Source organism: Streptomyces sp. NPDC006711 (assembly GCF_042869775.1).
Lineage (GTDB): Bacteria > Actinomycetota > Actinomycetes > Streptomycetales > Streptomycetaceae > Streptomyces.
In genome coordinates this window covers 335,654-382,126 of sequence record NZ_JBIAGO010000005.1, presented here as the reverse complement: position 1 = coordinate 382,126, position 46,473 = coordinate 335,654, and the positions used below count along the sequence as shown (strand labels likewise).

Here is a 46,473-nt window from a genome sequence, read left to right as displayed (position 1 = left end):
GGCACGCTGTTGAGTTCTCAAGGAACGGACGCTTCCTTTGTACTCACCCTCTCGGGCTTTCCTCCGGGCGCTTCCCTTCGGTATTTCGTGTTTCCAGCCTAGCAGATCCGATTTCTCGTTTCCGCCACCCGGCTGGAGCAGGTATTTCGCTTTCCGGCCCTATCGGCTTTCCGGCGATTCAGACTCTAGCAAGTCTTTTCCGTCTTCCTGACCACCGTCTCCGCACACAGGCGCAGTCGGAAATCCGGGTTAGGATCGGGACTTGGTAGGTGCCGCCGACCGCGAATCACAGTGTCGTGATGGGGTCAGGCAGGAGTACGACAGTACAGGGCCACCGGGAGTTGAGGCAAATCGTTTCCGGTGTGCACCTAGGTCCGCCAACCAGTACCTGTCGTGCGGAACCGGGACTTCTTATGACTTACCCTTCTGAACAGTACGCCGTCCAGGACAGGTAGTGACGGCGACACTTGAAGCTCCGCCCCTGGGAGGCTCCCCATGACTAGCGTGACGTCCCCACTTGCTGGACAGGCCATTGGGCTCGCGGCAGTGCCCGACCCGGTCTTCTCCGGCGCGATGGTGGGCCCCGGCACCGCTATTGATCCCGTACGTGAGCCGTCGGTGGCAGTGGCGCCCGTGGAGGGCGTCGTCGTGTCCCTGCACCCGCACGCCTTTGTTGTCGTCGACAGCGAGGGCCACGGTGTGCTGACGCACCTCGGAATCGACACCGTTCAGCTCAACGGCGAGGGCTTCGAGCTCCTCGTCAACAAGGGCGACACCGTGACGCGCGGCCAGGAGGTCGTGCGCTGGGACCCGGCCGCCGTCGAAGCCGCCGGAAAGTCCCCCATCTGTCCCATCGTGGCTCTTGAGGCCACCGCTGACTCCCTCTCCGGTGTCGTCGAGAGCGGCGACGTGAAGGCCGGCGACGCGCTCTTCAGCTGGCGGTGACGCCAGCGCCGGCATGACGGCGCGCCAGACGGACAATCACGGCGGCGGCACTGACCGCCGCACCTATCGGAGACGGTGAGATGGAGACAACGCTGCGAGGCGTCGGCGTGAGCCACGGTGTGGCGATCGGCGAGGTTCGGCACATGGGTACGGCGGTCCTCGAACCGCCTGCCAAGCAGATTCCGGCATCGGAGCACGGGCGCGAACAGGGGCGCGCCCGCCAGGCCGTGGAAGCTGTGGCGGCCGACCTGATGGCGCGGGGCAACCTGGCCGGCGGTGAGGCGCAGGCTGTGCTCGAAGCCCAGGCGATGATCGCTCAGGACCCCGAGCTGATGGCCGATGTCGACCGGCGCATCGTCGTCGGCAGCACGGCCGAACGCGCTGTGTACGACGCCTTCTCGCACTACCGCGAACTGCTCGCGGGTGCCGGTGAGTACATGGCGGGACGCGTCGCCGACCTCGACGACGTACGGAACCGGATCGTCGCGCGCCTGCTCGGCGTGCCCATGCCGGGTGTGCCGGACAGCGACGAGCCGTATGTGCTCATCGCCCGGGACCTCGCGCCCGCCGACACGGCGCTGCTCGACCCGGCTCTGGTGCTGGGTTTCGTGACCGAGGAGGGCGGGCCGACCAGCCACAGCGCCATCTTGGCGCGGGCGCTCGGTGTTCCCGCGATCGTGGCCCTGCCGGGCGCCGGTGAGCTGGCCGAGGGCACGCTGATCGCGGTCGACGGCAGCACGGGCGAGATCTTCGTGGACCCGAGCCAGGAGAAGCAGGCCGAGATGGAGCGGGCCGCGGCCGAGCGCAAGGCGGCGCTGTCCGCCTCGTCCGGTCCGGGTGCCACGTCGGACGGCCACAAGGTTCCGTTGCTCGCCAACGTCGGCGGTCCCGCCGACGTCCCGGCCGCGGTGGAGGCGGGCGCCGAGGGCGTCGGTCTGTTCCGTACCGAGTTCCTTTTCCTCGACGACTCCGCCAAGGCGCCGTCGCGGGAGAAGCAGGTCGAGGCGTACCGCAAGGTGCTTGAGGCGTTCCCCGAGGGGCGCGTCGTGGTGCGGGTCCTGGACGCGGGTGCCGACAAACCGCTGGACTTCCTGACTCCGGCCGACGAGCCCAACCCGGCGCTCGGCGTGCGTGGGCTGCGCTCGCTGCTCGACCACCCCGAGGTGCTGCGCACGCAGCTGACCGCGCTGGCCGAGGCTGCCGAGGGGCTGCCCGTCCACCTCGAGGTCATGGCCCCGATGGTGGCCGACCGTACGGACGCGAAGGCGTTCGCCGACGCGTGCCGCGAGGCCGGGCTGCGCGCGAAGTTCGGCGCGATGGTGGAGATCCCCTCCGCCGCGCTGCGGGCCCGCTCGATCCTGCAGGAGGTCGAGTTCCTTTCGCTCGGCACCAACGACCTGGCGCAGTACGCCTTCGCGGCTGACCGTCAGGTGGGCGCGGTGTCCCGGCTCCAGGACCCGTGGCAGCCCGCGCTGCTCGACCTGATCGCCATGTCGGCCGAGGCCGCGAAGGCCGAGGGCAAGAGCTGTGGTGTGTGTGGCGAGGCTGCCTCCGATCCGCTGCTGGCGTGTGTCCTGACCGGTCTCGGGGTGACCAGCCTGTCGATGGGCGCGGCGTCCATTCCGTATGTGCGGTCGACGCTGGCGAAGCACACGCTGGCGCAGTGCGAGCGCGCGGCGTCGGCGGCTCGCGCGGCGGACACCGCAGAGGACGCGCGCAACGCCGCGCAGACGGTGTTGTCCGGCGAGTGACGACCGGCCGATGGCTGTGAGACCGGTGTGAACCGGTGTGAGAGGGGCTTCCCGTCGCGGGTGCGGCGGGAAGCCCCTTTTTCTTTCGCGGGAGCCCCCGTCTTCTGTCAGCGATGACTGATGACTGTCGGGAATGACGGCCGGTCCTCTGTCAGTGGTGGCTGTCGGGTTGCTCGATGGGGAAACCGGCGCGGTATTCGACGTCGGGTTCCGGGGGCACCGGGTCGCCGGTCTCGGCGTCGGTGCAGTAGGCGCTGAAGACTTCGGCCTCGGTCAGCGGATCGAGCCGGTCGTGCAGCAGGCGCCAGCCGTACAGCCGGTCCGGGGTGCCCGGTTCGGTCGTCCGCAGGACCAGGCCACCGGTGCCGCGCAGGGCGATGCCGGCCGCGAGGACGGTCACGAACTCGGCGGCGTCGGTCTCCTCCAGACGAACCGGGTCATGTCCCTGCCGGTGGGCGTGCAGGACGGTGATGAGCTGCTCCTGTCGCGCGGGGATGCTGCACACCAGGTGGTGGGCGCCGGGGCCGGCTGCTTCCAGGAGGTTCAGCAGGAGCTGGGAGGCCCGGTCGAAGGCGGCCCGTCCGATGTCCTGTCCGCAGTCGGCGCACTCCCCCGCCTCGGCCAGGATGAGTGTCGCGTACTCCCAAGTCGCCTTGCGGGCGGCCTTGTTGATGAGTTGCGGAACGAGGCTGTCGATGGGCTGGCCCGCGTAGGCCACGCAGGCGCCGCCCGCCGCCAGTTCGGCCGTGAAGCGCGTACGGCTTTGCGCTGTGTCCGGGTCGAGGCCGCGTGACGTACAGAAGTCGCTGAACTCCTCCGGGTCGAAGAGCGCGACCGTCGTATGCAGGCCCCGGGCGGCCAGCGAGCGCAGGAATCCTTCGACTTGGCGCAGGTAGGCGCTGTGGTCGTCGAAGGTGAAGGATCGGTATCGGGTCATGGCCGTGAAGTCGTGCGCGTCGGCGATCAGGCCGACGGTGCCCGGCATTTCACGGCGGAGTGTCCGCCGGACGGTCTTGATGGGTTGGGTGTGCGCCATGTTTCCCCCTGAGCACGGTGTCGATCAATGCTCACTCACCGTAACCGGCGGCACTGACAATGGCGTTCGGCCGGGGTGGGGCCGGGCCAGGCGGTACTGGGTCAGACAGCCGGCCACGATGACCGCGGAGAAGGCGATCCACCCGGCGGGGCCGGTCGCGATGGCCGCGGTGACGGCGAGGGGGCCGAGGCTGCGTTGAACGGACTGGGCGAGGCCGTGGACACCGAGGTAGGCGCCTTGGGCGTGGTCGGGGGCGAGGGCGATCGAGAGTTCCCACGAGATGGTCGCGTGGATGATCTCGGCGAGGGTGAAGGCGACCGTCGCGGCGACGAGGAAGGTGACGGCGAGCGTGGCGCCGTGCGCCGCGGAGGCCGCGATGGCCACTCCCGCCATGGCGAAGACCACGGAGAGCGGGAGCAGCAGGCGCCGCGCGGCCCGCGTGGTGGCGCCGAAACGGGCCAGGGGCACCTGGAGCCCCACCACCATCACGTTGTTGATCACCATGAGCAGGGGGACGAGGCCGGTCGGCGCGTCGGTGCCGTGCACGGTCCAGAGCGGCAGGCCGATCTTGAACACCGCGTCGTCGAGGAAGACCACGGTTTCGGTGGCCACGAACGCCAGATAGCGGCGGTCGCGCCAGGGGTTGGCCACCTGCGCCTTCGCCGTCGGATCGGTGGACTTGGCGACCGTGCGGCCGGGTGCCTGCGGTTCGGCGCACAGGCCGGTGATGACGGCCGATCCGATGAACGAGACGGCGTTGCCGGCCAGGAGCCACTGGTAGGAGGCGGTCGAGCCGATGGCCAGGGCCCCCGCCGCGGCGAGGCCGCCGACGGCCCAGCCCGCGTTGGCGACGGTCCGGCTGACGGCCTGGTAGCGCACGCGCTCGGGCCCGGCGATCCGGGCCGCGTACAGCTTCGTGAGGACGTTCGCCGAGCGGTCGCCGAAGCTTCCGGCGGAGGCGAACACGAGCAGCAGAGCGAAGTCATGAGTGGTCAGGAGCGCGAACGCGGCTACGGCGCGCAGCATTTGAAGACCGATGAGCAGCCGTGTGACGGGCAGCCGGTCGGCGATGCGGCCGCCTATGGGCGCGCCGGCGATGCCGACGGCTCCGGACACGGCGACCAGGGTGCCGATCTGGGCGAGCGAGAGTCCGGCCACGTAGCTGAAGTAGAGGACGCTGACGGCCTCCCACAGGCCGCTGCCGGTTCGGTCGACGAAGGCGACGGACAGCATGCGACGGCCGTCGACGCCTCCTGGCACGCGTTCCCACAGTGCGGCGCGGCTCCAGCTCATGGGTCCCCCTTGACGGAATTTATGTACTGATACATAATTCTTTACGTGGCGACACAATATTCGATCTCCGGTACCACCGCCAAGGGCATTGCCGCGTCCGTCGAGGCCGCGGTCGCGGGCGGGGACTTGGGCCCGGGTGACGCGCTGCCTCCCGTACGGCGGCTGGCCGTGGAGCTGCGGGTCAGTCCGGGCACGGTGGCGACCGCCTACAAGGAGCTGCGCCGGCGCGGCGTGGTCGTCACCCGGGGCCGGGGCGGGACGGTGGTGGCCGCCGCGCCGTCCGTCGCCTCCCGGCGGCCGCCCAAGGTGCCCGCAGGGCTGCGGGATCTGGCGGGTGGTCATCCCGACGCGGCGTTCCTGCCGGACCCCCCTGCGCTCGTCGCGCCTTCCACCGGCCCGCGCTCGCACCGCTCCACGCCCCGGCTGCCGCGGCTGGAGGAGCGGGTGCGTGCCTGGTTCGACGCCGACGGCGTGCCCTGCGAGTCCGTGACGTTCGCCCACGGGGCGCTCGACTGCGTCGCGCGGCTGCTGACCACGGAGCTGCGCCCCGGGGACGCGGTGGCGATGGAGGACCCCGGATACCACCATCTGCTCGACCTATTGCAGGCCATGGAGCTGCGCACCATCGCGGTCGGGGTCGACGACGAGGGGATGCGGCCGGACCTGCTGCGCGACGCGCTGCGGGCCGGGGCCCGCGCCGTCGTGTGCAGCCCGCGAGCGCAGAACCCCTACGGGGGGTGCTTCTCGCCGGCGCGGCGCGACGAGCTGGTCGAGGTGCTGCGGCAGGCACCCGATGTCCTCGTGATCGAGAACGACCACGCCGCCGAGATCGCCGGAGCGGAGCTCAACTCCCTCACCACGGGCGGGCTTGCGCGCTGGGCACAGGTGCGGACCGTGACCAAGTACCTGGGCACTGACCTGCGGTGGGCGGCCGCCGCGTGTGATCCGGTGACCCTGGCGCGGCACGACGGGCGGTTGCTGCTCACGTCCGGATGGGTGAGTCATCTGTTGCAGGCCGCCGTGCTGACGCTCATGGACGACCCCTCGGCGCAGCTCCTGGTGGCGCGGGCGGAGGTCGCCTATGAGCGGCGGCGTACCGCGTTGGTCAAGGAGCTCGCGGAGCGCGGGATCGTGGCGCACGGTGCGAGTGGGATGAACGTGTGGGTGCCGGTGCGCGACGAGTCCGCCGTGGTCAACGGGCTGCGCACGCGCGGCTGGTGGGTGGCGGCCGGGGCCCGCTTCCGGATGGCGGCGGCGCCCGGCGTACGCGTGACCGTGGCCGGGCTCGGGACCTCGCGGGCGGCCGGGCTGGCCTCGGACTTCGCCGACACGCTGGGCGAGTCCGAGGCCACCTATGGAGGGTGATCAGCCGCGCTTGCGGGCGATGTCCTCGTAGAAACGCAACAGGTCCAGATTGTCCACCGAACCGGGGTTGACGGCCTTGTCCAAAGCCGCGCCTTGGAGGAGGCGCTTGACGGGCACCTCGATGCGCTTGCCGGTGAGGGTGTGCGGGACGCCGGGCGCCTCGATGATCTCGTCGGGGACATGGCGCGGGGAGAGCTGTTCGCGGATCGCCAGCTTGATCTTCGTACGGAGGGCGTCGTCCAGGACGGCGCCCTCGGCGAGGTGCACGAACAGGGGCATCCAGTAGCCGCCGCCCGGTTCCTCCAGGCCGATGACCAGGGACTCCCGGATCTCCGGCAGCCGTTCGACGACCTCGTAGATGTCGGCCGAACCCATGCGCACACCCTGGCGGTTGAGAGTGGAGTCGGAGCGGCCGTGGATGATCACCGAGCCGTGGTCGGTGAGGGTGATCCAGTCCCCGTGCCGCCACACGCCGGAGAACATCTCGAAGTAGCTGTCGCGGTAGCGGCTGCCGTCGGGGTCGTTCCAGAAACGGATGGGCATGGACGGCATGGGGTTGGTGACGACCAGCTCGCCGACCTCCCCGATGACGGGCCTGCCCTGGGCGTCCCAGGCCTGGAGGTCGGTGCCGAGGCAGGGCGCCTGGAGTTCGCCGATGTGCACGGGAAGCGTCGGGACCGCCCCCGCGAAACAGGAGCAGACGTCGGTGCCGCCGCTGACCGACGCGATCCACAGGTCCTCGCGCACCTCGTCGTGCAGCCAGCGGAAGCCGTCGGGCGGCAGCGGCGAGCCGGTGGTCGCCACGCCCTTGATACGGGACAGGTCGAAGTCGCGCCCCGGGTGCACCTCGGCCTTGCGGCAGGCCATGACGTACGCGGCCGACGTGCCGAACAGGGTGGCGCCGGTGCGCTCCGCCACGCCCCATTGCGCGCCCGTGTGGGGATAGCCGGGGCTGCCGTCGTAGAGGATCACGGTGGTGCCGGTGAGCAGGCCGGAGACGAGGAAGTTCCACATCATCCAGCCGGTGGAGGTGTACCAGAAGAAGCGGTCCTCGGGGCCGAGGTCGCAGTGCAGGCCGAGCTGCTTGAAGTGCTCGAGGAGGATGCCGCCCTGGGACTGCACGATGGCCTTGGGCAGACCCGTCGTGCCGGAGGAGTAGAGCACCCACAGGGGGTGGTCGAAGGGCACCTGCTCGAAGACGGGTTCGGTCTCGCCCGCCGTCAGGGCGGACCACTCCAGGGTGCCTTCGGGGGCCGGGGTGCCGAGCAGCGGGATGTGCACGACGGCGCGCAGCGTGGGCAGTTCGCGGCGGAGCTCGGCCACGACGTCGCCGCGGTCGTGCTCCTTGCCGCCGTAGCGGTAGCCGTCCACGGTGAACAGGACGACCGGCTCGACCTGCTGGAAGCGGTCCAGGACGCTGCGGGCGCCGAAGTCGGGGGCGCAGGAGGTCCACACGGCGCCGACGGCCGCCGAGGCCAAGAAGGCGGTGACCGCCTGCGGGACGTTGGGCAGATAGCCGCTGACCCGGTCGCCCGGGCGCACCCCGAGGGCCCGCAGCTCCGCGGCGAGCGAGCCGACCTGGCGGCGTAGCTCGGCCCAGCCGGTCTCCACGGGTTCGTGCGTCTCGTCGACGTGCAGCAGCGCGGGCTCGCCGGCCCGCGCGGGGTCCTCGGCGGCGCGCAGCGCGTGTTCCGCGTAGTTCAGGGTGGCACCCGGGAACCACTGGGCTCCGGGCATCGTTCGATCAGCAAGGACAGCTTCGTACGGGGAGGAGAAGCGGATGTCGAACCACGCGGCGACGGCTTGCCAGAAGGTGTCGAGTTCGGCGACCGACCAGCGGTGGAGAGCCGGGTATCCGCCCTCGGCGGGTGCCCCGTAGCGCTCGGCGGCCCAGGCCTGGAAGCGGGTGATCCGCGCGGCGGCGATGCGGTCGGAGTCCGGCTGCCACAGGGGCGCGGGCTGCGGATCGGGGTTCGCTGGAGAGGTCATCGGTCGGCTCCCGGGCTGTAACGCGTGGTGTGCGTGTTTCCCGCGCACACGCGAGGGGGTGTGCGCGTGAGGCGGCTGCAAGGGACGATGCCATGTGATCGTCTTCCGCACCAGGGTGGGCCGCCGCCACCGGTCCGAACCCGGCCCGAGACGCCCCACCCGGGCGGACTGTGCGCGGGCCTCGGGGCGCCGCCCGGGGGGAGACTGTGCGCCGGCCTCGGGGCGCCACCCGCGGCACCGTCGCCGGACGCATGCCGGGCGCGTCCGGGGTGGCGGTCTTCGGGGGCGGCGTCGGTGTTCGGCGTGGTGGCTTGGGTGAACGGCGGTTGAACAGACCGCGCACGGGGCTGTCCGGGTGGCAGGGTGAGCGCCATGAACGGCGATGGCCTGGTGCGCTCGGTGAAGTCGGTCGGTTCGGTGCGCGGGTTGCGGGCGCTGCGCTCGGCCCTGCTGCGGCGCCGGGCGGACGCGCGGGACCTGCCGGCGCGCGGTCCCGAGCGCGCTCGGGTGCCGGGGGCGGTGACCGGGGCCGAGCCCGGGCCGGGCGGTGGTGTCGTGCGGTTCACGCGTTCCGCGCTCGAGGTGCGGGTCTCGGGGGGCGGCACGGTGTTCTGGGGCTGGGACGGCGCGAGGCCAGAGCCGTCGTACGCCTTGGACGGCCGGCCCCCGGAGCCGGACGGGCGGGCGGCCCTCGAACCGGACAAGGACGGCGGCTGGCGGGTGGTGTCCGAGCGGATGACCGTGGTGATCTCCCGGCACGGAGCCGTGGAGGTGCGCACCCCGGGCGGCGGAGTGCTGCGCCGCGAGCTGCCGCCCCGGTGGTGGGAGCCGGCCGGCGGCGGCCGGGCCCGCTGGGTGCAGCGGTCCGAGGTGGCGGCCGACGCGCGGTTCTTCGGGCTGGGCGGGCGCGCCGCAGGACCCCGGCTGCGCGATGGTTCGTACCGCCTGTGGAACACCGATCCCGGTGGCGGTTTCGGCCCCGACGACGACCCGCTGTACATCACGATGCCCGTGCAGCTGGTGGTCGCGGACGCGGGGACCCATCTCGCGTTCTACGACAACACCTGGGACGGCCGGGTGCTGCTGCGTGAGGGAGAGGAAGGCGCGGGCTCGGGCCACGACCGGCCGGGCGGCAGCGAGTTGCGGATGGAAGGAGGGCCGCTGCGATGCTGGATGGTGGCGGGCACACCGGCCCGGGTCCTGGCGGGCTGGACGGCGCTGACCGGCGCGCCCGCGCTGCCGCCGGCCTGGGCGCTCGGCCACCAGCACGCCCGCTGGGGTTTCGGCAGCGAGCGCGAGGTGCGGCGGATCGTCGCCGGGTACACCGGGCGCGGCCTGCCGCTTTCCGCGCTGCACCTGGACATCGACCACTACGACGCCCACCAGGTCTTCACCGTGGACCGGAGCGCGTTCCCCGATCTGCCGCGCCTGGCCGAGGACTTGGCAGGCGACGGGGTGCGGCTGGTCTCGATCGTGGATCCCGCGGTGAAGGCCGAGCGGGGGAACGCGGTGTACGAGAGCGGTCTTGCCGCTGGGGCGTTCGTCAAGGACGCCCAGGGGCGCGAGGTGCGCGGCCAGGTGTGGCCCGGCGAGTGCGCCTACCCCGACTTCACGGACCCGAGGACCCGCGCCTGGTGGGGCGGCCTCTACCAGGAACGGCTCGACCAGGGCTTCGCCGGGGTGTGGCACGACATGAACGAGCCGGTGTCCTTCGCCCCGTTCGGAGACGCGACGCTGCCGAGGTCGGCCCGGCACGATCTGGAGGGCCGGGGCGGCGATCACCGCGAGGCCCACAATGTGTACGGGCTCACCATGGCCCGGGCCGGTCATGAGGGGCTGCGCGAACTGCGCCCCGAAGAGCGGCCGTTCTTGTTCTCGCGTTCCGGCTGGGCCGGGATGCAGCGCTACGGCGGCACCTGGTCCGGTGACGTCTCGACGGGCTGGCCCGGGCTGCGCGCCTCGCTGGCCCTGGTGCTCGGCCTCGGCCTGTGCGGAGTGCCGTACTCGGGGCCCGACGTGGGCGGCTTCACCGGCAGCCCTTCGCCCGAGCTGTATCTGCGCTGGTTCCAACTCGGCGCCTGGCTGCCCCTGTTCCGTACGCATGCCGCGAAGTGGGCGGGGCGGCGCGAGCCGTGGGAGTTCGGCCCGGCGGTGCTCGAAGGCGCCAGGGCCGCGCTCGCGGAACGCCGGCGGCTGCACCCGTACTTCATGACGCTGGCCCAGCTGGCCCGGCTGACCGGGGCTCCTTACGCGCGCCCGCTGTGGTGGGGCGCGCCGGGCGACCGGGCGCTGCGCGACTGCGAGGACGCCTTCCTGCTCGGTGACGCGCTGCTCGTGGCCCCGGTCCTGGAGCGCGGCGCGGACCGGCGTGCGGTACGGCTGCCGCGCGGGCGGTGGTACGACACCGCGACGGGCGAGGCGCACGAGGGCCCGGGCCAGGTGCTGTTGCCCGCTCCCCTCTCCCGTATCCCGGTGCTGGCCCGGGCGGGTTCGGTGATCCCGGTGCGAGGTGAGGACGGCGGCCTTGAGCTGGAGGTGTGGGCACCCGCCGCCGGCCGTACGGGCGGCGGCCTCCTGGTGCGGGACGCGGGGGACGGCTGGGAGCGCGCGGTGGTGGAGCGGTTCTCGACGCGGGTCGTCAAGGGCGCGGTCGTGGTGGAGCGGACCGGCGCGGGCGCGGACGCCGAGGTGGGCCATCCGGTGCGGGTGCGCGGGATGGCGCCCTGAGCCCGCCGACCGACCCGGGTCAGCCGGCCGGGCCGCCGCCACGACCGTGGGCGTACTCCCCCGCGAACCACGCGCGGGCCGCATCGGTGTGCAACGGGAATGCCAACTCGGCCGGTTTCCACAGCGGTTCCCAGCCCGCGCTCTCCTCGGTCGCTGCCGATGGCGGCAGGTCCGCCGCCGCGCGCGCGGGCAGCAGGCCGAACACCAGCAGATGCGCGGGCGAGCTCAGCACGTCCGCGAGACGGACCTCATCGGCCCGCGCCTCGATGCGGGTCTCCTCCCTCAGTTCGCGTACCACCGCCTGCTGCCAGCTCTCGCCGTGATCGACGAAACCGCCGGGCAGGGCGAGGCCGCCGCGTTGGGGCTCGATGGTGCGGGTGATGACCACCAGGCCGGTCCCGTCCGCTCCGGTGACGGGCAGCAGGGCGACGGCCACGGGAAGCGGGTTGCGGTAGGCGACCGTGCCGCAGGACGCGCACGAGCGGGGCCAGCCGCGCGGCGCGTCGTACGGGGTCCCGCACGCACCGCAGTGGGAGTCGGCCAAGGGCTGCTTCGGGGTGGCACTCACGCGCGGACTCTAGCCGACCCGTCCTTCCCCGCAAGCGCCCTCCTTACAAGCGCCCGCCTCACAAGCGCCTTCCCCACATGCGCCTCCCCACAGGTGCCTTCCCCGCAAGCGAGTTGAGCTGATAAAGGGTGTGCACATGACACTACGTACCGGACGACGAGGCACGGCCCAGCGGGCGCCGTCACGGATGCTGCGCGCGCTCATGGCCGCCGCCGCGACGCTGCTCACCGTCACCGCGCTCGCCCCCGCCGCGCACGCGGCACCGCGGCCGAAGGCGCCCAGACAGTTCGTGGCGCTGAGTGCGGTCGATCCCACGATCATCCAGGAGATGCGCTACATCACCGCGCACGACTTCGTGGGCGAACCGATCGACGGATACCGCCGGCCGCTGTGCCTCCTGACGCGGCCGGCCGCCCAGGCCCTGCACCGGGCCCAGCAGTCACTGCTGCGGCAGGGCTACTCGCTCAAGGTCTACGACTGCTATCGGCCGCAGCGGGCCGTCGACCACTTCGTGCGGTGGGCGAAGGACCTGGACGACGAGAAGATGAAGGCGGAGTTCTACCCCCGGGTCGACAAGTCGAGGCTGTTCGCGGACGGGTACATCGCCGCGAAGTCCGGCCACAGCCGGGGCAGCACGATGGATCTGACGATCGTCAGGCTGCCCGCGCTCCCCACTCGGCCCTACCACCCCGGGCAGCCGCTGGCGCCCTGCTACGCGCCGCGCGCCGAACGGTTCCCGGACAACTCCCTCGACATGGGCACCGGGTTCGACTGCTTCGACACCCTGGCGCATACCGACGATCCCCGCGTCCAGGGCGTCCAGAAGGCGAACCGGCAGTTCCTCAAGCGCACCCTGGAGGCGCAGGGCTTCGTCAACCTGCCCGAGGAGTGGTGGCACTTCACGTATCAGCCGGAGCCTTTCCCCGACACCTATTTCGACTTTCCCGTGGCGTGGTGGCCAGTGGCGGGGCACTGACGCGCGGGCCGTTCCGCTTGGCAGGACCGGCCCGGATCATCGCCTCGTCATGGCCGGTCCGGCGCGTATCACCTTCGGTTCCGGATGAGGCTGGAGCGGGTGTCCGGAGCCACCCCCGTGGGTCCCGGGCACCCGCTCTGTCCTCTCGGACGCCAAGCAGCCGTATCCGGTTCTCCGCGAAGCGATTAGGTTCTGCCGCATGACCAAACCCCGGTTCGATTCGTACGAGGAATTCTGGCCCTACTACGTGGCGATGCACTCCAGGGCCGCCACGCGCTGGGTGCATCTGACCGGCACCCTCACCGGGCTCGCGATCAGTGCCTACGGGCTCGCGCGGCGACGCGGCCGCCTGATACTCGCGCTGCCGCTCATCGGATACGCGACCGCCTGGCCCACGCACTGGTTCATCGAGGGCAACAACCCGGCGACCTTCGGCCACCCCGCCTGGTCGCTGCGGGGCGACCGGCAGATGATCCGCATGATGCTGGCCGGCCGCGACCGCGAGCTGGGTGAGATCGCCGCGAAGTGGCTCGCGGACAACCGATGAGCCACGGGGGCAGCCGCTGACCCGGGCCCCGGCGCCTCCCGCCCCTCCCCATCCCGGGCCGACCGTGGCACACTTCTGACGATCCGTCAGCAAGCCGTATGGGGAGGGGCCTTGACCGACGCACGGACGCACAGACCTGTGGTCGCGGGCTGGTTCACCGAGGCGGGGGGCCAGGACTTCCGGCTGCTCGGCACCCGCTGCGCCGCCTGCGGCTCCTTCTTCTTCCCGCGCGAGGACGCCTTCTGCCGCAACCCCGCCTGCGCGGGCGGCGAACTGGCGGAGGTCCCCCTGTCCCGGCGAGGCCGTGTGTGGTCGTACACGGACGGCCGCTACCGTCCCCCCTCCCCCTATGTGTCCGACCCCGATGTGGCCTGGGAGCCCACCACCCTCGTCGCCGTGGAGCTCGCGGCCGAACGCATGGTGGTGCTCGGCCGGGCCGCGCCCGGCGTCAGGACGGCCGACCTCGCGATCGGCATGGAGGTCGAGGTGGTGCCCGGCGTCTTGAACGAGGACACGGAGACCGTCTGGACCACCTGGCACTGGCGGCCCGTGGAGGCGACGGCATGAGCGAGGACATCGCGGTCCTCGGGGTGGGAATGCACCCGTGGGGCAAGTGGGGACGGAGCTTCGTCCAGTACGGGACGATCGCGGCCCGGGCGGCGCTCGCCGACGCCGGGATCGAGTGGTGCGACGTGGACGCGGTGGTCGGCGCGGACACCGTGCGCGGCGGCTACCCCGGATACGTGGCGGGCGCGACCTTCGCGCGGGCGCTCGGCTGGCAGGGCGCCCGGGTCACCAGCGTGTACGCGGCCTGTGCCTCCGGCGCGCAGGCGGTCGGCGCGGCGCGGGCGCAGATCCTGGCCGGGCTCGCGGACGTGGTGCTCGTGGTGGGGGCGGACGCCGCGCCGAAGGGATTCTTCGCCCCGGCCGGCGGGGAGCGTCCCGATGATCCGGACTGGCTGCGCTTCCGGGTGCTCGGCGCCACGAATCCCGCGTACTTCGGCCTCTACGCCCGGCGCCGCATGGCTCTGCACGGTGACACCCTGGAGGATTTCACCCGCGTCAAGGTGAAGAACGCGGCGGCCGGCGCGCTCAACCCGAATGCCCGCTACCGCAAGGCGGTCAGCGCCGAGGAGGTGGCCGCATCGGCCGTGGTCGCGGACCCGCTGCGTCTGCTGGACATCTGCGCCACCTCGGACGGGGCCGCCGCCCTGGTCCTGACCAGCATGGATGTCGCCCGTCGGCACGGCGTCGGCGACCCGGTCCGTATCCGCGCGCTCTCCACGGTGACCCCCACCTACCCCAGGGCGGTGCTCGACCTGCCCGACATCGCCACCGACTCGGCGGCCGCCGTCGAGCCCGCGTCCCGGTCGTTCCGGGCCGCCATCGCGCACGCCGCCTACGAGGAGGCGGGCATCGGCCCCGAGGATCTGTCGCTTGCCGAGGTGTACGACCTGTCCACCGCGCTGGAACTGGAGTGGTACGAGGACCTGGAGCTGTGCGGCGCCGGGGAAGGGGCCAAGCTCCTGCGGGAGGGAGCGACCACGCTCGGAGGGCGCGTGCCGGTCAACACCAGCGGCGGGCTCGCGTCGTTCGGCGAGGCCGTGCCCGCCCAGGCGCTGGCCCAGGTCTGCGAGCTCACCTGGCAGTTGAGGGGCACGGCGGGAGCCCGGCAGGTCCCCGGGGCCCGGGTCGGCGTCACCGCGAACCAGGGCCTGTTCGGGCACGGCTCGGCGGTGGTGGTGGTCCGCTGACCGGGCCGAGGCGCGGGCCGTCCGGGGTTCAAGTGGCGGCCGGCTGGCGGGACTTCGCGGACATCGCGAGGGCGTGCTCGACCACGCCCACCAGGATGTCCTTGACCGACTCGCGCTCGCGGGCGTCGCACAGCAGGAGCGGGACCTCGGGGTCGAGGTCGAGGGCCGCGCGCACGGTGTCGGCGGGGTAACGGGTGGCGTCGTCGAAGCAGTTGACGGCGACGGTGAACGGGATGCCGCGCCGCTCGAAGTAGTCGATGCCGGCGAAGCAGTCCTCCAAGCGGCGCGTGTCGGCCAGGACGACCGCGCCGAGCGCCCCCTGAGCCAGCTCGTCCCACAGGAACCAGAACCGGTCCTGGCCCGGCGTCCCGAAGAGGTAGAGCACCAGGTCCTCGCGGAGCGTGATGCGCCCGAAGTCCATGGCCACCGTGGTGGTGCTCTTGGCCTCCACGCCCGCGATGTCGTCGACCGGGCGGCCCGCCTCGCTGAGGCGTTCCTCGGTCCGCAGGGGCCGGATCTCGCTCACCGCGCCGACCAGGGTGGTCTTGCCGACGCCGAATCCGCCCGCGACGAGAATCTTGAGCGTCACCGGATCGACGTGCCGCCGCTTGCGGCTAGAGCGCCCGAAGGCCATTGATCACCTCACGGAGAAGGGACTCGTCCGGCAGCTCGGCCGGCGGGACGGGTCGGGTTACGTGCACCAGGGCGTCGGCGACGAGATCGCCGACCAGCACCCGGACCACCCCGACGGGGAGGTCGAGGCCTGCCGCGAGTTCGGCGATCGACTGCGGTGCGTCGCCGCAGCGTTCGACGATCTCGACGTGTTCCGGGGAGAGCGTCTGGTCGCGGCCCGGGTCGTCGGCGGCGGGTTCCGGGACGACCACGGCGATCAGGTCGAGGCGGTGCTGGTTGATGCTGGTGGTGCGCCCGCGCGTCATGGCGTACGGCCGCACCACGGGCCCCGCGTCGTCGTCGAACCAGTGGAGCGGGCGGCCGGGGGCCGCCGACGGGTCCCCGCTCCCGGCCCCCCGGTCCGTGTCCCTCATCGCGTCCCCGCCCATGACGTACCCACTCACCCTCCGGTGTGCGGGCCGGTCCGTGGCGCGGTGGTCAGGTGCACGCCGACCCGCTTGACCATCAGGGTCATCTCGTAGGCGACCTGTCCGATGTCGGAGTCGGCGTCGGACAGGACGGCCAGACAGCTGCCGTCGCCCGCGGCGGTCACGAAGAGGAAGGCGTCGTCGAGTTCGACGACGGTCTGGCGGACCTTGCCCGCCTCGAAGTGGCGTCCGACGCCCTTGGCGAGGCTGTGGAAGCCGGAGGCGACGGCGGCCAGGTGCTCGCCGTCCTCACGGGTCAAATCGCGCGAGGTACCGGTGGCCAGGCCGTCGCCGGAAAGCACCAGGGCCTTGCGGATGGAGCCGACCCGGTCCACCAACTCGTCCAGGAGCCAGTTGAGTTCGCCGGTTCCGCCCCCCTGGGCGTGGCGTGCGGTGGCTGAGTGTTGTGGCGCGGTCATCGACCGTCCCCCTCCGGTGTGGTTCGTCGTGCGTTGTCGCCGGGGGCCGCGGGCGGTCCTGCCGCGGCGTCCGGTGCGTCGTTGTCCCGCCGTCCGCGCTGCCAGCCGCGTTGCAGTGCGGCCATGCGGTCGCGCACCTCGTCGGCGTCGCGGTCCGGCTCGGGTCCCTCGTCGGGTCGCGGGGCGCCGCGCCGGTCGCCGGGGGCGTCCTTGAGCTGCGGGGCCAGGCTCGCCTGGCGGACCCGGCGGGGCAGTCCGTCCGGCGGGCCCTCGCCGTCCTGGGGCGCGCCGGGCACAGTGCCCCAGGAGGGCGCGGAGCTGGGCGCGCCCGGCAGTCCGGCGCCGACCGGCGGCGCGGCGGGCCCGGCGAGGCCGCCGGGCCGTACCGGTGTCAGGCCCGGCGAGCGGGGCGCGGGGCGCGGGGGCCCGGGCTCCTCGGACTCGGGGCGCGGCGCGAAGGGGCGGGGTGGCTGGCCGGCGCGGCGCTGGGGCAGGCGGTTCTCGAAGACGTGCCGCACCTCGGGGGACGGCTCAAGATCCTGCGCCGGGTGGCCTCGGCCGGGGCCGTCGACGCGCCGGCCGTTGTCGCTGACCAGGGTCGGCACCCGGTGGCGGCGCGGCAGCGGGCCGGGGCCCGTGTCCTCGTCCCTCTCGTCGGCCGTCTGCTGGTGCTGTTGGCGGTCCTCGCCCGAGGCGGCCGCGCGGCGGGCGGAGCGCAGCACGCCGCCGCGCCCCGCGTCGTACGCGCCGGGCACGCCGGTCTCATCGGGCGCCGTCCTCGTGTCGAGGTCCAACGGGTCGAGCGGGGGCTCCAGTTCGACGGGACCGTCCAGGACCGGCTGGCCGGGAACGCCGACGGGCAGCGGGGACAGCGCGCGCCTCGGCGCCTCGGGAGCGCCGCCCTTGGCACGGGCGGCCGTGCGGTCCAGACGGAAGCCGGTGCCCTCGGTCTCCGGCGCGTCGGTGAGCAGCGCGGCCGGCAGGAACACCACGGCGGTGGTGCCGCCGTAGGGGGAGGGCTGTAGGGAGACCCGTACGTTCTGGCGCTGCGCGAGCCGGCTGACCACGAAAAGGCCGAGCCGGTCGGTGTCGGACAGCTCGAACTCGGGGGTCTCGGCGAGCCGCAGATTGGCGTCGAGCAGCATGTCGGGCGCCATGCCGAGGCCTCGGTCGTGGATCTCCAGGGTGAAGCCGTTGGCGACCCGCTCGCCGTGCACGTGGACGGCGGTGTGCGGGGGCGAGAACACCGTGGCGTTCTCCAGGAGTTCGGCGATGAGGTGGGTGAGGTCGGCGACGGCGGGGCCGCCGACGCCGAGCCGTGGCAGCCTGCGCACCTCGACGCGCTCGTAGTCCTCCACCTCGGCCACGGCGGCCCGTACGACGTCCATGAGCTGGACGGGCTTGCGCCACTGGCGGGACGGCGCGGCGCCGGAGAGGATCACCAGGCCCTCGGCGTGCCGGCGCATACGGGTGGTGAGGTGGTCGAGACGGAACAGGTCGGCGAGTTCGTCGGTGTCCTCGGTGCGCCGCTCCATGGTGTCCAGGAGCGTCAACTGGCGGTGCAGGAGTACTTGGTTGCGGCGGGCGAGGTTGACGAACACCTCGGAGACGCCGCGCCGCATGTCGGCCTGTTTGACGGCTGCCTCGACGGCCGCCCGTTGCAGGGTGTTGAGGGCCTGGCCCACCTGGCCGACCTCGTCGCGTTCGTAGTCCAGGCGCGGCGCCTCGGTCTCGACGTCGATCTGTTCACCGGCGGCCAGGCGCCGCATCACGCTCGGCAGGCGGACGCCGGAGACCTCGTGGGCCTCCTTGCGGAGCCGGGTGAGGTCGCGGACCAGCTCGCGGCCGACGCGTACGGACATGAACAGGGAGATCAGCAGGGCGAGGAAGCCGAGGACACCGGCGAGCCCGGCCTTGATCAGCACGTTGAAGGCGACCGGCTCGACCCGGTCCTGGTAGCGGTTGCCGGCCTCGGTGCCCATCTGGGCCAGACGGTCGAGTACGGGCGTGACGGCCTGCTGCCAGCGGGCGGCGTCGATGTGGTGGGGGTTCTTGGCGGGGCCCGCGTCGATGACGTCGGATTCGGCGGTGCGCAGCGACTCGGTCTCGGGGCCGCTCCAGAACTGCTGGAAGGGGAGGCGTTCGGCGCTGGGCAGCAGCTCCAGGTTGGTGTCGTAGAGCAGTTTCCGGTTGGCCACCAGGTCGGATATGCGGCGCAGTTCGGGGGCCGTCGTCCTCGGGGTGATCAGGGCGGAGGCGACGAGGGCGTCCTCGCGCGAGAGCATTTCGCGGGCGTGGGTGAGGCCGACGAGGGCCCGGCCCTGCTTGTCCATCTCCACGTTCTGCAAGGCGTGGAGATTCATGAGGAAGCTGTAGCAGGGGTCGATGAGCCGGTTGTAGAAGTCCAGCGCCTGGGCCCGGTCGACGGTGCCCTGCTCGATGGACTGGCGCAGCGTGGGCACCGAGTCGAAGGCGGCGATGGCGGCCTTGAGGTGGGTCTTCGCGGCGGGGCGCAGGTCGCCGCGCACGTCGCGGTCCTGGGCGGCGGCGCGGATCCTGCTCATCGCGACGTCGGTGTCCGCCCGGCGGCTGCGCAGTGCGGTGAGGGCGTCGGCGGGGCGTTCGTCGGCGAGGTAGACGAGGGTCTGGCGGCGCTCCTGCTGGATGACGCGGACGGTGTCCTCGATGGGGTAGCCGACCTTTTTGACGATGTTCGCCACGTTCATCAGCTCGTTGGCCTGGCGGCCGGTGAGATAGGTGGAGAAGCCCCACAACGCGGTGAGGGAGACGAGCGGCACCAGCAGCAACGCCACGATCTTCCTGCGGATGGACTTCCCGCGAAAGCGCATGGCCTCCCCCAGATCAACCGTCAACAAACGGCGTGAGCCTACTACTGACACAGAGACAACTCGAAGGAACGTCCGGACGATTTTCGGCCGCCCTGACGCGTCGTGATCATGAGTTGTCCCGGTATTCCGGGAGATGGTGGCCGGGCCCCTGACAGAGGGCACCCGTCATGGCCGCTTTTCGTCCACTGCGGCAGATGGCTGGAATTCTGCGTTCCGGCCATCTGCCCGGAATCTTCCGGGAGTTCCGTTCGTCAGTGTGTACGGAGCCGCTGTGCGTGTGGGGTACTTCCGGGGCACACGGGTGTCAGGAAGCGATGGCCTCGGGCCGGTCCGCGAGGGCGGTGCCGCGCGGCGGGGCAGGCATCGAGGCGGTACGGGTGGGGAGGAATGCGGGCATGAGCGTTGAGCAGCGGCCGCTGTGGGTGGAAGAGCCGGCCGAACGACCCCGGCTGCCCGATCCGGTCCGCACCGCTGCCGTGCGCGCCGTCATCATCGTGGCGGCGACCCTCATGCAGGCGATGGTGGCGTTCTTGTCCACGCTCGCCGGTTCCTGGCTCGCCTTCCCGATGGTGATCAGCAGCGTCGGCAGCACGGTCCTCGCCACGTGGGGCGTGCTGGACGTGTGGGTCACCCGCCAGGTGTGGAACCAGCGCAACGGTGTGGTGTCGATGCCGAACAGCACGGCGCGCAAGTTGCGCCGGGAGCGGCGCCGGGCCCGGCGGGCCGCCCGCACGGCCGGGAGCGGGGCCCGAATACGGTCCCACAGGGCCCCGGCACGGTCCGCGGACGGCACGCGGCGGGGCCTGTCCCGCGCCTGAGCGGCGGGCTCCGCGCCGGGGGCCGCTTCCGCGCCGGAGCCGCCGGCTTGGCGCCGGTGGCGGGCCCGCGCCTGAGTCGCCCGTTTCGCCCCGGAGGCGGGCCCGCGTCCGAGCAGGTCGGCCCGCGTCAGGGGCCGGCCCCGCCCGACCCGCTCCCGCGTCGCGGGGTCCGTGCGTCAACTCCCTTGTGCGGCGGGCCTTTTGAACATGCGGGTCGCCGTGATCTCACCGTGCACGGTCTCGCCGCTCGTCTCCTGCTGCGGAAGGCCGGGCCGCAGATGCTCCTCCACGCTGATGTACTTCAGGCCCGCCCGCAGGTCGGCGTCGTTGCGGAGCCGGATGACGAGGGGGAACTCGGCGAGCGCGGTCGTGTCGAACAGGCCCGTGGTGTAGAGGAGTTGGACGCCGAGCGCGTCGGACACGGCCCGCTGGAGCTCCAGGAGGTACGTCGCGTTCGCGCGGCCGATCGGATTGTCCAGGAAGAGCGTGCCGGCGTGCCGGTGCTTGTCGCGGCCCCGGTCGTTGCTGCGCAGCGCCGCCATCGTGCAGTACAGGGCGATCGCGGCGGTGAGCAGCTGGCCGCCGGAGAACACGTCGCCCATCTGCCCGACCGGGACGCGCTCGGCGCGCAGGACCGCGTCCGGCTTCAGGATCTCCACCGCGATGCCGCGCGGTTCGAGGGCCGCCTGCACGCCGCGCAGCAGCAGGGACATGCCGTCGCGGCGCAGATCGGAGTTCTTCTTCACCGCGGCGCGGGTGGCCTCGTCGATGACCTCGCCGAGCCGTTCGGTCAGGGTCGCCTGGTCGGGTTCGTCGAACCGGATCCGCAGGAACTCCTGGCCCGACCACTCGCCGAGGCCTTCGGGGAGCTGGGACAGGCGCTGGGCCGAACGCAGCGTGGTGAGCGCGGACTCCACCAGGCCGCGCAGCCGGTCGACGATGGAGTCGCGGTTGCGCTCCAGCTGCTCCAGCTCGTCGGTCAGGACACGCAGCCTCGGCTCGAAGGCGGCCGCCCAGGCGGCGGCGTGCTCGGGCAGCGAGGCGGCGGGCAGTTCACGGATCTGCTGGCGGGCCGGGGTGCGGACCTGTTCGTAGCGGGTGGCGTTGGCGTGGCGCACCAGGATGTCGCTCGCCTCGCGCACGGCGGATTCGGCGGCGGACAGATCGGCCGAGCAGCCGCGCAGGGAGCGGCGCGCCTCGGTGGCCGACTGCCGGGCCTCCTCGAGGGTGCCCGGGTAGGGGTCGGGCGCCGTCTCCTCCTCCACGGCCTGGCTGTGGTCGCGCAGCAGGTCGCGCAGGAGCGCCGCCGTCTCGTCGAAGCCGCCCGCCGCGTCCTCGGCGGCCCGGTGCGCGGTGAGCAGTTCGCTGTGGGCGGCGTGCGCGGTCTCCAACGCGTCGGTGCGGGTGGCCAGTTCGGCCGTCGCGGTGCGCAGCAGCGCCTGGGCCTGCTCGGCGTCGGCGGGCACCTGGTCGTCGGGGAGGTCGGTGTGCCGCTCGCCGTCGGCGGGGGCCAGGCGCTCCGTGTCGCCGCGCAGCCTGCCCAGCTGCTCGCTCGCGGCGGACGCGCGGGTCTCCAGCATCTGCACGAGTGATTCGGCGCGGGCGGCGGCGGCCTGGCGGGAGGGGCCGTCCGCGCCGTCGGTGCCTTCGAGCAGGGTCGCGGCGCGGGTGCGCACCTTGTTGGTGAGCCGGTCGAGCTCGGTAAGGGCCGCGCTCTCGTCGCTCTCGGCGCGGGCCTGTTCGGCCCGCAGGTCGGCGCCGACGCCGACCTTCTCGTACAGCTGGGACGCGGCGCGGTAGGCCTCGCGCAGGGCCGGCAGCGACGTGCGCGGGGCGCCGGCGTCGGGCTCGGGCAGGTTCTCCGGGGCGCCCGCGATCTCGGCGCGTTCGGCGCGCAGCGCGCGGGCGGTGCGGTGGGCGTCGTCGGCGGCGCGCTGGGCGGCGCGCCGGTCCTCGTCGGCCGCCTTGGCGCGCTCGAGGAGCGCCTGGGCGCGGGCCTCCGACTCGGCCGCCTCGTCGGCCAGTTCACGGAGCTTGACCTGCCAGCCCGCCCGCTCGCGCAGCCGGAAGGCGAGTCCGGCGAGCGCGTCGGCGGCGCGGCGGGCGCGCTGGGCGGCCTCTTGGCGCTCTTCGCGTACGCGCGCGGATTCGGCGGCCGCCTCGTCCGCCTCGGCCCGCGCCGTGCGGGCCTCGGCCAGCTCCCGCGCGGCTTCCTTGGCGCTCTCGCGGGCGGTGTGGGCGGCGGTGGCGAGTTCGGCGAGCATGCCGGGCGGGCAGTCGGCGCGCCAGGCACCGATCCGGGCGGCCAGCGCGCGGTCCTGGGCGAGCCGCCCGGCGAGCGCCCGGATCTCCTCGTCGCGGGCGGTGGCCCGGGCGCGCAGCGTCTGGCGTTCCTCGTCGGCGGCGTGCTCGTCGTGCATCGCCGGGTTCGGCGGTACGAGGAAGATGCCGCTGTCGGTGCCGGAGTCGACGGCCGGAACGGGCGCGAGCAGGGCCGCGGTGGTGCCGACGGCCACGGCGGAACGCGGCAGCAGGGCCGCGTTCGCCAGGGCCTCGCGGGCCCGGGCGTGCGAGGCGGGGTCGGTGATGACCACGCCGTCCACGAGCTCGGGACGGGCCGCGAGCACGGCCGCGTGGTCCGCCGGGGCGACGGCCTGGGCCAGATAGCGCCAGCCGGGCAGCGCCGGGATGCCGTGCTCGCCCAGGTACTCCACGGTCGCCAGCACATCGGGGCTCGGCGGCAGGAGCCCGCCGTCACCGAGCGCGCCGAGGATGCGCGCGTCGTCGGCAGCGGCCGTGCGCAGATCGAAGAGCTGACGCTCGGCGGAGGCGACGCCCTGGTCGAGGAGCGCCCGCAGTTCATCGGCGCACCGGTCCAACTCCTCGGCGCTCAGGGCGCCTTGGGTGCCGTGAGCGCTGTGGGCACTGTGGGCGCTGTGGGCGCTGTGGGTGCTTTCGCCGTCGTGCTTGCGGGGCTCGGGGACTCCGGGAACTCCGGAGTGGCCGGTGGGCAGGCTGAGCAGTTCGGCCAGGCGCTCCTCCCCGGCCAGGGACTGCGCGGCGCGGCGCTCGGCGTCGTGGGCGTGCTCGGCGGCGCGGGCGGCGTCCTCGGCGCGGGCCGCGGCCAGTTCGGCGCGGGCCTCCACCGAGGCGGCCTCGCGGGCCCTTTCGGCGGCGGCGCGGGCCGTCTCGCGGGCCGCGTCCCAGGCGGCCACCGCACTCTTCTCGGCATCGCTTGCGGCGAGCGCGGCGCGGGCCGGGTCGGCGTCGGGCGCGCTGTCGTCGAGCCAGCCCGCGCGTACGGCCTCGGCGGTCTCCTGCTCGACCTCCGCCAGGCGCTGGCGCAGATGTCCCGCCTCGCTGCGGGCCCGCTGGGCCTCGGTCGCGGCGACGGTCGCGTCGCGGTGGGCGGCCTCGCCCACTTCTTGCAGACCGGCCGAACGCTCCTCTTCCTCTGCGGCGACCCGCTCGCCGTCCTCGGCGGCCGCGTGCAGGGCCCGTACGAGGTCGGCGGCGGCCCTGGCGCGGGCGGCGAGGGCGGGGGCCGCGTCCCGTTCGGCCTCTTGGATCGCTGCGGCCACGCGGGCCGAGCGGTCGGCGGCGGCGCGGTGGCGCAGGACCGCCTCGGCGGCCTGCCAGGCGGAGTGCAGCGTACGGGCGTCGGCCAGTTCGCGGCGCTGCGCGGTGGCGGCCTTCTCGGCGACGGCCAGCGCCAACGAGGCGTGCCGGTAGGCCAGTTCGGAGGCGATCAGGGAGCTGCGGCCACGGGCGGCCTCGGCGAGGGTGACGTGGTGGGCGGCGGCGGTGACCTGCTGGGCGAGGTCGCCGGCGCGGCCGCGCTCGTCGGTGGCGCGGGCCGCGAGGCGCCGGGCGAGCGCCCGGGTGCGCCGTTCGGCGCCGGCGTGGATGTCGCGGGCGCGCCCGCGTGCCTCCGCGGCTTCGACGATGCGGTTGAGGAGGTCGACCGAGCCCGCCGTGAAGTCGCGTTCGGCGGTGAGTTCGGCGCGCCGGCCGAGCTTGTTGCCGAAGCCGCTGACCAGGTCGGCGAGGCCGTCGGTGTCGCGGGTGTCGGTGACGGCGCGCAGGAGCAGGTCGGTGAAGTCGGAGTCCTTCTTGACCGCGAAGAGGCCGGCGGCCTCGCCCTCGTCGGCGTTCATCTCGCGCTGGTAGCGGAAGAGTTCGGGGTCAAGACCCAGGTCGCCGAGGTGTTCGTTCCAGCGGTCGTGGATCTCCTCCCAGTACACCTCCAGATGCGGGTACGCCTTGCTCGCCTCGGTGATCGCGTCGCGGAAGCCCTTCATGGTGCGGCGCCGGCCCTGGGCGCTGGAGGCGCCTTCGGCCGAGGGGCGCATCGCGCTGGACTCGGCGACCGGCAGCGAGTCGAGGCTGAGACCGGGGCCGGGCCGGAAGGAGTACCAGGCCTCGGCGAACTTCCGCGGGTCGTTGGATACTTGGCGGCCGCGCCATTCGCTGACCTTGCCGACCACGACGAGCTCGCCGGTGAGGGTGTGCTGCCACTCCAGGGCCACGTGCCCGCAGTCGTCGGCGAGCAGGAATTTGCGCAGCACACCGGAGCTGGCGCCGCCCAGGGTGTTGCGGTGGCCCGGCAGCATCACCGAGAAGATCAGCTTGAGCAGGACGGACTTGCCGCCGCCGTTCTCCAGGAACAGCACGCCCGCCGGGGCCGGGCGGCGCGGCGGGCCGACCGGCTCGTCCTCGAAGAACTCGGCCTGCGTGGGGGCCGGGTTGGGCACGGGGGCGCCGACTCCGCGCAGGTCAAGCACGGTGTCGGCGTAGCGCGCACCGGCGGGCCCGATGGAGTAGAGGCGGACCCGGGACAGCTCGTACATGTCGGCGGACTCTCGTGGTGGTGGGGGGCGGCTTGAGCGGGGATCGCGTCAGGAGTGGACGCGTCAGGAGTGGAAGGGGAGTCCGGCGTCGGCCGCCAGTTCCAGGCCGTCGGCGTCGGTCGGGGGCACAAGGGTGGCGCTGCCGTCGGTGACCGCGACCACGCCGAGCTCGATCAGCTCGGTCAGGGCGGCGCTGCCCGCCATGTCGCGGACCTGCAACTGGTACCGGGCGGTGGTGCGGTAGGCGCCGCCCGCGTCGTCGCCGGTGCGTTGCAGGAAGCCGGATTCGGTGAGGAAGGCCACCGCCTTGGCGACGATGCCGGTGGTCGAACCGGCGAGCCGGCGCGCGTCCTTGGTGGCTCCGGTGGAGCTGCGCCGCGCGTAGATGCGCCAGGCGGCCTCCAGACCGGGGGCGCCGGTCTCGGGGTCGGTGTTCTCGCCGGTCTCCTCGGCCCGCTCCTCCAGGCGGCGGCAGGCTTGGCGGACGAACGCGTCCACGCCGTTGACCGTGATCCGCCCGATGTAGCCGTCGTCGGCGAGGTCTTCGGGGCGGGGGAAGGCGAGGGCGGCGACGGCGAGGTGGGCCAGGCCGTGCAGGAAGCGGTCGCTGGAGTCGGGGGCGGCGGCGCGGCGGGCGTAGTCGCCCATGCGGACGGCGAAGACGGAGTCCTCGGCGGCGGTCACGGCCATGCCGGCGCGGGGCGACACCTCAAGGACGATGAGCCCGAGCCCGGCCGCGACCGCGTCCGCGAGGCGCGCGAACGCGGGGTCCTCCCGGTGGCGGCGCAGCAGCTCGCTGTACTCCGCGTCCCTGGCGGGCAGCAGTTTCGTCTTGAGGCCGAAGGCGACGAGCCGAGCGGCGTCGGCGGCGTCGGCGGGGGTGATCCGACCTTCGCCCCCGGATCCCACGCCGGCCGCGATGAAGGCACCGGCCCTGGGATCGGCCCCCGCCCCGGGCACGGTGGAGGCGGCGGCCCTGGAATCGGCCGCCGTGCCGGGCACGGTGGACGTGCCGGCCCCGGCGTCGGCCGCCATCCCAGGCGCGGGCGAGGTGTGCTGGTCCTCGCCGTCGGTGCCGGGTGCGGCGGGCGCCGGGGCCTCGGCGGTGTCGCCGAACGTGGGCTCGGGGTGGTGGTCGGTCACGGGGTGGTCTCCTTGGTACGTACGTTGCTGGGCGCGGCGGGGGCTGTCCCCACCCCGCCCCTTCCCGGGGCCCGCCGGGGGTGAAGCCGGCAAACCGGCACCAGCCCGGTCAGGGGCGCGGGGAACTGCGCGACCAGCCGGCCACGGCCCGCAGCCGGGGCCCCTGGGGCTTGGCCCCGGACCCCGTGCCGCGCCTGAAGGGTGCTCGTCCTCCCCCAAGGCCGCAAGGGCCAGGGGGTATGCCCGTGCGGGCCGGCACAGGCCCTGCCAGGGGCGCGGGGAACTGCGCGGAACCCGCCCACGCACGGCCCCCACGGCCCGCACGAAGAACTCACGCCGCCTCCGTCCGGCCCGCGGCCATTCCCGCCGCGTCCAGCAGCGCCGTGCCCACTATCAGATCCGCCCCGCCGAACTCCTCGTCGTCCAGCGGCGTGCCGTCGTCCACCGCGAACAGCAGCCGCTCCTCGCCCTGGCGGTAAGCCGTGCCGACCGGCGGGCTCGCGGCGTGGATGGCCAACAGGGCGACCAGGTAGGGCAGTTCGGGATCGAGGCGGCGGGCGTCGGCGAGCAGTCCCGAGAGGCGGCGCGGCGCGTCGTGCTCCAGGTCGAGCAGTTCCATGGCCGAGGCCAGCTGCTCCTCGCTGAAGCGGCTGTCGTCCGGCGTGGCGATCAGATCGGGCTCGGGCATCTCGGCGCCGAGGTGTTCGCGCTCCTGGGGCGGCGTGAGCAGTATGTCCACCAGGTCGCCCACGCGGACGGAGACCGGGGTGCGCAGGCCGGTGCCGCGCGCGAAGAACGCGTCGGTCACCCGGATCGCGTCTTCCACCGGGAGCGGCAGCAGCGGGGCGACCAGCTGGCCGTACAGGTCGAGGCCCGCGCGGGCGGCGGGGCGGGCGAAGGCCTGACGGTCCTGCTCGGCGCGGAAGAGCGGTCCTGCCTCGAGGAGGCGGGACTGGAGCTGGGTGTGGCGGCGGATGCAGTCCTTGACGATGTCGACGAGCTCGGCGGCGCGGCGCTTGTGCTCCGGGTCCTCCGCCTCGTCGCGCGCCTTGCGGATGTTGGTCAGGATCGCGTTCTCGTGACGGTAGCGGTCGGCGACGTGGTCGAGGGCTTCGGCGATCATGTCCGGCACCGCGTTGAGCCAGTCGACCGCGCGGACGTTGCGGCGGGTCGCCTCCAGGGTGCGCCGCAGCGTCTCGGCGTACTGCACGGTGCGGTAGCGGGCCTGTTCGGCGGCGAGCTGGGCGTCGGCAAGGCGCCCCCGGCTGATCAGGACCTCCAGTTTGACCTCGGCCGCGATCTGGGCGCTGGTGACGTCGGTGTCCAGGGCGCCCACCAGGACGTTGACCGCTTCGTCCGTGGTGCGCAGATAGACGGCGCCGTCATGACCCGGGACCTCTTCGAGGAGCTTGAAGTCGTAGTCCCTGCGGACGTACACACCGTCCGGGTCGAACGTGCCGTACACCGCGCGAAAGCCCCGGTCCACGCTGCCCACGTTGATCAGGTTCTCCAGGACCCAGCGGGCCACCCGCTCGTGCTCGGCGGCGGGCCTCGCCGGTGCCTGGGCCGCCACGCGCGGGACGAGCCGGGCCACGATCTGCTCGTGGTCGGCGCCCGTGTCGAAGTCCATGTTCAACGTGACGAGGTCGATGGAGGCGAGGGCGACCTCGGCCATCGCGTACACCGTGTACTCGCCCGCGAGGTTGGCCTTGCGCACGTCTAGATCGTGCAGCGGGGCGGTGCAGGCCAGGGCGCGCAGGCGCCGCGCCAGACCCTCGTCGGCGGCCGGGCCGGTCGCGGGGCGCGGCGCCGCGCTGAGCTGGGGCGGAGCGAATTCCGTCGAGGCAGGCGATGTCACGCTGGACAGATTAGGTCCTCGCACTGACAACGGTCGAAACGGCGCAGATCCGGGCGCAGATCCGCCCGCCGCTCCGGCCCGGCGCGGACCCTCAGGCGGGCACGTCCGCGACGAGTTCGCGGTACGCCTCGACGAGCTGGGCGCGTGAGTCGTCGAGGTAGCCGGCGAGCAGCCGCGCGGCCCCATCCCGCTCCCCCGCGCGCAGCGCCTCCAGGATCTCCCGGTTGCGTACGAGATAGGGCCGGTGCAGGCGGCGGGGGTCGTCCACCACATGGAAGGCCAGGCGCAGTTCGGCCAGGACGCCGCGCATCAGCTCGTCGGTGCGGGCACTGCCCGCGAGGGCGACGAGTTCGCGGTGGAAGTGGATGTTGGCGGTGGACACGCCCCGCCAGTCGCCCTCCTTGGCCGCGCGCTCGCCGTCCGCGACGGCCGCGTCGAGGCCTTCGAGACGGTGGGGCGGCTCGCCGAGACCCTGGACGACGGCGCATTCGACCAGGCGCCGGGTGCGGTAGATGTCCGTCACGTCCTCGACGGCCAGGACCCGCACGAAGACGCCGCGGTTGAGTTCGTGGACGAGCAGCCGTTCGTGGGTGAGCAGCCGGAACGCCTCGCGCAGGGTGTTGCGGGAAACCCCGAGCGCCTTGCCGATGCCGTCCTCGGCAAGGCGCTCCCCCGGCCGGAAGAAGCCATCAGCGATCCGGGTGCGCAGGATGTCCGCGACCCGTTCCGCCGTACTGGTGCGCCCCAGCAGCACGCGATCCTCGGCGAGTCCGTTGATGCCAAGCCCGTTGGCGCCAATTCCTTTGGCGGTGGGGTCCGTTGTCGTCACAGCGCCCTCTCTCCCCGCCGGCCGCTCCCGCCGACGCGTGGGCCCATCGTAGAAGCCGGGTGTCCACGGGCAGGACAGGAGAACGTCTCGACAGGACTCTTGTCGGATCGTTCAACAATCCTCTACGTTGAACGCGTTGAACCCTCCACGTTGAACGCGTTGAACTCGCCCTTCCCGTCTCGGCAACCCACTCATCCCCTCTCCCGCGAGGTGCCCATGAGGACGACCCGGACCACGCCGCACCACGATCAACTCCCCCTGGAACAGGGTGCGTTCGGATGGCTGCGGGCGCTGGGCCCGGGCGGTCGGCGCGCCTTCGCCGGTGCCTTCGGCGGTTACGCCCTTGACGCGTACGACTTCTTCACGCTGCCGCTCACGATGGTCGCGATCTCGGCGTACTTCGGGCTCGACAGCGCCAGGACGGGGCTGCTCACCACCGTGACGCTGGTGGTCTCCGCCGTCGGCGGCGCGATCGCCGGGGTGGTGGCCGACCGCATCGGCCGGGTCAGGGCGCTGATGATCACCGTCGGCACGTACGCCCTGTTCACGGTGGCGTGCGGATTCGCCCCCAGCTACGGGACGCTGCTCGTCTTCCGGGCGCTCCAGGGCCTCGGATTCGGCGGCGAGTGGGCGGTCGGCGCGATCCTGGTCGCCGAATACGCCTCGGCCCGGCACCGCGGGCGCACCCTGGGCGCCGTGCAGAGCGCGTGGGCGGCCGGCTGGGCGCTGGCCGTCGTCGTGTACACGCTGGTCTTCCACTGGGTGGGCCCGGACACCGCCTGGCGCGTGGTGTTCTGGACGGGAGCACTGCCCGCGCTGCTGCTCGTCTATGTGCGGCGCAACGTCAAGGACGCGCCGGCCGCCACCGAGCAGCGGCTCGCCACGGCCCGCACGACGAGCGGCGCCGCCACCTTCGCCGCGATCTTCCGGGGTCCGCTGCTGCGCACGACCCTGTTCGCCGTGCTGCTGTCGGCGGGTGTCCAGGGCGGCTACTACACGCTGGCCACCTGGGTGCCGACCTTCCTGAAGAACGAGCGGCACCTCACGGTCGTCGGCACCGGCGGCTATCTGGCGTTCCTGATATCCGGCGCCTTCCTCGGCTATCTGACCGGCGGCCACCTCACCGACGTACTCGGCCGCAAGAAGAACATCACGCTGTTCGCGGTCCTCTCGGCGGTCTGCATCCTGCTCTACACGCATCTGCCGTCCGGCGCGAACACCCTTCTCCTGGTGCTCGGCTTCCCCCTCGGCTTCTGCATGTCGGCCATCTTCAGCGGCTTCGGGTCGTTCCTCAGCGAGCTCTACCCGACCGCCGTGCGCGGCACCGGCCAGGGGTTCACGTACAACACCGGGCGGGCCGTGGGCGCCTTCTTCCCCACGCTGGTCGGCTACCTCGCCGACAGCTGGGGCGTCGGGGGCGCGCTGGTCTTCGGCGCGGTCGGTTACGCCATCGCCGTGCTCGCCCTGCTCGGACTGCCCGAGACCCGCGGGCAGGAGCTGGTGTAGCCCGCCGCCCGCCGCCACCGCCGCGCGCCGTGCCCCGGCCCGGGGCACACTCACCACAGGACCACCCCCGCATGCGAACAGGAGCTCCCGCGCCCATGACCCGGCCCGCGACGACGGCGATCGACCTCAATGCCGACCTCGGTGAGGGCTTCGGCCACTGGCGCCTGACCGACGACGAAAACCTCTTGCGCGTGGTCACCAGCGCCAATGTGGCCTGCGGCTTCCACGCGGGTGATCCCGCCATCATGCGGCGGGTCTGCGCGCTGGCCGCCGAGCGGGGTGTACGTATCGGCGCCCAGGTCTCCTACCGCGACCTCGCGGGCTTCGGGCGCCGCTCCATGGATGTGCCGTCCGACGAACTGGCCGCCGAAGTCGCCTACCAGATCGGCGCGTTGGAGGTCTTCGCCCGGGCCGCCGGCAGCCGGGTCTCCTACGTCAAACCGCACGGCGCGCTCTACAACCGCGTCGTGCGTGACGAGGAGCAGGCGGCCGCCGTCGTGGACGGCGTACTCCTCGCGGGCGGCGGCCTCCCCCTCCTCGGGCTGCCGGGCTCGCGGCTCCTCGCGGCGGCCGCGCGGGCCGGGCTGCCCGTCGTCACGGAGGCGTTCGCGGACCGCGCCTACACCGCGCACGGCACGCTGGTGCCGCGCGGCCAGGACGGCGCGGTCATCAGCGACCCGGACGCGGTCGTCGCGCGCGCGGTGGCGATGGCCGTGCGCGGGACGGTGGCCGCGCACAGCGGCGAACAAGTCACCGTCGGGGCCGGGTCGTTGTGTGTGCACGGTGACACTCCGGGCGCGGTGGAGCTGGCGCGCCGGGTGCGGGCCGCGCTCGAATCGGCGGGCGTGCGGGTGGCGGCGTTCTCATGAGCGGCCCGCGCATCCTGCCGGTCGGGGACCACGCCCTGCTGGTCGAGTTCGACGACGGCGAGCGGGCCTGGGCGTTCCACGCCGAGCTGCTGCGCCGCCGCGCGGACGCGACGCTGCCCACGGTGCGGGAGATCGTGCCCGCCGCCCGTACCGTCCTGCTCGACGGCGTGGCCGACCCGGCCGCGCTCGCCGGGCGGCTCGCCACGTGGGACGTCCCCCCGCTCGCGGCCGGCGTCCATACGACGGTGGAGATCCCCGTGCGCTACGACGGTCCCGACCTCGCGGATGTCGCCGCGCTGTGGGGGGTCTCGGAGCGGGAGGCGGTGGCGATCCACTCCTCGGCCGAATTCCGCGTCGCCTTCTGCGGGTTCGCGCCCGGCTTCGCCTATCTGACCGGTCTCGCACAGCGGTACGACGTTCCTCGCAGGAGCACGCCGCGCACGGCCGTTCCGGCGGGGTCGGTGGCGCTGGCCGGCCCGTACACCGGCGTCTACCCACGCCCCTCACCCGGCGGCTGGCAGCTCATCGGCACCACCGACGCCCCGCTGTGGGACGAGCGCCGCGAACCCGCCGCGCTGCTCACCCCGGGCACCCGGGTCCGCTTCGTCGCCCGGGGGGCGCGGTGAGCGAGCGGGCGCTGTCCGTGGTGCGGGCCGGTGCGCTCACCTGCGTACAGGACGAGGGGCGGCCCGGGTACGCGCATCTGGGGGTGCCGCGTTCGGGCGCGCTCGACCTGCCCGCGAGCCGGCTCGCCAACCGGCTGGTGGGCAACGCCCCGGGGACGGCCGTCCTTGAGGCCACGCTCAACGGGTGCGCGGTACGCCCCCGTCGGGCGCTCACCGTCGCGGTGACCGGGGCGCCCTGCGCGGTCACCGTGGCGGGGCGTCCCGCGGCCTGGGGCGCGGCGGTGCGGGTGCCGGCGGGCGCGGTGGTCGAGCTGGGCGCGGTGACGTGCGGGGTGCGCTCGTATCTGGCGCTCGCCGGCGGCATCGACGTGGATCCGGTGCTCGGCAGCCGCTCCACCGACCTCCTCTCGGGGCTCGGTCCCCCCATCCTTGAGGACGGCGCCGTGCTGCCCCTCGGCCGTCCTGGGGACGCGTGTCCGTACGGGGACGGGGCGCCCGCGCCCGGTGTGCCGGGTGAGCTCGTGCTGCCGGTGCTGCCGGGGCCTCGGGCCGACTGGTTCACGGCGGACGCGGTGGCCGTTCTGGCGGCGGGGAGGTACCGGGTGTCGGCGGCGAGCAATCGTATCGGGCTGCGCACGGAGGGGCCCGCGCTGCGGCGGGTGATCGAGGGAGAACTGCCCAGTGAGGGGGTGGTGTTGGGGGCCGTGCAGGTGCCGCCGGATGGGCGTCCCGTTGTGTTTCTCGCCGACCATCCGACGACGGGGGGCTATCCGGTGATCGGGGTCGTGCCCGAGCCGGCGCTCGCGGCGGCGGCCCAGTCCCCGCCCGGCACCCCCCTGAGGTTCACCCCAAGGCGCTGGCCCCTTGTCCCCCCGGGCCCCCAGGCACGCGCCCGTGGCTTGTGCCGGCCTGCGTGAGGCCAACCCTGGGCAGGGCACGCGCGGGCCCGCATGGGCAACCTGAGCCTGTCCGGCGTTTGAGGCCGAGCGCGTTCAGCGCGAACGGGGTCTGGGGCGGAGCCCCAGGGACCCCGGCTGCGGACCGTGGGTGGCTGGTCGCGCAGTTCCCCGCGCCCCTGACGGGGCTGGTGCTGGTCCGCGTGCGCCGATCCCCGGGTAGGGCTGGTGCTGGCGCCCGCGTGCCCCGCGCCCCTGGCGGGGCTGGTGCTGGTCCGCGTGGGCGACCCCGGGGTAGGGCTCATGCTGGCCCGTTCAGGCAACCTCAGCCTGTCCGGCGTTTGAGGACGAGGCCGTTCAGGCCGAACGGGGTCTGGGGCGGAGCCCCAGGGACCTTGGCTGCGGACCGTGGGTGGCTGGTCGCGCAGTTCCCCGCGCCCCTGACAAAGCTGGTGCTGGCCCGCGTGCGTCGATCCCCGGACAGGGCTGGTGCTGGCGCCCGCGTGCCCCGCGCCCCTGGCGGGGCTGGTGCTGGTCCGCGTGAGCGACCTCGGGGCAGGGCTCATGCTGGCTTATTCAGGCAACCTCAGCCCGTCCGGCGATTGAGGACGGGCGCCCTTCAGTGCGAACCGGGTCTGGGGCGGGGCCAGGGGGTCAGACTGCTGTTGGGTCTGGGCCCAGGCGGTCGTGGATGGCGCTCTGCACCTCCGCCTCCTCCGCCGGATCCGCCGCAAGCCTGCGCAACCGCTCAGCCACCCGCGCGTCGACGAGCTCGGCGTACTGCGCGGCCACCTCGCGGGTGGTCTCCTCGCAGTCCCACAGGCACTCGACGGCGAACCCGGTGGCGAAGGACGGGTCGGTCGCGGCGAGGGCCCGCGCGGTGCGGCCCCGCAGCTCCGACGACGAGGTCTCGCGGTAGACGTGCCGCAGGACGGGCGCGGCGCAGGAGATGCCGAGCCGGGCCGCCCCGTCGATGAGCGCCCGCAGCACGCCGGCGTCGGGGCCGTGGGAGCGTACGGTCTCGCGCAGCGCCCCGAGCACGAGCTCCTTGTCGCGGGCCTCGCCACGGGAGGCGAGCACGCCTGCCGCGGCGGCGCCCAGCTCGTCGGGGCGGCCGACCCAGCCACGGGCCCGCTCGACGGCCTCGATGCCACACATGCGTTCGAATGCCTGCACGGCGGCCTCGGCCGCCACACGCGAGCCGGCCGGGCCGTCCGAGACCGCCGCCTCGATCAGGTCGAGGACCCGGGCGTCGCGCGACTCGGCGAGATAGTGCAGCGCGGCGCCCCGCGCGCCGTCGCTGCCCCGGCGGGCCGCCTCGATGATGGCGTCCCGGTCCTCGGGCCCCGCGACGGCGCCCAGGCACCTGGCGGCCGGCAGATGCAGGACCGAGCCGCGTTCAAGACCTTGGTCGGCCCAGTCGAAGACGGCCTGGACGCTCCACCCGGGCCGTGGTCCCGACGGCCGCATCTGGCGCTGCCAGCGGTCGAAGGACCCGGCCTCCCGGGCCGCCCGCACCCGGGCGCCCACGCCGTCGCGCGGGTCATCGGCCCACAGCCGCCAGGGCCGGGGCTCGTAGGCGTCGCGCACGGCGGCGGCGAGCGCCGCGTCGCCCTCGGCGGTGGCCGGGAAGCGGGCGAGCACGGAGGCGGCGAGGGCACGCAGGCCCGCGTCGTCGTCACGCAGCGCCAGCTCGTCCAGGGCCCAGGCCCAGTTGGACCCGGACGCGGCGTAGCGGCGCAGCAGCGCGAGCGCGTCGCTCCTGCCGTACGAGGCGAGGTGGCCGAGGACGGCGAGCGCGAGCCCGGTCCTGGAGTCCTCGGGATCGAGGACGTCCTCGGCGCCGAAGAGGTGGCGCTCGACGTGGTCGAGTTCGCCGTCGAGATCCAGGAAGAGGCGCGCGTAGTACAGCGAGCGGTTCTCGACCTGCCAGTCCTGGCGGGGGTCGCTCAGTACACAGTGGTTCAGGGCCGCCAGGGCCTCGTCGCGCGGGGCGGCCAGCGCGTGCAGGGTGCCGTCGCCGCGGCCCCGCTGCAGCAGACCGAGCAGCGTGCCGCTCGGCGCTATGACTGGATCGAACATGGAAATAGCCTCACATCAAGCTGTCGACGCAACCGGGATTCGTGCCTTGCCCTAGGCCGCGCAGCAACATGAGGGGTCGCCCGCCGTCTTCTGCTTGGTGTAGACCATATTCCTGCCTCTCGTCGCGGCCCTCGATGTAAGGACCCTGCCCCCGATGTAGGGGTTCGACGTCATGATGACCCAGTCATTTCGCCATCGCGACCACATTTACGGCGCCCCTCTCCGCGGGCTCTTCGGTGGATCCCCCGTAAACGCCTGGTGGACGCTCAGTTGGCCCCGAACAGGGCGAGCAGGTCCGTCTTGCCGAACATCCGGGCGGTGTCGACCGCCGAGGGCGTCCCGGCGGAAGGATCGGCTCCGCCGGCGAGCAGCGCCTTGATCACGGCCTTCTCGCCCTTGAAGACGGCGCCCGCGAGCGGGGTCTGACCCCGGTCGTTGGCGCGGTCGGCCTCGGCGCCGCGGGCCAGCAGCGCGGACACCGCGTCGGCGTGCCCGTGGTAGGCGGCCAGCATCACCAGCGAGTCACCCCGGTCGTTGGTGAGGTTCGCGGGCACCCCGGCGTCCACGTACGCGGCCAGCGTCGCAGCGTCCCCCTGACGGGCCAGTTCGAAGACCTTGGCCGCCAGCTCGACCACCTCGGGATCGAGATCCTCGCTCATCGGAAAAACTCCTTAGGGGCAACGGAACGGACCCGCACGGCGACAGAGCCGAACGAGTGAATCGACAGGGTACTGCCCGGTGGGCGACATGACGGGGCACGCCAGAGGCAAAGATCACCGCGCGTGCCTCCCGGGCGCTCCCCGGGGCCTCGACGGCCGCACAGTGTCCCGCTCCGAGCGCCCTTTCATATCCGCCACTCCAGTGAAAATGGCCGAGTTTCACCCGTTTGCACCTTTTATCGCATAGATACTTCCTGTGAGCCTGGAAGAACTCATGGTGACCGTCCCCACCAACCAGGAGACCCCAAATGATCCTGTCCATGTCAGGCGTGGTGCTGCTCGGAATCATCTGCTTCCTCTTCTTCAAGAAAGACGGACTCAAGGCTTCGCACGCCCTCGTGTGCTCACTCTTCGGCTTCTACCTCGCGGGCACCGCCATCGCCCCGAGCATCACCGCCGGAGGCGCGAGCCTCGCCAGCCTGCTGGGCGGGATCAAGTTCTGACCCCGCTGTCCGCCGCACGACGGCGGACAGCACGGCAGAGACCACTGCGGACACAACTCCAGGAGAACGACGTGGCCCGGCGACCGCTCCCCCGCATTCTGAGCAGCAGCAGCGCATCCATCGTTCGCAGCCGCGAAATCGCGCGCACGGCCGCCGACAGTGCCACCGACGTTCTCCATCCGCTCATCACAATCAGTCGCGGCCTGCGGCTGATCACCGCCGCCCTGCGCGGCAGGTGGGCCGCCACCCCCAAGGAACGGCGTAGTCCCGCGCTGTTCTTGACGGCGGCAGTGGTCCTGGTCGTCGCGCTCATCCCGTACGGGCCGCTCCTCGCCCTGATCACGGTGATGGGCGCGGCGGCCTGGAAGGGCCGCGAGAAGCCGGTCGTCAAGACCGGTCCCGACGAGGCGGAACTCGCCCGGCTCCAGGCCCTGTACGAGGCGCTTGTGCCCTATTTCTCCGTGCCGGAGGACCCCGACCCGCTGTTCTCGCACGGCGGCGCGTGGGACAAGGCGTTCAGCGAGTACGCCTTCGACGACGGCGGCCGCCTCACCCGGCTGCGGGTGCGCTACCCGGCGTACTTCACCGACGGCGAACCCGAGGCGCGCGCCCGTATCGAACAGCTCCTGCACGCCAAGTCGGGCCGGGGCCGCGAGTACCACTTCGCGTGGGACGAGGAGGGCAATCAGCTCGACCTCAGCGTCCTGGGGCCGCTGCCGACCTCGATCGCGGCCCAGCGTTTCGTGACCTCCCCCGGCGAGAGCGTGCTCGGTTTCACCGACGCCGGCGCCGTGCCCAGGACCGTCCCGGTGATCTCGGACGACGGGAGCCACGACGCCCCGCCGGTCGTCTGGCGCACCGGCCCCCGCTCCACCGAGCCGCACCTCCTGGCCGTGGGCCGGCCCGGCACGGGCACCACGACCCTGCTGCGCTCCCTCGCGCTCCAGGCGCTCAGGGACGGCGACGTGCTCATCGTGGAGGGCCCCGGAACCGGTGAGTACGCCTGCCTCACCGGCCGCGCGGGCGTCCTCGCCGTGGAGTGCGGGCTCGCCGGGGCGCTCGCCACCCTGGAGTGGGCCTCCCACGAGACCGAGCGCCGTCTGATCTCGGCCAACCGCGCACGCCAGGCGGGCCGTCCGGCGCCCGAGGACACCAAGCGCCCGCTGTGGATCCTGCTCGACCGCCCCAGCGTGCTCGTCGACCTGGCGGCGGCGGACGGCCGCCCCGACCCCCAGCACCTGCTCCAGGTCCCGCTGCGGCACGGCCGGGCCGCCGGGGTGACCGTGGTGGTGGCCGAGCAGTTCGACACCCTGGAGCACCTGTCGGAGCCCGTACGCATCCACACGCGGGCCCGCGTGGTCCTCGGCCCCGCCTCCTTCGACGAGGTCGCCTCGGTGCTCGGCGCGCCGCCCCACACCACCCCCACCCCCGACGTCCCGCCGGGCCGGGGCTACGCCCGCCTCGGCGCCAGCCCCGTCCTGCGCCTCCAGGTGCCCGCCACCCCGGACCCGTACGACGACGCCACGACGGAGGCCCACCGCGAGGCCGTCCTCGACCTGCTGCCGCCCCGCGACGCGCCGGTGGAGGCGAGAGCGGGGCGGACGCGTCCGGCGGCGCCGGTGGAGGCCGCGCCGGCGGAGGCGACCCCCGTGGAGGCCGTCCCGGCCGAGGGCTAGGGGTACTCGTGCCGGCCCCCGGGCCCCCGTGGCCCCGGCACAACCCACGCAGGAGTCCCCTGGAGCGAGCGGCCAGCCACGCCGGGCCTTTGGCCGGGCGCCGGTCAGGCCACGAAGGTCCGTGGCGGCTCCGCGCTCCCCGAGCCGCCGCCCGTCTCCACGAGCCGGGCCGCCGCCGCCAGCCGGGCGGCGGCCTCGTCGGCGACCGGGCCGCCCACCGTGAACGGCAGCCGGACATACCCCTCGAAGGCGCCGTCCACCCCGAAGCGCGGCCCCGACGGCACCCGCACACCGACGCGTTCCCCGACTTCCGCAAGCCGCGATCCCGACAGGCCGCCCGTGCGGACCCACAGCGTGAGACCGCCGCGCGGTACGACGAACTCCCAGTCGGGCAGCTCCCGGCGCACCGCGCCCACCAGCGCGTCCCGGTTCTCCCTCGCCTGCACCCGGCGCAGTTCGACCGCCTGCTCCCAACCACCCGACGCCATCAGCCAGTTGACGGCAAGCTGCTCAAGGACGGGCGTGCCCAGATCCGCGTACGCGCGGGCGGCCACGAGAGAGCGGATGATGTCGGGGGCCGCCCGCACCCAGCCGATCCGCATGCCGGCCCAGAACGCCTTGCTCGCCGAGCCCACCGTGAGCACCGTGGCGCCCGCCGGGTCGAAGGCGCAGACGGGGCGCGGCATGACCAGGTCCGGATCGAGCCACAGCTCGCTCATCGTCTCGTCGACGACGAGCACGGTGCCGGCCGAGCGGGCCGCGTCCACGAGCTGGCGCCGCTGGTCCTCGTCGGCGAGCGCGCCGGTGGGGTTGTGGAAGTCGGCCACCACATAGGCGAGCCGGGGCGCGGCGTCCCTGAGCACCTGGCGCCAGCGCGGCAGGTCCCAGCCGGTCAGGCCCTCGGCCATCGCGATCGGCACGAGCCGGGCGCCGGCCTCGCGCATCAGCTGGAGGATGTTGGCGTACGAGGGTGATTCGACGGCGATGCGTTCGCCCCGGCCCGCGAAGAGATGACAGATGGCGTCCATCGCGCCCATCGCGCCGGTGGTGACCATGATCTGTTCGGGCATCGTGGGGATGCCGCGCGCGGTGTAGCGCTCGGCGAGCATCTGTCGCAGGGCGGGCAGGCCCGCCGGATAGTCGCCGTGGGTGTGGGCGTAGGGCGGCAGCTCCTCAAGGGCGCCCTGGACGCCCCGGGTCAGCCACGGTTCGGGGGCGGGCAGGGCCGCGCAGCCCAGGTCGATCATCGAGCCGAGCGATTCGGGCGGCAGCGGTTCCAGGCCCCGGCCGGGCAGCGGGTGGCCGGCGGGCACGGCGGTCCAGCTGCCCGCGCCGCGCCTGGATTCCAGGAAGCCCTCGCCGCGCAGCGCCTCGTAGGCGGCGGCGACGGTGGTCCGGCTCACCGAGAGGGCCAGCGCGAGCTCCCGCTCGGCGGGCAGTCGCGCGGCCGCCGGGACGCGGCCTTCGAGCACGAGCAGCCGGATCCCGTCGGCGAGCGCCCGGTAGGCGGGCGGCTTGCGCAGGCCCGCGCCGACGGGGCGCGGCTGCTGTGCCTTGAGCTGACGGGCGAGCTGGGCGGGCCCGATCGCCGAGGTCCACTGCGCCATGAAGTCAGTCCACCTTCCCGGAATTGGCCATGGTTGGGGTCCATTTCCCCGCCTCAGAGTGGCATGACCAGTCCACCACGATCACTCAGGGGGCACCACCTTGTCGACGCACCTCCCACGCAGACTGCTCTCGCTGTACGTCGGTCTCGCGCTGTACGGCATCAGTTCGGGGCTGCTCGTGCGCGCCGGGCTCGGGCTCCAGCCGTGGGGGGTGCTGGACCAGGGCATCGCCCGGCGCACCGGCCTGTCCATCGGTGAGGCGTCGATCATCGTGGGCGCCCTGGTGCTGCTGCTGTGGATCCCCCTGCGTGAGCGGCCGGGGCTCGGCACCCTCTCCAATGTGTTCGCGATCGGCGCCTTCATGGACGGCACGCTCGCCGTCGTCCCGGATGTACGGGGGCTGCTCGCGCAGGTGCCGCTGGCGGCCGCCGCGATCGTCTGCAACGGGGCCGCCACCGGTCTGTACATCTCCGCGCGCTTCGGCGCCGGCCCGCGCGACGGTCTGATGACGGGCCTGCACAGGGCGACGGGCCGCTCGGTCCGTCTCGTCCGCACCTCCCTCGAGGCGGCCGTGGTGGCGACCGGGTTCCTGCTCGGTGGGTCGCTCGGCGTCGGCACGGCCTTGTACGCGCTGGCGATCGGGCCGCTCGCCCAGTTCTTCCTGCGCGTCTTCGCGCTGCCGGAACCGGCTCGTGCGGTCGCGGCTCCGGCGGGGCCCGGCCCAAAGGCGCCCAGCACGTGCGCATGCGCCCCCTCGCGCACGGCAGCGCCGCGGGACCGCGCGATACTTCCCGGGTGACTCGCGTACGCCACCCCTACCTGGACCACCCCGCCGTCATCCCGTTCGCCCATCGCGGCGGCGCCGCGGACGGCATCGAGAACACGGCCGCCGCCTTCGCGCGGGCCGCCGAGGCCGGCTACCGCTACTTCGAGACCGATGTGCACACCACGGCCGACGGCCGTCTGGTGGCGTTCCACGACGCGACACTCGACCGGGTCACCGACGTCCAGGGTCGCATCGCCGAACTGCCCTGGAACGTGGTCCGACGGGCCCGGGTCGCCGGGCGCGAGCCGCTGCCGCTCTTCGAAGAACTCCTGGAGGCGTTCCCCGAAGCCCGCTGGAACGTCGATCTGAAGGCGGAGTCGGCGCTTGTCCCGCTGATCGACCTGATCCGCCGCACCGGGGCGTGGGACCGCGTCTGCGTCGGCTCGTTCTCCGAGGCCCGCGTCGCCCGGGCGCACCGCGCCGCCGGGCCGCGCCTGGCCACCTCCTACGGAGTGCGGGGCGTCGCCGCGCTGCGCCTTCGCTCCTACGGGATCCCCGCGCCGCTGCGCCCCGGCGCCGTCAGCGCCCAGGTCCCGGTGAGCCAGCACGGCGTGCCCGTCGTGGACCGCCGCTTCGTGCGGACGGCGCACGCGCTCGGCCTGCGGGTCCATGTGTGGACGATCAACGACCCCGCCCGGATGAGGGCGCTGCTCGACCTCGGCGTGGATGGCATCATGACCGATCATCTGGAGACACTGCGCACGGTCATGACCGACCGGGGAGTCTGGCACTGACACCCGGCGGCCACCGCTCGCGTACGGGCACGAGCGAGGGGGCGCGGGTTGAGCGCTGAGATCGTGAACAGGACCGCCGGGAAGACGACCGGGACCGCCGAGGCGGACGGGGCCCCAGCGGCCGACGGGGGCCCGCCGGCGGGCGCGACCGAACGCCGGCGGGAACAACGCGGCTGGTACTTCTACGACTTCGCGTGCTCGGTCTATTCGACGAGCGTGCTGACGGTGTTCCTCGGCCCCTATCTGACGTCCATCGCCAAGTCGGCGGCGGACGCCGAGGGGTTCGTCCACCCGCTGGGCATCCCGGTGCGCGCCGGGTCGCTGTTCGCGTACGCCGTGTCCGCCTCGGTGATCGTCGCGGTGGTCCTCATGCCGGTCGTGGGCGCGGCGGCCGACCGGGGCGGGCGCAAGAAGCCGCTCCTCGCGGCCGCCGCCTACACCGGCGCCGCCGCCACGGCCGGGATGTTCTTCCTGGACGGGCACCGCTATCTGCTCGGCGCGGTGCTTCTGATCGTCGCCAACGCGGCGCTCTCGGTCTCGATGGTCCTCTACAACGCCTATCTGCCGCAGATCGCGGGTCCCGAGGAGCGCGACCGGGTCTCCTCGCGCGGCTGGGCCTTCGGCTACACCTCCGGCGCCGGCGTCCTGGTGCTCAACCTGATCCTCTATTCGGGGCACGACCGCTTCGGGGTCTCGGAGTCGACCGCCGTGCGGATCTGCCTGGCGTCGGCCGGCGTGTGGTGGGGCGCGTTCACGCTGATACCGCTGCGCCGTCTGCGCGACCGCGCGGTGGCGGTGTCGGTGAGCGAGGGCCGGGTGGGGGCGGGCTGGCGGCAGTTGGTCTCGACGCTGCGGGACATGCGGGCCCGGCCGCTGACCCTGGCCTTCCTCCTGGCCTACCTCATCTACAACGACGGTGTGCAGACGGTGATTTCGCAGGCCTCGATTTACGGGTCGGAGGAACTGGGCCTGGATCAGAACACCCTGATCGTGGCCGTGCTCCTGGTGCAGGTCCTCGCGGTGGCGGGCGCGCTCGGGATGGGGCGCCTCGCGCGGACGTACGGCGCGAAGCGGACGATTCTGGGCTCGCTCGCGATCTGGGCGGTGATCCTTGGGGTCGGCTTCTTCCTGCCTGCGCACCGGCCCGCGCTGTTCTTCGTGCTGGCGGCGGCCATCGGCACGGTGCTCGGCGGTAGCCAGGCGCTGTCCAGGTCGCTCTTCTCACACATGGTGCCCAGCGGCAAGGAGGCCGAGTACTTCTCGGCCTACGAGATGAGCGACCGGGGGCTGAGCTGGCTGGGGCCATTGGTGTTCGGTCTCGCGTACCAGCTGACCGGGAGCTACCGGGATGCCATCATCTCGCTGGTGGTGTTCTTCGCGGTCGGTTTCGTACTGCTGGCCCGGGTGCCGGTGCGGGCCGCGGTGGCCGCCGCGGGGAACCCTGTTCCGGCGCGGATTTAGACGTTGAAGTGAAAGGCCGGTAGTGTACGCCTTTGGCCTGCCAGGCGGACCGTTACTGCGTGCTCGAGTAGAGAAGACGCTGGGTGACATCTGCTGTCAGATGTGACAAACCGGTCACTGGTGGGTACAACAAGGGGCGGCACGACGGCGACGCATGACCCAGAACGGGAATCTTTACCGCCGACCGGACGTTGACCGGATGACGACGACAGTGACACCTGTCCTGTGGGCGACAAGCCCGGGAGGCACGATTCATGAGTGAGCGAGCTCTTCGCGGCACGCGCCTCGTGGTGACCAGCTACGAGACCGACCGCGGCATCGATCTGGCCCCGCGCCAGGCCGTGGAGTACGCATGCGAGAAGGGACATCGCTTTGAGATGCCCTTCTCGGTGGAGGCGGAGATTCCGCCGGAGTGGGAGTGCAAGGTCTGCGGGGCCCCCGCACTCCTGGTGGACGGCGACGGCCCTGAGGAGAAGAAGGGCAAGCCCGCGCGTACGCACTGGGACATGCTCATGGAGCGGCGCACCCGCGAGGAGCTGGAGGAGGTTCTGGCCGAAAGGCTGGAGGTCCTTCGTTCCGGCACCATGAACATTGCCGTGCATCCGCGCGACAGCCGCAAGTCCGCCTGATCGCGCAGTTCGGCGATACAGCGCGTCAAAGTTGAGGGCCGGTCACACCATTGCGGTGTGACCGGCCCTCGGCTTTTCTCCGGCCGGTGACCGGGCCCCCGACGGCCGCACCTGCGACCAGTGCGGCCCCGGCCGCCCCTCGCGGGCGCGGCTCTCAAGGGGTCAGGGGCGGGCGCGGGCCGAGGTCGTCGCGCGCGGGGCCGGAGGCCGGTCCGTCGTCGCGGACGACCTCGCCCTGGACGACCTTGCCGTCCGGGTGGCGGACGCGGGCCTGCTGGAAGGCGTCGCCGAAGCCACCGGGGACAACGGCGCGCACGCGCTTGTCGAGGGACCGTTCGGCCAGGCGCGCCAGGGACTTGCGGACCGGCGGGACCAGCAGGAGCAGCCCCGCCGCGTCCGACAGGAAGCCGGGGATGATCAGGAGCAGCCCGGCCAGCATGATGAGGGCGTTGCCCTCACCGCCGCCGGAACCGGCCTGCGGCCCGCCGCCTCCCGACTGCTGCCGCCTGACCGTCTCGGAGAGATGGCGAAAGGCGCGCCGCCCGGCCCGTTTGATGACGCCACTGCCGAGCAGCAGGCCGCCGATGAGCAGCAGCAGGACCAGGAGCCCGCTGGTGGCACCGGCCACCACGGTGAGCAGCCAGATCTCCAGGACCAGCCAGGCGGCGATCCCCAGGGGTACGAAGGTGCGTGCGCGCGAGCGCTTGGGAACGGTCGGGGGCTGAGTGCCGGTCGTCATGGTCCCAGTGTGCCTGGACGCCGCTCGGGACGGCGTAAGGAAGAGATCAGTACGCCCTGGTCATCGCGGGTCGCAGGGGCGCACTCGGCCCGGCGAGGGGGGGAGCGTGCCCGGCAGGACCGGGGCTTCAGGAGGGCTTGCGGCCCAGGAGCTTGTTGGCACGGGCGCCCACGCCCCAGGCGGTGACCCGCCACAGCGCCTCGACCAGGATGTCGTTGCTCATCTTGGAGTCGCCGCGTTCGCGCTCGACGAACGTGATGGGCACCTCGACCACGTGGAAGCCGGCGGCGACCGCGCGGCGGGCCAGGTCGACCTGGAAGCAGTATCCGGCGGAGGCCACCTGGTCGAGGCCGAGGCCTTCAAGGGTCTCGCGCCGGAAGGCGCGGTAGCCGCCGGTGACGTCGCGGATCGGGACTCCGAGCAGCAGCCGGGAGTAGGTGGAGCCGCCGCGCGAGATGTACTCGCGGTACTTGGGCCAGTTCACGATCCGGCCGCCCGGCACCCAGCGGGAGCCCAGCACCAGATCGGCCCCCTTGAGCGCGGTGAGCAGCCGGGGCAGCTCCTCGGGCTGGTGGGAGCCGTCGGCGTCCATCTCGACCAGGACGCCGTAGTCGTGCTCGATGCCCCAGCGGAAACCGGCCAGGTAGGCGGCGCCCAGCCCTTCCTTGCCCTTGCGGTGCAGCACGTGCACCTGGTCGTCCTCGGCGGCGAGTTCGTCCGCGAACTTGCCGGTGCCGTCGGGGCTGTTGTCGTCGGCGACCAGAATGTGGGCCTCGGGGACCGCCTCCCTGACGCGGGCGACGATCGGCTTGATGTTCTCCGCCTCGTTGTAGGTCGGGATGATCACCAAGGCCTTGCCCAGCGGGCCGTACCGCCTCTGACCGCCGTCGTTCACTGCTGCCCCTTATTGTCCGTACGCAAGGGTCCACCATAGCGAGCGGTCACCATCGCCCCGAACCGCGAGGGTGTGTGGTGCCGGATGCGCCCGGATGGAGGGGGAGATCCGCCGGAAATACCGGGTCTGGGGCACGTGGGTCGGTACGCACGTGGGTCGGTACGGGGGCCCGGCGCCCTTCGGGCCGACCTGGGGCCCGCTGGCTGCGGGTCGACCGAGAGCCGTTGTCTACTGAGCGTCCGGGCCCCACCCGGGTCGCACCTACCCGCGAGCCCGCAGGGGGCAGGGGGGACGCCCTCCCGGCTGAAACCTTCCCTCGCCCCCGAGGCGCGGGCGCTGAACCTGGCTGCCAGTGGTGGTGCGCCGGTGCGACACACCACCCCATGACCCAGCGGCGTTCGACGACTGCGTGGAGGCTTAACCGGTCGGACGTCCTGTGGTGGACTCGGCCGAACCTACCGGCCCCCGGGCGCGTTCTGTCAACAGCCGTTTGAGCTGCGACGTTTCCTCAAACGGCCAGGTCAGTGCCGAAGATCCGCAGGTCGTGGCGATGCCGTGACGGCGCTGCGCCGACAGTGCGAAATGTCCCCATGTCACTCGTTCGGACGCGCGAATACCGTTTGTCCGAACACCACGGTCCGCAGGGGGACCGGCAGCGCGGCGCCGGGAGTGAGGTCGGGCAGGCCCGGGGTGCCCGAGCGGGGGTCGGTGGACCAGCGGGCCACTCGGTCGTCGGGGGCCTGCACCACCAGCTCCTCCGTGCGCCAGACCGCGTAGTCGGCGGGGGCGCCCGGCACCAGGGTGCCCGCGTCGTCCCGGCCGAGCGCGCGCCAGCCGCCCCTGGTGTGGGCGGTGAAGGCGGCCCGGGCCGAGACGCGGTGCTCCAAGGTGCGGTGGAAGGCGGCGGCCCGGACGGTCTCCCACGGGCCGAGCGGGGTGACCGGCGCGTCGGAGCCGAACGCCAGCGGCACGCCCGCGCGCAGCAGGGCGGCGTACGGGTTGAGGGTGCGGGCCCGCTCGACGCCGAGCCGTTCGGCGTACATGCCCTCGTCGCCGCCCCACAGCGCGTCGAAGACGGGCTGCACGGAGGCGGTGAGGCCGAACTCCGCGAAGGCCGCGATGGTGGCGGGGGTCATCATCTCCGCGTGCTCCACCCGGTGCCGGGCGGCGCGGACGCGAGCGAGCCCCACCCGCTCGGCCGCGGCCCGTACGCCCTCGACGACGGCGCTGAGCGCGGCGTCGCCGATGGCGTGGAAGCCGGCCTGGATCCCGGCCTCGGTGCACGCGGCCACATGGGCGGCCACGTCGGCGGCGTCCAGGTGGACGGCGCCGGTGCCCGGGGCGTCGGCGTAGGGGGTGTGCAGGCAGGCGGTGTGGGAACCGAGGGAGCCGTCCACGAAGAGGTCCCCTGCCGCGCCGACCGCGCCGAGTTCGCGGATGCGATCGGCGTCCTTGGCGCCCGCGACGCGCTCGGCCCAGTATCCGAAGACCCGGGGGCCCGGCTCCTCGCGCGACAGGGCGAGCAGCGAGGTGAAGTCGTCCTCGTCGGAGATCTCGGGCCCGCCGCACTCGTGGAGGGAGCCGATGCCGAGCGAGGCGGCGTGCCGCAGCGCGGCGCGCTGCGCGTCGGCGCGCTGGCCCGGTGTGATGGCGCCGTGCGCCGCGGCCCGCACCGCGTGGTGCGCGGCGCCGTCAAGCGGCTCGCCGTCCCGGTATCCGGCCAGGTCACGGACGCCCGGGACGAGGTCGAGCAGGGCGGTGGTGACCACGGCGGAGTGGACGTCGACGCGGGGCAGGTAGAGCGGGCGGCCGCCGGTGGCCGCGTCCAGCTCCGCGCGCGAGGGGTGGCGCCGCTCCGGCCAGCGCGCCGCGTCCCAGCCGCCGCCGAGCAGCACCCGGTCCCCGGGGCGGGCGGCGGCGTGGGCGCGCACCGCGTCCAGGGCCTCGG

General features: G+C 73.2%; 37 protein-coding genes (1 of these 37 running past the window's edge). 19 read left to right on the top strand and 18 right to left on the bottom strand.

The genetic code is table 11. The features are described from left to right. Positions 1-495 precede the first annotated feature (495 nt). Both ACFYM2_RS14505 and ptsP read left to right on the top strand, forming a co-directional pair. Positions 496-945, top strand: a complete 450-nt coding sequence (locus tag ACFYM2_RS14505; RefSeq protein WP_350229233.1) for a PTS glucose transporter subunit IIA — start codon at positions 496-498, stop codon at positions 943-945. 80 nt (positions 946-1,025) lie between these two features. Then, positions 1,026-2,696 (top strand): phosphoenolpyruvate--protein phosphotransferase, encoded by a 1,671-nt coding sequence (gene ptsP / locus ACFYM2_RS14500; protein ID WP_358996777.1) that lies wholly within the window; start codon positions 1,026-1,028, stop codon positions 2,694-2,696. Between the two features lie 151 nt (positions 2,697-2,847). On the opposite strand, the gene ACFYM2_RS14495 is transcribed toward ptsP, so the two are convergent. Continuing rightward, entirely contained in the window at positions 2,848-3,732 is an 885-nt protein-coding gene (locus ACFYM2_RS14495) for a hypothetical protein (protein WP_358996774.1), read from the bottom strand. A gap of 24 nt (positions 3,733-3,756) precedes the next feature. Beyond that, positions 3,757-5,025 (bottom strand): MFS transporter, encoded by a 1,269-nt coding sequence (locus ACFYM2_RS14490; RefSeq protein WP_388836213.1) that lies wholly within the window; start codon positions 5,023-5,025, stop codon positions 3,757-3,759. Positions 5,026-5,070: 45 nt separating this feature from the next. Here ACFYM2_RS14490 and ACFYM2_RS14485 point away from each other — a divergent pair, with 45 nt between their 5' ends. Continuing rightward, positions 5,071-6,390 carry an aminotransferase class I/II-fold pyridoxal phosphate-dependent enzyme gene (locus tag ACFYM2_RS14485; protein ID WP_388836210.1) on the top strand — a complete coding sequence of 440 codons (1,320 nt, stop codon included), beginning with the start codon at positions 5,071-5,073 and terminating at the stop codon, positions 6,388-6,390. Here the strand turns inward: ACFYM2_RS14485 and ACFYM2_RS14480 are convergent, their stop codons facing one another. After that, entirely contained in the window at positions 6,391-8,379 is a 1,989-nt protein-coding gene (locus ACFYM2_RS14480) for an acetoacetate--CoA ligase (protein ID WP_388836207.1), read from the bottom strand. 372 nt (positions 8,380-8,751) lie between these two features. Between ACFYM2_RS14480 and ACFYM2_RS14475 the strand changes: the two genes are divergently transcribed. Beyond that, positions 8,752-11,106, top strand: coding sequence for a glycoside hydrolase family 31 protein (locus ACFYM2_RS14475; protein ID WP_388836204.1), 2,355 nt, complete (start codon positions 8,752-8,754; stop codon positions 11,104-11,106). Positions 11,107-11,125: 19 nt separating this feature from the next. Here ACFYM2_RS14475 and ACFYM2_RS14470 read toward each other — a convergent pair whose 3' ends face one another. Next, entirely contained in the window at positions 11,126-11,674 is a 549-nt protein-coding gene (locus ACFYM2_RS14470) for an NUDIX domain-containing protein (RefSeq protein ID WP_388836202.1), read from the bottom strand. Between the two features lie 136 nt (positions 11,675-11,810). On the opposite strand from ACFYM2_RS14470, the gene ACFYM2_RS14465 reads away from it, so the two are divergent. From ACFYM2_RS14465 to ACFYM2_RS14450, 4 genes are all read left to right on the top strand, one after another. Continuing rightward, a complete protein-coding gene (locus tag ACFYM2_RS14465) occupies positions 11,811-12,650 on the top strand; it encodes a M15 family metallopeptidase (RefSeq protein ID WP_358996756.1) in 840 nt (279 codons plus the stop codon). Positions 12,651-12,849: 199 nt separating this feature from the next. After that, complete coding sequence (locus ACFYM2_RS14460; RefSeq protein ID WP_388836198.1) at positions 12,850-13,197, top strand: Mpo1-like protein; 348 nt, start codon at positions 12,850-12,852, stop codon at positions 13,195-13,197. Between the two features lie 138 nt (positions 13,198-13,335). Next, positions 13,336-13,764 carry a Zn-ribbon domain-containing OB-fold protein gene (locus tag ACFYM2_RS14455; protein WP_388460298.1) on the top strand — a complete coding sequence of 143 codons (429 nt, stop codon included), beginning with the start codon at positions 13,336-13,338 and terminating at the stop codon, positions 13,762-13,764. Beyond that, a complete protein-coding gene (locus ACFYM2_RS14450) occupies positions 13,761-14,951 on the top strand; it encodes a lipid-transfer protein (protein WP_388836195.1) in 1,191 nt (396 codons plus the stop codon). The genes ACFYM2_RS14455 and ACFYM2_RS14450 overlap by 4 nt, the downstream gene beginning before the upstream one ends. 28 nt (positions 14,952-14,979) lie before the next feature. Here ACFYM2_RS14450 and ACFYM2_RS14445 read toward each other — a convergent pair whose 3' ends face one another. Genes ACFYM2_RS14445 through ACFYM2_RS14430 form a run of 4 tightly spaced genes read right to left on the bottom strand, consistent with a single transcriptional unit; the run spans position 14,980 to position 19,319 of the window. Beyond that, positions 14,980-15,585 (bottom strand): ATP/GTP-binding protein, encoded by a 606-nt coding sequence (locus ACFYM2_RS14445; protein ID WP_358996750.1) that lies wholly within the window; start codon positions 15,583-15,585, stop codon positions 14,980-14,982. After that, positions 15,566-16,012 carry a DUF742 domain-containing protein gene (locus ACFYM2_RS14440; RefSeq protein ID WP_358996800.1) on the bottom strand — a complete coding sequence of 149 codons (447 nt, stop codon included), beginning with the start codon at positions 16,010-16,012 and terminating at the stop codon, positions 15,566-15,568. Before ACFYM2_RS14440 ends, ACFYM2_RS14445 begins: the two co-directional genes overlap by 20 nt. 11 nt (positions 16,013-16,023) lie before the next feature. Further along, positions 16,024-16,470 (bottom strand): roadblock/LC7 domain-containing protein, encoded by a 447-nt coding sequence (locus ACFYM2_RS14435; protein ID WP_358996747.1) that lies wholly within the window; start codon positions 16,468-16,470, stop codon positions 16,024-16,026. Then, positions 16,467-19,319 carry a nitrate- and nitrite sensing domain-containing protein gene (locus tag ACFYM2_RS14430; RefSeq protein ID WP_358996797.1) on the bottom strand — a complete coding sequence of 951 codons (2,853 nt, stop codon included), beginning with the start codon at positions 19,317-19,319 and terminating at the stop codon, positions 16,467-16,469. Before ACFYM2_RS14430 ends, ACFYM2_RS14435 begins: the two co-directional genes overlap by 4 nt. A gap of 395 nt (positions 19,320-19,714) precedes the next feature. Here ACFYM2_RS14430 and ACFYM2_RS14425 point away from each other — a divergent pair, with 395 nt between their 5' ends. Beyond that, entirely contained in the window at positions 19,715-20,137 is a 423-nt protein-coding gene (locus ACFYM2_RS14425) for a hypothetical protein (protein ID WP_358996744.1), read from the top strand. A 176-nt stretch (positions 20,138-20,313) separates the two neighbouring features. Here ACFYM2_RS14425 and ACFYM2_RS14420 read toward each other — a convergent pair whose 3' ends face one another. The 4 genes from ACFYM2_RS14420 to ACFYM2_RS14405 all read right to left on the bottom strand — a co-directional run bounded on the left by ACFYM2_RS14420 (position 20,314) and on the right by ACFYM2_RS14405 (position 28,817). Beyond that, positions 20,314-24,987 (bottom strand): hypothetical protein, encoded by a 4,674-nt coding sequence (locus ACFYM2_RS14420; protein ID WP_388836192.1) that lies wholly within the window; start codon positions 24,985-24,987, stop codon positions 20,314-20,316. A 63-nt stretch (positions 24,988-25,050) separates the two neighbouring features. After that, positions 25,051-26,022: a hypothetical protein gene (locus tag ACFYM2_RS14415; RefSeq protein ID WP_388836259.1), complete on the bottom strand. Its 972-nt coding sequence runs from the start codon at positions 26,020-26,022 to the stop codon at positions 25,051-25,053. 439 nt (positions 26,023-26,461) lie between these two features. Then, a complete protein-coding gene (locus ACFYM2_RS14410; RefSeq protein WP_358996735.1) occupies positions 26,462-27,988 on the bottom strand; it encodes a hypothetical protein in 1,527 nt (508 codons plus the stop codon). Positions 27,989-28,079: 91 nt separating this feature from the next. Then, positions 28,080-28,817 carry a GntR family transcriptional regulator gene (locus ACFYM2_RS14405; RefSeq protein ID WP_388836189.1) on the bottom strand — a complete coding sequence of 246 codons (738 nt, stop codon included), beginning with the start codon at positions 28,815-28,817 and terminating at the stop codon, positions 28,080-28,082. A gap of 216 nt (positions 28,818-29,033) precedes the next feature. On the opposite strand from ACFYM2_RS14405, the gene ACFYM2_RS14400 reads away from it, so the two are divergent. From ACFYM2_RS14400 to ACFYM2_RS14385, 4 genes are all read left to right on the top strand, one after another. Further along, positions 29,034-30,323 carry an MFS transporter gene (locus ACFYM2_RS14400; RefSeq protein ID WP_388836186.1) on the top strand — a complete coding sequence of 430 codons (1,290 nt, stop codon included), beginning with the start codon at positions 29,034-29,036 and terminating at the stop codon, positions 30,321-30,323. A 95-nt stretch (positions 30,324-30,418) separates the two neighbouring features. After that, entirely contained in the window at positions 30,419-31,192 is a 774-nt protein-coding gene (locus ACFYM2_RS14395; protein ID WP_388836184.1) for a LamB/YcsF family protein, read from the top strand. After that, on the top strand, positions 31,189-31,818 hold the full coding sequence (gene pxpB / locus ACFYM2_RS14390) for a 5-oxoprolinase subunit PxpB (RefSeq protein ID WP_388460171.1): 630 nt from the start codon (positions 31,189-31,191) through the stop codon (positions 31,816-31,818). Before ACFYM2_RS14395 ends, pxpB begins: the two co-directional genes overlap by 4 nt. After that, positions 31,815-32,735, top strand: coding sequence for a biotin-dependent carboxyltransferase family protein (locus tag ACFYM2_RS14385; protein WP_388836181.1), 921 nt, complete (start codon positions 31,815-31,817; stop codon positions 32,733-32,735). Before pxpB ends, ACFYM2_RS14385 begins: the two co-directional genes overlap by 4 nt. 633 nt (positions 32,736-33,368) lie before the next feature. On the opposite strand, the gene ACFYM2_RS14380 is transcribed toward ACFYM2_RS14385, so the two are convergent. Together ACFYM2_RS14380 and ACFYM2_RS14375 are read right to left on the bottom strand one after the other, a co-directional pair. Further along, positions 33,369-34,796 carry a HEAT repeat domain-containing protein gene (locus ACFYM2_RS14380; protein WP_388836178.1) on the bottom strand — a complete coding sequence of 476 codons (1,428 nt, stop codon included), beginning with the start codon at positions 34,794-34,796 and terminating at the stop codon, positions 33,369-33,371. A gap of 266 nt (positions 34,797-35,062) precedes the next feature. Beyond that, entirely contained in the window at positions 35,063-35,455 is a 393-nt protein-coding gene (locus tag ACFYM2_RS14375; protein WP_388836175.1) for an ankyrin repeat domain-containing protein, read from the bottom strand. Positions 35,456-35,763: 308 nt separating this feature from the next. Between ACFYM2_RS14375 and ACFYM2_RS14370 the strand changes: the two genes are divergently transcribed. Together ACFYM2_RS14370 and ACFYM2_RS14365 are read left to right on the top strand one after the other, a co-directional pair. Continuing rightward, positions 35,764-35,958, top strand: a complete 195-nt coding sequence (locus ACFYM2_RS14370; RefSeq protein ID WP_328314020.1) for a hypothetical protein — start codon at positions 35,764-35,766, stop codon at positions 35,956-35,958. Between the two features lie 71 nt (positions 35,959-36,029). Next, on the top strand, positions 36,030-37,634 hold the full coding sequence (locus tag ACFYM2_RS14365) for a hypothetical protein (RefSeq protein WP_388836173.1): 1,605 nt from the start codon (positions 36,030-36,032) through the stop codon (positions 37,632-37,634). A 104-nt stretch (positions 37,635-37,738) separates the two neighbouring features. Here ACFYM2_RS14365 and ACFYM2_RS14360 read toward each other — a convergent pair whose 3' ends face one another. Continuing rightward, entirely contained in the window at positions 37,739-39,241 is a 1,503-nt protein-coding gene (locus tag ACFYM2_RS14360) for a PLP-dependent aminotransferase family protein (RefSeq protein WP_388460178.1), read from the bottom strand. 100 nt (positions 39,242-39,341) lie between these two features. Between ACFYM2_RS14360 and ACFYM2_RS14355 the strand changes: the two genes are divergently transcribed. The 4 genes from ACFYM2_RS14355 to ACFYM2_RS14340 all read left to right on the top strand — a co-directional run bounded on the left by ACFYM2_RS14355 (position 39,342) and on the right by ACFYM2_RS14340 (position 42,891). Beyond that, positions 39,342-40,040 carry a hypothetical protein gene (locus tag ACFYM2_RS14355; protein ID WP_358996718.1) on the top strand — a complete coding sequence of 233 codons (699 nt, stop codon included), beginning with the start codon at positions 39,342-39,344 and terminating at the stop codon, positions 40,038-40,040. Further along, positions 40,037-40,801, top strand: a complete 765-nt coding sequence (locus tag ACFYM2_RS14350; protein WP_358996716.1) for a glycerophosphodiester phosphodiesterase — start codon at positions 40,037-40,039, stop codon at positions 40,799-40,801. Before ACFYM2_RS14355 ends, ACFYM2_RS14350 begins: the two co-directional genes overlap by 4 nt. 48 nt (positions 40,802-40,849) lie before the next feature. Next, positions 40,850-42,262: an MFS transporter gene (locus ACFYM2_RS14345; protein WP_388836170.1), complete on the top strand. Its 1,413-nt coding sequence runs from the start codon at positions 40,850-40,852 to the stop codon at positions 42,260-42,262. 254 nt (positions 42,263-42,516) lie between these two features. Next, positions 42,517-42,891, top strand: coding sequence for an RNA polymerase-binding protein RbpA (locus ACFYM2_RS14340; RefSeq protein ID WP_053724453.1), 375 nt, complete (start codon positions 42,517-42,519; stop codon positions 42,889-42,891). Between the two features lie 154 nt (positions 42,892-43,045). Here ACFYM2_RS14340 and fxsA read toward each other — a convergent pair whose 3' ends face one another. From fxsA to ACFYM2_RS14325, 3 genes are all read right to left on the bottom strand, one after another. Further along, complete coding sequence (gene fxsA / locus ACFYM2_RS14335) at positions 43,046-43,630, bottom strand: FxsA family membrane protein (RefSeq protein ID WP_388460185.1); 585 nt, start codon at positions 43,628-43,630, stop codon at positions 43,046-43,048. Between the two features lie 127 nt (positions 43,631-43,757). Then, positions 43,758-44,525: a polyprenol monophosphomannose synthase gene (locus tag ACFYM2_RS14330; protein WP_350229262.1), complete on the bottom strand. Its 768-nt coding sequence runs from the start codon at positions 44,523-44,525 to the stop codon at positions 43,758-43,760. Positions 44,526-45,118: 593 nt separating this feature from the next. After that, positions 45,119-46,473 carry the 3' portion of an amidohydrolase gene (locus ACFYM2_RS14325; RefSeq protein ID WP_388460187.1) on the bottom strand. It continues 292 nt past the right edge of the window, so the window shows 1,355 of its 1,647 coding nt (coding positions 293-1,647); the start codon falls outside the window, past its right edge — the gene reads right to left on this strand; the stop codon is at positions 45,119-45,121.

Bases quoted from the DNA above. Each gene is read 5' to 3' on its own strand.
- ACFYM2_RS14495 (WP_358996774.1), bottom strand. From the start codon at position 3,732: ATGGCGCACACCCAACCCATCAAGACCGTCCGGCGGACACTCCGCCGT.
- ACFYM2_RS14445 (WP_358996750.1), bottom strand. From the start codon at position 15,585: ATGGCCTTCGGGCGCTCTAGCCGCAAGCGGCGGCACGTCGATCCGGTG.
- ACFYM2_RS14435 (WP_358996747.1), bottom strand. From the start codon at position 16,470: ATGACCGCGCCACAACACTCAGCCACCGCACGCCACGCCCAGGGGGGC.
- ACFYM2_RS14460 (WP_388836198.1), top strand. From the start codon at position 12,850: ATGACCAAACCCCGGTTCGATTCGTACGAGGAATTCTGGCCCTACTAC.
- ACFYM2_RS14340 (WP_053724453.1), top strand. From the start codon at position 42,517: ATGAGTGAGCGAGCTCTTCGCGGCACGCGCCTCGTGGTGACCAGCTAC.
- ACFYM2_RS14400 (WP_388836186.1), top strand. From the start codon at position 29,034: ATGAGGACGACCCGGACCACGCCGCACCACGATCAACTCCCCCTGGAA.
- ACFYM2_RS14370 (WP_328314020.1), top strand. From the start codon at position 35,764: ATGATCCTGTCCATGTCAGGCGTGGTGCTGCTCGGAATCATCTGCTTC.
- ACFYM2_RS14430 (WP_358996797.1), bottom strand. From the start codon at position 19,319: ATGCGCTTTCGCGGGAAGTCCATCCGCAGGAAGATCGTGGCGTTGCTG.
- ACFYM2_RS14415 (WP_388836259.1), bottom strand. From the start codon at position 26,022: ATGGCGGCCGACGCCGGGGCCGGCACGTCCACCGTGCCCGGCACGGCG.
- ptsP (WP_358996777.1), top strand. From the start codon at position 1,026: ATGGAGACAACGCTGCGAGGCGTCGGCGTGAGCCACGGTGTGGCGATC.
- ACFYM2_RS14490 (WP_388836213.1), bottom strand. From the start codon at position 5,025: ATGAGCTGGAGCCGCGCCGCACTGTGGGAACGCGTGCCAGGAGGCGTC.
- ACFYM2_RS14425 (WP_358996744.1), top strand. From the start codon at position 19,715: ATGAGCGTTGAGCAGCGGCCGCTGTGGGTGGAAGAGCCGGCCGAACGA.
- ACFYM2_RS14360 (WP_388460178.1), bottom strand. From the start codon at position 39,241: ATGGCGCAGTGGACCTCGGCGATCGGGCCCGCCCAGCTCGCCCGTCAG.
- pxpB (WP_388460171.1), top strand. From the start codon at position 31,189: ATGAGCGGCCCGCGCATCCTGCCGGTCGGGGACCACGCCCTGCTGGTC.
- ACFYM2_RS14465 (WP_358996756.1), top strand. From the start codon at position 11,811: ATGACACTACGTACCGGACGACGAGGCACGGCCCAGCGGGCGCCGTCA.
- ACFYM2_RS14375 (WP_388836175.1), bottom strand. From the start codon at position 35,455: ATGAGCGAGGATCTCGATCCCGAGGTGGTCGAGCTGGCGGCCAAGGTC.
- ACFYM2_RS14380 (WP_388836178.1), bottom strand. From the start codon at position 34,796: ATGTTCGATCCAGTCATAGCGCCGAGCGGCACGCTGCTCGGTCTGCTG.
- ACFYM2_RS14450 (WP_388836195.1), top strand. From the start codon at position 13,761: ATGAGCGAGGACATCGCGGTCCTCGGGGTGGGAATGCACCCGTGGGGC.
- ACFYM2_RS14505 (WP_350229233.1), top strand. From the start codon at position 496: ATGACTAGCGTGACGTCCCCACTTGCTGGACAGGCCATTGGGCTCGCG.
- ACFYM2_RS14480 (WP_388836207.1), bottom strand. From the start codon at position 8,379: ATGACCTCTCCAGCGAACCCCGATCCGCAGCCCGCGCCCCTGTGGCAG.
- ACFYM2_RS14395 (WP_388836184.1), top strand. From the start codon at position 30,419: ATGACCCGGCCCGCGACGACGGCGATCGACCTCAATGCCGACCTCGGT.
- ACFYM2_RS14475 (WP_388836204.1), top strand. From the start codon at position 8,752: ATGAACGGCGATGGCCTGGTGCGCTCGGTGAAGTCGGTCGGTTCGGTG.
- fxsA (WP_388460185.1), bottom strand. From the start codon at position 43,630: ATGACGACCGGCACTCAGCCCCCGACCGTTCCCAAGCGCTCGCGCGCA.
- ACFYM2_RS14440 (WP_358996800.1), bottom strand. From the start codon at position 16,012: ATGGGCGGGGACGCGATGAGGGACACGGACCGGGGGGCCGGGAGCGGG.
- ACFYM2_RS14420 (WP_388836192.1), bottom strand. From the start codon at position 24,987: ATGTACGAGCTGTCCCGGGTCCGCCTCTACTCCATCGGGCCCGCCGGT.